Origin of the sequence: Pseudomonas sp. (assembly GCF_030698175.1) — a bacterium.
Lineage (GTDB): Bacteria > Pseudomonadota > Gammaproteobacteria > Pseudomonadales > Pseudomonadaceae > Aquipseudomonas.
This window is the reverse complement of record NZ_JAUYNT010000021.1, coordinates 1-55263: the sequence shown is the minus strand read 5'-3', so window position 1 is coordinate 55263 and position 55263 is coordinate 1. Positions and strand designations below refer to the sequence as shown.

The window sequence follows — 55263 nt, the reverse complement described above, 5'->3', positions numbered from 1 at the left end:
GCATGCGCTCCAGGCGCTCGGGCTTGACCGCGATTAGCTTGCGTCCGGTCAGTTCGGCCAGCCGGCTGAGGTCGAGCAGTTGGCTCTGCGGGTAGAGCACCAGCAGCGCGCCCAGCTCATCTTCCAGCAGCACCGCTTGCACCCGTTGCGCTGGTGCCAAGCCCGGTTGTTCGAGGCAAACTTGGTAAGGCAGCGCGAGTTTTTCCAGCAGCTGCACGATGATGGTGGGTGGCTGCAGGTTGTCGGTTGCAACGATGGCGGCGACTTGAGTCATATTTTGGTCCTGCTAAGGGGCTGCTCAGGCGCGCTGAAAACGACGGCGCACAGGTTATACGGCCTGTTCTACTTGCAGTATAACCAGCACTGGCGAGGTTGGCGGATTGATCGTCAGACCTGACCGTATTGCTGGCCGTGGCGCAACCAGCGCTCCAGCAATGGGCTGACATGTTGCGGCCAGTCGGCCAGCAAGTGTTGCGCGGCGTCGCGCACCGCCGGCAACAGGTCGGCGTCGCGCAGCAGGTCGGCCACTTTAAATTGCAGCAAGCCGGTCTGGCGGGTGCCGAGCATCTCGCCGGGGCCGCGCAGCTCCAGGTCTTTCTCGGCGATGATAAAACCGTCGTTGGTCTCGCGCATGATGCCCAAGCGTTGCCGACCGAGTTGCGACAGCGGTGGGTGATAGAGCAGCAGGCAGTGACTGGCGGCGCTGCCCCGACCCACCCGGCCGCGCAATTGGTGCAGTTGCGAGAGGCCGAGGCGCTCGGGATTTTCGATAATCATCAGGCTGGCATTCGGCACGTCGACGCCCACTTCGATCACGGTGGTAGCCACCAGCAATTGCAGCTGACCCTGTTTGAACTGCGCCATCACCGCGGCTTTTTCCGCCGCCTTCATGCGCCCGTGAATCAGCCCCACATGCAGGCCGCCGAGGGCCGCCGATAGGTCCTCATAGGCGGATTCCGCCGCCTGGCAGGTCAGCTCTTCCGACTCCTCAATCAGGGTGCAGACCCAGTAGGCCTGGCGCCCTTCGTGACAGGCCGAGCGCACCCGCTCGATGACCTCGATGCGCCGGCTATCGGCAATCAGCAGGGTATTCACCGGCGTGCGCCCCGGCGGCAGTTCGTCGAGGATCGAGGTGTCGAGGTCGGCGTAAGCGCTCATCGCCAGGGTCCGTGGAATAGGCGTGGCGGTCATGATCAGCTGATGCGGACACAAGCGGCCCTCGACGCCCTTCTTGCGCAGGGCCAGCCGCTGTTGCACGCCGAAACGATGCTGCTCGTCGATGATCACCAGCGCTAACTTGGCAAACTGCACTTCCTCCTGAAACAGCGCATGGGTGCCCACCACCATGGGCGTGCCGCCGGCAATTTGTGCCAGGGCGCTGGTGCGGGCCTTGCCCTTGAGCTTGCCGGCCAGCCACGCCACCTCGATGCCCAGTGGCGCAAGCCAGCGCTGGAAGCTGATGAAATGCTGCTCGGCGAGAATCTCAGTCGGCGCCATCAGCGCCACCTGATAACCACTCTCCAGCGCCTGCAAGGCGGCCAGGGCGGCGACCACGGTTTTACCGGCGCCGACATCACCCTGCAGCAAACGCAGCATCGGCTCGGACTGGCTCAGGTCGTAGGCGATTTCCGCGCCGACCCGCTGCTGTGCGCCGGTCGGCGGGAAGCCCAAATTGGCCAAAAACTGCCTGGTCAATTGCTGGCTCTTGGGCAGCGGCGGCGCGTGTTGCGCCCGCAGGCTTTCGCGCAGGCGCTGCATCGACAATTGATGGGTCAGTAACTCCTCGAACGCCAGCCGATGCTGGGCCCAATGGCGGCCCTCGGCCAGTTCCTCTTGGTCTGCATCCGGTGGTGGCCGGTGCAGGTAACGCAAGGCCTGGTCGAGGGGACTTAGTTGATATTCGCGGGCGATTGCCGCCGGCAACCAGTCGGGCAAGCTGTGCGGGCCCAGACGCGCCAGTGCCTGTTCGCTGAGCTGGCGCAGGCGTTGCTGGGTCAGGCCTTCGGTGCTCGGGTAAATCGGCGTGAGGGTCTGTTCCAGCGCCGCCGGCTCGTTGTCGGTCAGGGCGCGGTATTCCGGGTGATAGATTTCCAGCCCCGAGGCACCGGGTCGCGCCTCGCCGTAGCAGCGCAGATGGGTGCCACGCTTGAGGGCGTCTTTTTGCGCCGTACTAAAATGATAGAAACGCAGGCTCAGGGTGCCCGTGCCATCGCTCAGGCGCACCAGCAAACTGCGCCGCCGACCCATCAGCACATCGGCGCCGGCCACCACGCCTTCGACCACCGCATCTTGCCCCGGCCGCAGCGCGCCAATCGGCACGCAGCGGGTGCGATCCTGATAGCGCAGCGGCAGGTGAAAGAGAATGTCCTGCAGGGTTTCCAGCCCGACCCGCGCCAGCTTCTCGGCCAGCGCCGCGCCGACGCCTTTCAGCTCGGTGACCGGGATGTGCGACAGTGTCGTCATGCCGGGGCGCCGCTGCCTTGCGGGCGCGCCACCGAACACAGGCGGATCGAGTCGGCCAGCACATCAATCGCCTGCGGGCGCGGGAAGCTGGCACGCCAGGCAATCGCGATGCTGCGATACGGCACCGGCGGACTTAGCGGCCGCACCGCGATGATGCCCGGCGCGTAGTGATGGCTGTCCACCGCCGAGAATGGCAGCACCGAGATGCCCAGACCCGAGGCGACCATATGGCGGATGGTTTCCAGCGAGCTGGATTCCACCGTAGTGTGCAGCTCGTCGCCCTTGCGCACCGTCGGGCAGGCCTCCAGCACCTGATCGCGAAAGCAATGGCCCTCGCCCAGCAGCAGCAGGCTCTTGTCGTTGAGCAGGGCGCTGTCGATGCTGGTCTTCGCCGTCCAGGGGTGATCGGCCGGCATCAACACATAGAAAGGCTCGTCATACAGGGTCTTGGTCAGCACATCGGCTTCGAGAAACGGCAGCGCGATGATGATCGCATCCAGCTCGCCATTGCGCAGCTTGTCGCGCAGCACATGGGTGAAGTTCTCTTCGATATACAACGGCATCTGCGGCGCGACCTGGTGCAACTGCGGGATCAAATGCGGGAACAGATAAGGCCCCACGGTATAGATGGCGCCCACCCGTAGCGGCGCCACCAGCTGGTTCTTGCCCACCTGTGCCAACTCGCGAATACCCTGGGCCTGCTCCAGCACCTTCTGCGCCTGCACCACTATGCCTTCACCCACCGGCGTCAGGCGCACCGCGCTCTTGCTGCGCTCAAAAATCATCACCCCAAGCTCATCTTCGAGCTTCTTCACCCCCACCGACAGGGTCGGCTGGCTGACATGGCAACGCTCAGCCGCCCGGCCAAAGTGCCGCTCTTGGGCAAGGGTAACGATGTAACGCAGCTCGGTGAGGGTCATAGTCATATTCCATTAAGATGCGAGCTAGCATAGCTTCTGCAATCTAATGAGCCAACTAGAGAGGTGGGGGATGGCGTGGGTGAGGCCTGAGCAGAAACGTCAGAGCGAACAGCGGTGTGGTTTTTTTACCCGTCCTATATGACTGATTGCCGACCGCGCAGCGCAGGGTGCGGCATAAGCAACAGATAAAGAAAACCCGCGCTTTTGGCACGGGTCTCTTTTCTTGCAGTCCGGTCGCTTAGTTAATGCGAACCAACTGGTTACGAATAGATTCTGGAACTTGGTCGAATGCCACGATTTGCAGACCGGATGCTGTACCTGCAGCGGCAGCGGCAGCAACCGGAGGTAGAGTGGCTTGTGCAGTTTCAGGCAGTCGGTACATAGCGCCCGTGGCAGGGTCGACTGCCAGCATGCCGATCAGGCCACCAAAGACGATGTTGCCCCAATACCATCCGTTCACGCTGGTATTGAGCTCCACTTTTTGATCGTCGAATCCATCTTTGTGAAAAGCGATGGAGTAAGTTTCCCCTTTGAAATAGCCGGCGCCCGATTTCAGCGTCACGGTAGCGGGGGTGGTGCCAGTGTGGATGGTCTGGCCTGCACGGTTTTGTACCGTGAAGCTGGCACCTTCCGGGGCGCTGCTAAAATTGACTGGGTATTCAGAGTCGCTAACGATGGAAGCACAACCACTCAGAGTGAAGGCCGCGATGCTGGCCAAGAGGGTTTTGCCGAGTTTTAGAGTACGCATGGATAACGCTTCCTTGATTTAATTCTGTGTTTTCCCAGCTCCGCTTCATGCGGAGCGCGGCGATCATATGACGCTCGTCGCAAATTGCAACATCAAAACGACATCACGGCTCGTAGTCTGGGTTGAGCGCAGTCCGATAGGGCAGGTGAAACCCGGGTAATTCACCGCACCGTACATTAGCTATTAGGATGGGCTGTTGGCCTGCGGAGCTGAGTTTCCCCGCCGCACTTTCATCGACTTTATTTACTGGCTTCGCCCCTCGGCGAGTTACTTTCTCTTGATTCGCTTCGCTCACCCTTCGGGCCAGCCTGCGGCTGTTACTTCGCTGCGCTACGTTGGCTCGCGCAAAAGAGAAAGTAACCAAAGAGAAAGTGCGTCCGACATCCGGGTTTCGCTGCGCTCAACTCCCCTCGCTCCGGCGCCGCTCCGAGGGTCGGCAAGACGGGCCATCCTTGGCCCAACATGCCTCGTTTGGCATCCTGCCAAACGCCCCTCTACGCAACACCTGCACTCGGCCTCCTGACGGGGGTATTTGGACCGAGTTATTGCACTGATTTTTGATTGCTTTTGATTTTTAAAATCAACAGCCAGTCAGTTGTTATGTCGAGTAAAACCATTCGCGCCCGGACAGTCGCCCCTTTTCAGAAGGCCGAACGTAATTGTTGCGTAGTGGGTTGAGCGGCAGGATGCCGCGAGAGCTGTGTTGGGCCATGGATGGCCCGTCGCAGCGGGCCCATGGAGCAATGATTACGTGAGGAAACGGAGCGCAGCGGAGTAACAGCCGCAGGCTGGCCCGAAGGGTGAGCGAAGCGAATCTAGTCGAGCGCAGCGAGACCCGGATGGCAGGGGCAAGCCCTCTTGGTTACTTCTGGGGCGACTGCCAGAAGTGACTCGCCGTAAGGGCGCAACGCAGCGAAGCGGAGTAACAGCCGTAGGCTGGCCCGAAGGGCGAGCGTAGCGAGTCAACCGATTAAACAGGCAATACACCTGCGGCGTTCGGTTGCGAAACCCAAGGGCAACGCCTTGCTTTACCTGCGCTCCAACGCATAAATAAACGGCGCGACTATTTCCAACTGACCGTTATTCAGCAGTTCCGCTGGTGGCGCCGGAACCGGGCTGGCGCGGCGGATCATGGCGAGGGTGGCGCGATCCAGCGCGGCGTTGCCGGAGCTTTTTGCCAGTTCGACGCTGAGCACGCCGCCAGCGCGGTCGAGGTTGAAGCGCACTTGGCTGGTGCCTTCGATGCCGCGGCGGCGGGCTTCGTCGGGGTAGCGTTTGTGGCGGGCCAGGTGGCTGAGTAGCTGGCTTTGCCAGGTGGCTTTGGCCGCTAGCGTGGCGCTGCTGGTGCTCGGTTGCTGGGCTACCGGCGCGGCAGCCGGGGCCGTGGTGGCAGTTGGCGTGGCCTGTTCGACCGGCTTGGCCGCAGGTGTTGGCGGGGTTGGCGCGGGTTTAACCTGTTTCACCACAGGTTTTGGCTTGGGCTTGGGTTTAGGTTTTTCCAGTACCAGCTTGGGTTTTGGGGCTACCACTACCTCGGGTTCTGGCGTTGGTTGCTGAATAACGGCAGGCGCCGGCGGCGGTGCGACGGCGGGCTGCGGCGGTAGCTCGATTAAAATAGCCGCCGGCGGCAATTCGACCGCCACGGCTTTAACTTGCCAGTTCAGCGCCAAAATCCCGAGACCAATATGCACACCCAGTACCAGCAGCAGGCTGATGGTTAGGCGCGGCAGGTGAGTGGCGCTGCGACTCATGGTTGGCCGACCGCCTCAAGGCCGACCAGGCCGATTTTCAAATAACCGGCGCCGCGCAAGGCATTCATCACCTCCATCAGTTCTTCGTAGGCGACGTTTTTGTCGGCGCGAAAGAAGATGGTGGTGTCTTTATTGGCCTGGGTTTGTTGGTCCAGGGCCTGACCGAGTTGTTCGCGGGCGGTTAGTTGCTCGCCGATAAACAGGCTGTGGTCGTCTTTGACCGTCAGGTACAGCGGCTTGTCCGGGCGCGGCTGCGGGGTGGCGCTGGCGGCGGGCAAATCGACTTTGATGTCGACGGTGGCCAGGGGCGCGGCCACCATAAAGATGATTAATAGCACCAACATCACGTCGATAAAGGGCGTGACGTTGATCTCGTGGTTTTCTTGAAGGTCGTCGCCGCCTTCGCTTAGGTGCAGGGCCATGGATGCGTCTTAACCTGCCTTGACCATATGCGGTTGGATTTTGGCTGGCAGCGGCGTCATTTGCCGCTCGGGGCTCGGCAGGTCGAGGTCGCGGCTGACCAGCAGCAGCACCTGGGCCGAGGCATCCGCCACTTGGGCCTTATAGCCGGCAATCGAGCGGGCGAAGACGTTGTAGATCACCACTGCCGGGATCGCCGCCACCAGCCCCAACGCGGTGGCCAGCAAGGCTTCGGCGATGCCGGGCGCGACCACGGCAATGTTGGTGGTCTGCGATTTGGCGATGCCGATAAAGCTGTTCATGATGCCCCACACGGTGCCGAACAGGCCGACGAAGGGGGCGGTGGAGCCGATGGTGGCCAGCATGCCGGTGCCTTTGCTCATTTGCCGACCGCTGGCGGCCACCAGGCGTTCGAGGCGAAAACTCACCCGTTCCTTGATGCCGTCATTGCCGCGGGCGTTGGCCGACAGTTGCAGCTCGTCCTGAGCATCTTCGATCAGGTGCCGGCTCAGGCCGGTGGCGTTGCGCTGCGCTTCGGGCAGTGAGCGGGCCTGTTTGAGGTGGCTCAATTCGTGCCGCAGGCGGCGTTTGGCGCCGAGCAACTCCAGGCCTTTGCTCAGCCAGATGGTCCAGGTCAGCACCGAGGCCAGCGCCAGGCCGATCATCACGCCACGGACGATCACGTCGGCATTCTGAAACATGCCCCAGGGCGACATATCGGCCGTCAGTAAGCTTTCAGCGGCGGACGCCTCGGCCGTTGGCGCAGTGGTGCCGGCAGTCGTTGTGGCCTCTGTTGGCGCGCTTGTGGCGGTGCTGTGGGCGGCGTTGAGCGGTTGAGCGCCGGGCTCTTGCGCCTGGGCAAAATCCGGCAGGCTCAGGGCGATGGCGCCCAGCAGGGCGACGGCGGTCAATAGGTTGCGCAGCAGGGCTTGCAACGACGAAGGTTGGCTGCGGGTGGACAGCATATTCATGGGTGTCTGACCTCGATAGGTAGGACTGAGCGGGTCTATGGCTGACGGCGGCCGGCGGTAATCCTTAATATTATTGCAAATCGTTATCATTAACGAAACCCCGGTAAGGCTTTTATTCCGTCCGGCGCGGTTGCGGGCCGGCGGTAATAGCAACTCGGCATCAGGCTCCACGGCGCTGGCGCCATAGATACAGGCCGCCAAATACCAGCAGCAGATGGGCCAGGGCGATCAGGCTGAGGGCAACATCCTTGACGGTTTTGCTCAGGCCACCGAGCAATTCCCATTTGTGCAGGTAGGCAAAGCTTGCGCCCTCGGTGCGGTCGCCGTCGTTCACCCGGCCGGCCAAGGCACCGTCCAGCGGGTCGATAAACAGCGCGCTGTGTTGAGCGTCTGCGTAACTGGCCTTGAGCACCGGCAGGCGTTTAAACACGAAGCCGTAGTCGTGATCAAAACTGCGCTGCACGCTGATGCTGCTCGGCGCGCCAAGGCCCAATGGCGCGGCGTACTGGGCGAAACGCTGTTCGGCGTAGCGTTGCGGCGCCAGATCGTCCAGCTCGCGGCCATCCACGGCCAGATAACGCAGGCTCGGCTGGGTGCCTGCGCGCAGGCCTTGCAGACGCCACACCGGTTGATCGTCGAGTTGTAGCAAGCTGATTTTGACCAGCTGTTCGCCGTCTTGCCGCCAGCTCAGTTGCGGTGCTTGGGTTAAAGCACTGCTGTTAAACGCGGCGGTGAAGGGCGCGGGTGGCGCCTCGGCAGTCAGTTTGTGCAGCAAATGCCAGGCGCCGCTGCCGACAAAGGCCAGAGTCGCCAACGCCATGCCGATGCCGGCGCGCCCGTGCCAGCGGCGCAGGTGCGTGCGCCCATGGCGGCGGGCGACGAAGCTGGCTACGCCGAGGCTGACTGCCGCGAGGCTGGCCGCCAATAGCAGCAGCATCAAGGCCGGCCGCAGCGGCCCGCCCAGGTCCAGCCAGTGAAAGCTGTGCAGCCACAAAAATAGTGAGCTGAACACCGCCTTGCGGTCATCCACCAGGCTGCCGAGGCGGTCTTGATAGAGGTCCAGGTACAGGCGCAGGCCATCGGTGCGGGCGGTGTCGACCCGCACCGCCGGCAGCAAGCGGTTGATAAAGGCGTATTCATTGCTGAACGCCGTGAGGGTGTCGGCGACATGCAGTGGCTCGTTTGTGCCCAGGTAATGGCGTGCCAGCACTTCGGCATGCCGACCGCTAAGTGCTGCCTCAAGGCCGCTTTGCGCCTGCCAATAACGCGGCGTACTTTGCCCCGCCAGCCGCACTTGGTAGTACGGCTGGCCATCCAGCATCAGCAGGCGCAGCGCTTGAACCTGCTGGATGCCGGCTTGTTGCAGGATGACGCTCGGGGCTTGCAACTGACCCAGCAGCAAGGCCGTTTGCGGCGGCACAAAGGCTGCCGGTTGTGGCTGCAGGACGCTCATCAGCGGATGCAACATGCCGCTCAGCGCCCAGCTGAACACGCCGGCGCAGGCCAGCAGCGCCAGGCGCCGGTGCCACGGTAACAGCCGCAGCAGGCGCTGCCGCGAAGTTAACCGTGGCGCAATGCGCAGTGCGGCGGTCATAGCCGCCACTCGATGCCGGTAAACACCGCGCGGCCGTCGCCGGGCATAAACAGCGCGCTGTCCTGGCCCTTGGCGTTGGCGACTACGCCGGTGGTGGCGGCATAGGTTTTGTCCGCGAGGTTGCGGCCTTCGATAAATACATCGATCCCGGTTGGCATCCGGTAGCCGGCTTTCAGGCCCCAGATGGCGTAGCTGTCGGCGTTCAGGCTGTCGGCCATGTCGACGTTGTAATCGGTCGGCACCCATTCGGCGGTGGGGCCGGCGTAAAAGCCATCGCGCTGCCAGAGTAACTCGGCTTTAACGAACTGGCTGGGCATGCCCGGCAGTTGGTTGTCGCCGTAGAGATCGTCGTTGTCGAAACGGAAATCGTTCAGCAGGTATTGGCCGCGCAGGGTGAATTGGTCGAGGGTCAAGGTGCTGCCCAGTTCGATGCCTTGGTGGATGGTTTCATCCGCATTGACGGTGCCCAGCGGATTGCCCTTGGCATCATTCAGACTGAGCAGCTCGTCATGCACGCGGCTGTGATAGATGGCCAGATCGACGTCGAGGTGGTCCTGCTGCCAGCGCAGGCCGGCTTCCAAGGTGTCGGCGGTTTGCGCCTGATTCGGCGCCTTGATGATGCCGCCGGTCATTTCACCGAAAGTTGGTGGCTCAAAGCTTTGGCTTGCGTTGGCGAACAGTTGCAGCGCGTCGCTGGCGTTGTTCAATACGCCGAGCCGGCCGATGTGGCCGCTGTAGGTTTCATTGAACGAGTCGTTCTGCGGCTTGCAGAAGGCGCTGATAAAGGCATTGCAGCGCAGCTGGTCGTCGACCTCGCGGGTCTGCTTGAGCCAGGTCAGGCCACCGATCAGCGACCAGTCCTCGGCCAGTGGCGCGGTCAGTTCGGTGAAGACATTGAGGTTGTTGGCGGTCTGGTGCAGATCATCCACTTGCCGGCCTTTTTCGCCGCCGGCGTTGAGGTAGTTGTTCTGGAAATTACGGCCCTTGCTGGCATCCACGCCTGCTTGCCAGGCCCAGCCGTCGGTGTTGTCCCAGCGTTGGGTAAGGCGCATGCCAAAGTCCGTGCTGTCGATGTCGAGCACCTGAAAAATCGGGTGGAACAAAGATTTCTCCGTGTAGTAAGTCGCCAGCTCCAGGCGATGACCGTTGCCCAGCTCGAGACCGGTGAGATTGCCGATGCGGTTGATGCTGAGGTCGCGTTTTTGATCGCCTTTTATCGCGCTGGTGGAGGCTTGCTGGGCGTTTTGGCGCATTTGCGCCTTGGTCAGACTGCCGGGCAGCTCGGAGTTGGACTCGACGTGGGTCAGGTACAGGCGCGTATACAGCTGGTCGTTGATGCGTCCGCCGATATTGCTGAAGTAGCGCTGGCTGTCTTGTTTGGCGTGGTCGCGAAAACCGTCCTGGCCAAACTCCGAGACGCTCAGGTAGCCGTCGGCGTTGCCGAAATCCTCGGCCACGGCGGCGGCGATGCGTTGATAACCAAAGCTGCCGGCCTCGGCGCGCAGGTCCAACGGTGGTGCGCTGCGGCCCGTTGGGGTGACGAAATTGATCGCCCCACCGAGGCTGGCGTTGCCGTAGCGCCAGGCGTTGGCGCCGCGCAGCACCTCGATATGGTCGGTAGCCAAGGGTTCGAGGGTCTGGAAGTCGAAGCTGCCGTCGGCCAGGTTGATCGGCGCGCCGTCTTGCATCAGCAACAAACCGCGACCGTGGTAGGTGCGATTGAGGCCCGAGCCACGAATCGACAAACGCGACTCTTCGGCGCCAAAGCGCGGTTGCACAAACACCCCGGTGGCCAGCCCAAGCGTGTCTTGCGGAGTGCTGCTGCGCCCGGTTTTATAGCTTTCACTGTCGACCACGCTGGCGCCGCCGGGGATCTTGGCAAAATCGGCGCGCACCTCGGCCTGAGTCGGTGCGGTCGGATCGCTGGCTTGCTCGGCTTGCACCGTGGTCGGGCTGAGCTGCACAGGCTCGGCAAAAACGCTGGGCGCCAGGCTGGCACCTATGACCAGCAACGCTCGAGATTTAAACTTGCGCATAACAAACCCCATAAAAGGTAACCGGCAGCTCAGGGCGCAAAATGCGCAGCAGGTGATTTGCGCGCATTTAGGCAGGCGCAAACAGTGGCTAACCGGTAAAGAAAATGTCTTGGTTAAACGCAGGCCGACCGCACGCAGACGCGCTACCGGCTGGCCATGGCAAGACAGTTACGGGGAGGCGCGGGGGTTGGCGCTGGGCCAGGTGAAGCGAGGTGGTGGTTGGCGTTCGGCAGGGCGCGGCAAAAACCGCTGGCGACTTGGCCGCAGCAGCCAGCTCAGGCAAAACAGCAGGGCCAAGCTCAGGGTTACGCTGGCGCACAGCGGACAGCTAAAGGTGCTGCTCAGGCTGCTTTGCCCGGCGCCGTCGCTGCTGTCGATGGCGCCGCTATCACCCACCGCGCAGCTCATGCCGCTGATACCGCTGAGTTGCAGGCCGACCATTTGCGCATGACCAATGCTGCAGGCGAGCGCGTTGAACAGCACGCAGGCATAGAGCGTCCAGGCAAGTAGCGCGCGGTGATGGCGAGTCAGCTTCATGATCGCGACTCTAGCATGGAGAAAAAATTTCGGGCACCGACGATTTGTCGCAGTTATGCCGCCAAGGCTGCGCGGTCAAAGCGGATTGGCGGGTGCGTCGAGGCAAGTGTGTGCGCACAATGCTTGGCGCTGTCGGTAGGGCGCGCTAGCAGCCTGTCGGGCTTGACCGTTCGTAGCGAGGGAAAGACCGGTTTGCGGCAGTTTTTGCGCTCTTTTGCGGCGAATAGTCATTCTATTCAACGCCTCTCTATTTACAGAGAAAGCGCAAGAAATGACCAAATTCGGTTTTCCCGCAGTAGGGCAGACCTAAGTCCGACAGGCTGCTAGGCTGCGCGCTTTAGTTGTGGAGCCGCGCCATGAGCCTTTCGCCCTCGTTGTTGCTTGCCGGCTGTGGCGATATTGGTGGTCGCTTGGCCAACCAGATGTTGGCGGCCGGTTGGTGCGTGTACGGCCTGCGTCGCGAGATCAGGCGGCTGCCGGTTGGCGTACTGCCGGTGGCCGGCGATCTGCACAGCGCTGCTTGCCCGCCTGCTTGGCCCAGCGCCGAGTTGGATTATCTGGTCTATTGCGTGGCCGCCAGCGAGGGTGGCGAGGGCGGCTATCGCGCCGCCTATGTCGATGGCCTGCGGCATGTGCTGGGCTGGTTGGCGCAGGCCGGGCAGCGGCCCAAGCGCGTGCTGTTTGTCTCCAGCACCAGCGTCTATGGCCAGCACGACGGCGAATGGATTGACGAAACTTCGGCCACCGAGCCTGAAGGCTTCTCCGGACGGATCATGCTCGAAGCCGAGCAACTGCTGCGCAGCTGCGGCTTGCCGGCCAGCGTGCTGCGCCTGAGCGGCATCTACGGACCGGGTCGCGAGTTTCTGCTCAATCAGGTGCGCCAAGGTTACCGGGTGATTAACTCGCCGCCGCTGTACGGCAATCGCATCCATGCCGACGACGCCGCTGGGCTGCTGGCCTTTCTGCTGCAGGCCGACGCCCGCGGGGTGGCGCTGGAGGATTGCTACATCGGCGTCGATGATGCACCGGCGCCGCTGCACGAAGTAGTGGCCTGGTTGCGCGACTATTTGGCGGTTACCACCTGGGCCGAGGAGTCTGCCGTACGCCGCTCCGGCAGCAAACGCTGCCGCAACGCCCGCGCCCGCGCCTTGGGCTGGGCGCCGCAGTACCCGAGCTATCGCGAGGGCTATGCGGCGCTGTTGGCAGGGGCTTAGGTGTCGCTCACTAGATTTTTCAACGGCTTGCGAGCGCGCAATTGTGCGGTTTCCGCTGACTGGTGTGTGCCGGCTGCGGGGTTTCCCCGTCATACTGTCGTTTTGATTTGGCTGAACACAGCAGCTTGGAGCAGGGCATGAAATACATTCACCAGCGCGAACATCTAAATGAAGACGACATTGTCATCATCGAGTCTTCGCAAACCTGCAACATCCGCCTGATGAGCGATGCGAACTTTCGCAGCTTCAAAAACGGTGGCCGGCACACCTACCACGGCGGCGCCTTCGATACCTTCCCCGCCAAACTGACAGTGCCGAGCACCGGCTTCTGGAACATCACCCTCGACACAGTCACGCGCAAAGCCATCAGCGTCACGCGCAAACCGTCGTTCACCTATTCGATCAAGATCCTGCGCCGGTCGTCTTCGCGGCTTAGTTAAAGGCGCTGCTCTGGCATTCAACCGGGCAGATGCAGCTGCAGTTGCTGCAACATAAACTTGGCGGCGATCAGGCTGGTTAGCACTTGCAGCAGCCACAGGCCGCTGCCGCCGAGGATGATGCCCAGGGCTATTTCGTAGGCCAGGCGGCGCTGCGGTTTGGCCCGCGGGGCGCGGATCTCGTCTTCGTCGCGTTCTGCGCGCATGTTGGTTCCTTGAATGTTGGGCGTAAGAGCTAAGTCAGCCGGTGTTTGTCGCGCTTAGTCGCGCTCGAGTAACCAGCGCAGCTCACCTGGGTGCAGGTCAGGCATTTCATCGGGCTGGGCGCGGTTGAGGGCTGCGAAGATTTGCAGTTGGTCGCCATCGCGGACGAACACCCATTCGTTGCCTTCCTTACCCAGTTGCAGCCAGAGGCTGTCGTAGTCGCCGCTCATGGCCGCGCAGTCACCGGCCAGGCACAGGGCGTAACGTTCGGCGCCCGGCAGGCCTTCCAGCTTGCCGTCGGCGTGGAACAGCACCAGGCCGCCCTCGCCTGGGCCGCTGCGAATCTTCCAGGTACCGCCTAAATAGGCTTCGTAGAGGCTGTATTCGAAGTTGCTGCCGGTCGGTGCGCCGCTGGCGAGCGGAGTTTTCGGCCGCATAAAGCGCTGTTCGGGCCAGGTCGGGCTGGCCAGTTGCAGCAGCTGATCACCCTCGGGTTTGAGGGTTTCGTGGTTTTCGCCGTAAAAGCTGACTTGCCATTCGCCATTTGCTTGCGCGCTGAGGGCGCCGTCGGCGAGTTCGAAACCGTTGCTGAAGACGGCTTGCTGGCGTGCGCTGTTGAGGCTCCACTCCAGATTCGGACCGTAGGCCAGCAAGGCTTCGCGCAAATGGCCACCTTTCACCGCGGCGTCGATGGCCGCCTGGTTGATCCAGATGCCGCTGGGGTCTTTAGGCTTGCTGGCGCAGCCGCTGAGCAGGGCCGCGCAAACCAGCAGGCAGAGTAGGTGGCGCATGGTGAATACCTGGATAAATGAGTGCGGGGCTATCCCCGTCTTGAGCGCGAAACCTGTTCAAGGTCGTAGCGAGCGCAGGTCAGACAAGGCGCAACGCAGTAACAGCCAAAGGCTGACCCGCAGGGTGAGCGCAGCGAATCAAACAGGCGAGGAAGCGGAGTTTACAGGTTGTAAATGAGCATTCCGAGCCTGTTTTCAACGTAGTCTCACCAAGCGCAGTAGACCTTGGGCAGGTTTTATTCGATGACCAGAATCGCGTCCATTTCTACTGCGGCACCACGGGGCAGTGCGGCAACGCCGATGGCGGCGCGAGCGGGGTAAGGCTGTTCAAAGTAACGGCCCATGACTTCGTTGACCTTGGCGAAGTGGCTGAGGTCGGTCAGGAAGATGTTCAGTTTGACGATGTCTTTGAAGCTGCCACCGGCCGCTTCGGCCACCGCTTTGAGGTTCTCGAACACCTGCACGGTCTGGGCTTCAAAGCCTTCCACCAGCTCCATGGTGGCGGGGTCGAGTGGAATTTGCCCGGACATATAGACGGTGTTGCCGGCCTTGATCGCTTGGGAATAAGTGCCGATGGCGGCCGGGGCTTTGTCGCTGCTGATAACGGTCTTGCTCATGGGATGCTCCTGAATGATTGGGTTATTGCGGATGGGCGTAGGGTGGATAACGCTCTTTTCATCCACCAGCGGTTTTCGATTAGATGGTGGATGGGTGAAGCGTCATCCACCCTACCCGCGCACCCGTGTGATGCGGCTGACGCCTTTGAGGGCACGCAGTTTTTTGATCACGCGAGCCAAATGCACGCGGTCATGCACGTTGACCACCAACTGGACCACGCTGATGCGGCCATCGCGCTCGTCCATGCTGATTTTTTCGATGTTGCCGTCGGCGGCGTTGACGCTGCTGGCCAGCAGGGCGATTAGGCCGCGCTGGTGCTCAAGCTCGACGCGCAACTCGACGTTGAATTCGCCGCTAACGTCTTTGGCCCAGGACAGTTGGATGCATTTTTCCGGGTTATGGCGCACGTCACTGATGTTCTTGCAGGTATCCAGGTGCACCACCATGCCTTTGCCAGCCGACAGGTGGCCGACAATCGGGTCGCCGGGAATCGGTGTGCAGCACTTGGCGTAGCTGAGCACCAGGCCTTCGGTGCCGCGAATCGCCAGCGGGCCCTCGTTGCTCGGCAGTTGTTCGGCGCTGTCGGCCAGCAGCCGGCGGGCCACCACGAAGGCCATGCGGTTGCCCAGGCCGATGTCTTCCAGCAGGTCTTCGATGACTTCCAGCTGGTACTCGTTGAGCACGCCTTGCAGGCGCTCGACCGAGAGTTTGTCGAGGTGACTACCGAAGCTGGACAGCACCTTGTTCAGCAGCCGTTCACCGAGGCTGATGGATTCCGAGCGGCGTTGTAGTTTCAGCGCGTGACGGATATGGGTGCGGGCTTTACCAGTGACCACAAAGCTCAGCCAAGCCGGGTTTGGTCGGGCGCCGGGGGCGGAGACGATTTCCACCGTCGAGCCACTTTGCAGCGGCTCCGACAGTGGCGCCAAGCGGCGGTTAATGCGGCAAGCGATGCAGCTGTTGCCGACATCGGTATGCACCGCGTAGGCAAAGTCCACCGCGGTGGAGCCTTTGGGCAGCTCCATGATCCGGCCCTTGGGGGTGAAGACGTAGACCTCGTCGGGGAACAGGTCGATCTTCACGCTCTCGATAAACTCCAGGGAGTTACCGGCGCGCTGCTGCATTTCCAGCACGCCCTTGATCCACTGGCGGGCGCGGGCGTGGGTGCCGCGCGGTTGTTCTTGCTCATCGGCTTTGTACAACCAGTGAGCGGCGATGCCGTTGTTGGCCATTTCTTCCATTTCGCGGGTGCGAATCTGGATCTCGATGGGCACCCCGTGCATACCGAACAGGGTGGTGTGCAGCGACTGGTAACCGTTGGCCTTGGGAATCGCGATGTAATCTTTGAAACGTCCCGGCAGCGGCTTGTACAGATTGTGCACGGCGCCGAGCACGCGGTAGCAGGTGTCGACCTTGTCGACCACGATGCGAAACGCGTAAACGTCCATGATCTCGTTGAAGGCCCGGCGTTTGCCGCGCATCTTCTGGTAGATGCTGTACAGGTGTTTTTCGCGGCCATGCACTTCGCCCTGCATGTCTTCGCGGGCCAAGCAGTGGCTGATCGACTCTTCGATCTTGTTGACGATCTCTTTGCGGTTGCCGCGGGCCTTGCGCACGGCGTTGCGGATGCGTTCGGAGCGCATCGGGTACATCGCCTTGAAGCCGAGGTCTTCGAACTCGATGCGGATGTTGTGCATGCCCAGCCGATTGGCGATAGGCGCGTAGATTTCCAGGGTTTCTTTGGCAATCCGTCGGCTTTTTTCATGGGGCATGCAGTCGAGGGTGCGCATGTTGTGCAGACGGTCGGCCAGCTTGACCAGGATCACCCGGGTGTCGCGGGCCATGGCCATGGCCATCTTCTGGAAGTTCTCGGCTTGCGCCTCGGCTTTGGTTTCGAAGTTCATCTGGGTCAGTTTGCTGACCCCATCGACCAGTTCGGCGACGGTTTCGCCAAATTGCGCGCTGAGTGCCTCTTTGGCGATGCCGGTGTCTTCGATCACGTCATGCAGCATCGCGGCCATCAGGCTGTGATGGTCCATGTGCATTTCGGCGAGGATCCGGGCAACGGCGAGCGGGTGGGTGACGTAGGCTTCGCCGCTGCGACGCAATTGGCCGTCGTGGGCTTGTTCGGCGTAGAAATACGCGCGGCGGACCAGATTGACCTGGTCGGCGCCGAGGTAGGTCGAAAGTCGTTCGGCGAGGTTGTCTATGTTCGGCAAGAGAGGACCTCCTGCTGAACTGACGGCACCTGAGGCTTAGGACTTCGACCCGACATAGATGTATTAGCCCTCGTTGGCCTCGTCTTCGAAGGTGGCGAACAGTGGTTCGTCTTCGATCAGATCGTCTTGGGCAATTACATCGTAATCCACCAGACCAGCGGCGATTTCACGCAGGGCCACTACTGTGGGTTTGTCGTTTTCCCAAGCTACCTTCGGCTCTTTGCCGCCGGTAGCCAGTTGGCGGGAACGCTTGGTGGCGAGCATGACCAGCTCAAAGCGGTTCTCGACGTTGTCTAGGCAGTCTTCAACGGTAACGCGGGCCATGGTCATCCTCGTAGCAAAAGCAAGATAGAGCTGTGCCCAAATGGGCGAGCGGACTGGGTAGTCTAAAAAATCACCAGCCTTAAGGGAAGTGTTGATTTCCCCAGTGGTGATTGTTGTGGCGATTTAACCCGCATTCAAGCTGCGGATTAATCCGTCGAGCGGACCGGATTCAGGCCAGCAATTGGCAGAGCAAGTCGCTGAAACGCTGCTGTTGCACGCCTTGTTGCAGTTGGTTGGCGCGAAACACCGCTTTAAGGTCGTCGAGGGCGCTGGTGAAGTCGTCGTTGATTACCAGATAGTCGTATTCGACGTAGTGGCTCATCTCGCTGACGGCTTCGCGCATGCGGCCATCGATAATCTCGTCGCTGTCCTGGCCGCGATTGGTCAGGCGCTGGCGCAGTGCTTCTTGGCTCGGCGGCAAAATAAAGATCGATTTGGCCTGGGGCATTAGCCGGCGCACCTGTTGCGCGCCCTGCCAGTCGATTTCCAGAATCAGATCGAAGCCTTCCTTAAGGGTTTTTTCCAGCCAGCGCTGGGAGGTGCCATAAAGATTGCCGAAGACTTCGGCATGCTCGAGAAACTCGTCGCGCTCGAGCATTTCGATAAAGGCTTGGCGTTCGGTGAAGTGGTAGTTCACTCCCTCGACTTCACCCGGGCGCATGGCGCGGGTGGTGTGCGAAACCGACACGCGGATCTGTGCTTGCGCATCGACCAGCGCCTTGATCAGGCTGGTTTTGCCCGCGCCAGACGGCGCCGAAACTATATAGAGGGTGCCGCTGGTGGTGTTGATAGTCATCGCTGGCTCGTTTATTCGATGTTCTGGACTTGTTCACGCATCTGCTCGATCAGCACTTTAAGGCTGACGGCGGCTTGGGTGCTGCGGGTGTCGAAGGCTTTGGAACCGAGGGTGTTGGCCTCGCGATTGAGCTCTTGCATCAAAAAATCCAGGCGCCGGCCCGCCGCGCCGCCGGCTTTCAGTACCCGCCGTACTTCGCCGACGTGGGTGCTGAGGCGGTCGAGCTCTTCGGCCACATCGCTCTTTTGCGCCAGCAGCACCATCTCTTGCTCCAGGCGTTGCGGGTCGAGCTCGGCTTGCATTTCGCGGCAGCGCTCGAGGATTTTTTGCCGTTGGCTGGCGAGCATCTGCGGCACCTGCTCGCGCAGGTAGGCGACTTCGCCTTCAATCGCATCCAGGCGCTCGTTAAGCAACTTGGCCAGCTCGGCGCCTTCCCGGCCGCGGCCGTTTTTCAGCTCGTTGAGGGCCTGCTTGAACAGAGTCAAGGCTTCGCTGTTGAGGGCTTGCGGATCGGCGGCAGTGGCCACCAACACGCCCGGCCAGGCGAGTATTTCCAGTGGATTAAGGGCGGCTGGCTGTTTAATCAGGCTGGCGACGGTTTCGGCGGCGGCGATGAGTTGTGCGGCGCGCTCAGGGTCAACATTCAGCGCTTGCCCTGCGCTGTCATCGTTAAAACGCAGGGTGCATTCGACTTTGCCGCGCGACAGACCCTGGCGCAGGGCATCGCGCACGGCGCTCTCCAGATCACGGAAGGCTTCGGGCAGGCGCAGTTGTGGCTCGAGGTAGCGATGGTTCACCGAGCGCAGCTCCCAGCTCAGGGTGCCGTGGCTGCCTGCCAGTTCAGTGCGGGCAAAGGCGGTCATGCTGTGCACCATGGGAGTACCTCTTGGCTGAATAGATGAAGCTGAGGAGATAAAAACGGCTATCGAGGCGGTCAATTGTAGCGCAGTCGTCGGGGTCACCCAATCGGCGATGTTCTGGCCGGCGCCTGAGCCTTATAATGAGCGACAGATTTCCGTCCCAAGCAGGTATTCCTTGATGAAACGTCCAAGTGGCCGTGCCGCAGATCAACTGCGCCCGATCCGTATCACCCGTAACTACACCAAACATGCCGAAGGTTCGGTGTTGGTGGAGTTTGGCGACACCAAAGTGATCTGTACGGTCAGTGTGGAATCCGGCGTACCACGTTTCCTCAAAGGCCAGGGCCAGGGCTGGTTGACCGCCGAGTACGGCATGTTGCCGCGCGCCACCGGTGACCGTAACCAGCGTGAAGCCAGCCGTGGCAAGCAAGGCGGCCGCACCCTGGAGATTCAACGGCTGATCGGTCGTTCGCTGCGCGCCGCGCTGGACATGTCCAAGCTCGGTGAAAACACCCTGTACGTTGACTGCGACGTGATCCAGGCCGACGGTGGCACCCGTACCGCGTCCATCACCGGCGCCATGGTGGCCCTGGTCGATGCCCTGAAGTTGATGAAAAAACGTGGTGGCCTGAAAGGTGGTGACCCGCTCAAGCAGATGGTCGCTGCGGTGTCTGTCGGTATGTATCAGGGTGAACCGGTGCTGGATCTGGACTACCCTGAAGACTCGGCCGCCGAGACCGACCTGAACGTGGTGATGACCGCTGCCGGCGGCTTTATCGAAGTGCAGGGCACCGCCGAAGGCGCGCCATTCCAGCCTGAAGAGTTGACGGCGATGCTGGCGTTGGCGCAAAAAGGCATGAATGAGCTGTTTGAACTGCAACAAGCGGCGCTGGCCGACTAATCAATCGAGGAGAAGCCGTATGAACGACATTCAAGGCTCAACACCTAGCAAGGAAGCCCGGCAATGGGCGATGTTCTGTCATTTTTCGGCTTTTTTTGGCTTGGCAATTCCGTTCGGTAACTTGCTCGGCCCCTTGATTGTTTGGCAGCTGAAGAAAGACTTTGACCCCTTTGTGGATGCACAGGGCAAAGAAGCCCTGAACTTTCAGATCAGCGTGTCGCTGGCGGCGTTGTTGTGCTTTCTGCTGATGCTGGTGATGATCGGCTTCCCGTTGCTGGCACTGGTCGGCATCACGGCGCTGGTGCTGACCATCATCGCCGGGATCAAGGCGAACGAAGGGCAGGCGTATCGCTATCCCTTCAGCTGGCGCTTGATTAAGTAAGGCGGTTCTTCGCACAACAAAAAGCCGGCAAAATTCAGGCTTTTTGTTGTCTGGCAGAATTTAGCTGAGCGCCGTGAGCAATTCATGGCGACCTTGCGGTGGGACCATGGCGATCAAGGTCTGGCCGGGTTGCAGGGTCAGGTTATCGGCTGGGTTGAAGATAAAGTCGTGCTGATTGCGAATCGATAAAATCACGCAATTGGGGCAGCGTTGCTTGAGTTCACCAATGCTGAGCAGGCGATGCTCTGGGCTGATCGGCACTTCTTCCAGGCGTACGTTGTGATCGGAGCGGAGCATTTCGTCGAGGAAGGTCACCACATGGGGACGGATCATCGACGAGGCGATGCGCATGCCGCCGGTAAAGTCCGGTGAAATCACCGTATCGGCGCCGGCCTTTTTCATCTTCGCCATATTGCGTATTTCATGGCAGCGGGCGACCACCCGAATATTCGGATTGAGTTGGCGGGCGGTGAGAATAATCATCAGATTGCGACTGTCGTCACCGGTTACCGCGAACACGCCGGCGGCGTCGGCAATGTCGGCGGCCAGCAGCAGGTCGTCGTCGGTGGCATCGCCATACAGATGCAATAGATGGGGGAAGTGTTCGTGCTGCTCTTCGAGCAATTTCTCATCGCTGTCGATGGCCACGAAGGCGCGACTGGTGGTCTGTAGTTCGTGGGCTACGTTACGACCGACTCGGCCGAAGCCGCAGATAATGTAATGCCCGGAGAGTTTTTTGATGGCTTTTTCCATGCGTCGTCTCCGCAAGCTGTAGTCGAAATCGCTTTCTAGAAAAAAGGTCGCGAGGCTGGTGAATAGGAAGGTCACGGTGCCAAAGCCGGTGAGGGCGATGAAGGCGGCGAAAATGCGCTCGCCGAGGCTGGTCAATGGAATGATTTCACCATAACCCACGGTGGTAATGGTAATTAGGGTCATGTGCAGGGCGTCGGAGAAGTTGGCCTGCTCGTCCGCCGCGGTAATGTAGAAACCCAGACTGCCTATGACTGTCATGCACAGCAGCAGCAGCGCCGCAGCATAGATGCGCTGCAAAATCCGCGGTAATTGTGTTCGGCGTGTAGGCAAGCGAGGTGTAACGCGGTGTGATTTTGGCAAGCGGATCATGCTGGCCGACCCTTTAAACGCTGAGGGTCCAGTCGTAATCGACTACCAGTGGCGCGTGCTCGGAGAACCGCGGTTGGCGTGGCAGGCGCGCGCTGCGCACGCTACGGCGCAGGCCCGGGGTGAGCAATTGATAATCGTAGCGATAGCCGAGGTTGAGCAGTTGGGCCTGCTCGGTATCCGGCCACCAGCTAAATTGATCGCCCTCACGGCTGACTTCTCGCAATGCATCGACGTAGCCCATGCTGCCGACAATCTGATCCATCCAGACCCGTTCGGTGGCGAGAAATCCCGGCGTTTGCTGGCAGTCGCGCCAGTTTTTCACGTCGATTTTTTGGTGCGCCACGTACAGTGAGCCGCAATAAATATATTCACGGCGCTTGCGCCGCTGCTTGTCGAGGTAATGGGCGAAATCGTCCATAAACTTGAATTTTTGATTCAGGTTCTCGTCACCGCTTTGCCCGGAGGGCAACAGTACGCAGGCGATACTGACCTTATCGAAGTCGGCTTGCAGGTAGCGGCCGTAACGGTCAGCGGTTTCAAAACCCAGGCCGCTGATAATTGCCTTAGGTTGCAAGCGCGAATACAGCGCCACACCACCTTGGTTGGGCACCTCGGCATCGCAGGCGTAGAGAAAATAGCCATCCAGTTGGAAGGCTGGGTCATCTAACTCAAAGGCCGAGGCGCGGGTGTCCTGCAGGCAGATAACGTCGGCATTTTGCGCGTGTAACCACGTCAGCAGACCGCGCTCGATAGCCGCCTGCATACCATTGACGTTGACACTGATGATCCGCATAAATGGCCCCAAAAAACACGTGCGTGTATGATACCCGAGCTCCTCTGTATTAGCTAAATTAGCTAAAAACCTGCTCGATAGTTGCTGCGCCGCCTGGCTGTTGGGGTAACCCTGGGGCTGTTTGCCGGCAAGCTGCTTGAGCGGGCTCTAACCTTGTCGATAATTTCGTGCCGTTCGGGGCTTTTTCATGCAGGCGTATCAACGCGATTTCATCCGTTTTGCCATTGAGCGTGGGGTTTTGCGTTTCGGTGAGTTCACCCTCAAGTCGGGGCGCGTTAGCCCGTACTTTTTTAATGCCGGACTGTTCAATAGCGGCTTGGCCTTGGCCCAGCTCGGGCGTTTTTATGCCGCTGCCGTGGTTGAGAGCGGCATTGCGTTCGACGTGCTGTTTGGCCCGGCTTATAAAGGCATTCCCTTGGCGGCTGCGACTGCCGTGGCGCTGGCCGAGCAGCATCAGCTGGACGTGCCTTGGTGCTTTAATCGCAAAGAGGCTAAGGCCCATGGCGAAGGTGGCAGCCTGGTTGGCGCACCGCTGCAAGGACGGGTGCTGATTGTCGATGATGTGATTACTGCCGGCACGGCGATTCGTGAAGTGATGCAGATTATTCAAAGCCAGGGCGCGCAAGCGGCTGGGGTGTTGATTGCGCTGAACCGTGAAGAGCGCGGCCAAGGCGCGTTGTCGGCGATCCAGGAAGTTGAGCGCGATTTCGCCATGCCAGTGGTAAGTATTGTGTCGTTGGCGCAAGTACTGGAATATCTCGCCGATGATGCTGAACTTAAGCAACATCTGCCGGCGGTCCAAGCGTATCGCGCGCAGTACGGAATCTAGCTAACACCACCACAGGGTTGCTTTTATGGGTAAATCGGGCGCGCTGCGCTGTTCACTGCTGCTGATTATGTTGCTGCCGGCCTGGGCTGGCGCTAGCGAGTTGTATCGCTATCTGAGCGACAAGGGCGTGGTGGTGCTCGATCGTCAGGGCGTACCGCCGCAATACATCGGCAAGGGCTATGACGTACTGGATGAGCAAGGCCGGCTGTTGCGCACGGTTCCGCCGGCACCAACCGCCGAAGAGCGCGCACGCCTCAATCAAGCCAAGGCCCAGGCCGGTTCGGATGCGCAATTGCTGCGGCTGTATTCCAGCCTGGAAGATGTGGACCGTGCCCGTGAGCGCAAATTGACCGAGTTGGATGGCGTCATTGCGGCGGCGCGCGGCAATTTGCAGTCGCTGCGTACCCAGCAGGCCAATTTGCAGAGCCAGGCGGCCGAGCTGGAGCGTGCCGGTCGGACGGTGCCAGAAAGCCTGTTGGTGCAGATCAGTAATCTTAAAGCCGAGCAAGCGGCCCTGCTAAAGGACATTGTTCGTTTTGAGGCGGTGCGCAAGCAGGCCGATGATAGTTTTAGCGCGGATCGGGCGCGCTTGGCGCAATTGCTCGGCGGACAGAGGTAGGGCGGGCGTAGGGCGGACTCAGGAGCGCAGCGAACAGTCCGCCGGCGGGATTAAATTTCGATGGTGGGTTACGCCACTACGCGGCTAACCCACCCTACCAACCATCGCCACACACAAAAAGACCAGCAGCTGCTGGTCTTTTGCGTTGCGCCTCGAGTAATTACCGAGGTTGTTGGCGATTGGTGATCTTGGTGCCGACGCCGGTGTCGGTAAAGATCTCCAGCAATACCGCATTGGGTACCCGGCCATCGATGATGTGCGCGCTGTTGACTCCGCCTTGCACCGCTTCCAGTGCGCAGCGGATCTTTGGCAGCATGCCGCCGTAGATGGTGCCGTCGGCGATCAGTTCGTTGACTTGCTCAGTGCTCAGGCCGGTCAAGACTTCGCCTTGTTTGTTCATCAAGCCGGCGATATTGGTCAGCAGCATCAACTTCTCGGCTTTGAGGGCTTCGGCCACTTTACCGGCCACCAGGTCGGCGTTGATGTTGTACGACTCGCCGTTTTCACCCACGCCGATTGGCGCTATCACCGGAATGAAGTTGCCGGACACCAGCATATTGATCAGCTCGACATTGACTCCGACGACTTCGCCGACGTGGCCGATGTCGATGATTTCCGGCTGAGTCATCTCCGGGGTCTGGCGGGTCACGGTGAGCTTTTTCGCCCGGATCAGCCGTGCATCCTTGCCGGTCAGGCCGATGGCGCTGCCGCCGTGATGGTTGATCAGGTTGACGATGTCCTTGTTGACCTGGCCGCCCAGCACCATTTCCACCACATCCATGGTCTGCGCATCGGTGACGCGCATGCCGTCGATAAAGTGGCTCTCGATGCTCAGGCGTTTGAGCAGGTCGCCAATTTGCGGGCCGCCGCCATGCACCACCACCGGGTTAATACCGACCGCTTTCATCAGCACTATGTCGCGGGCGAAGCCGGTTTTCAGCTCGTCGCTCTCCATGGCGTTGCCGCCGTATTTGATCACCAGCGTCTTGCCGACGAAACGGCGAATGTAGGGCAGCGCCTCGGACAGAACCTGGGCAACTTGGGTGGCAGCGTCACGGCTGAGGGTCATGCAGGGTTCCTATGGTGAACATTCAAAAGGTAAAAGTTAAACGTGTGCGCTTGATCAAAAGGGTAATTTGACCTGTGGCGCAACGCTGTTGAGCTGGCCGCGGAACACCTCCTGGATGCGCTTAAGCTCTTCTTCAGTTTCGGCCTCGAAGCGCAGCACCAGTACCGGCGTGGTGTTGGAGGCGCGCACCAGGCCCCAGCCCTTGGGGTAGTCGACGCGTACGCCGTCCAGGGTGGTCAGGTTGGCGTCGCCCCATTGGCCATCCCGCTGCAGCGCGGCGACGATGCTGAACTTGCTTTCGTCGGTGACGGTGATGTTGATTTCCGGGGTGCAGATGTCATTCGGGAAGGCCGAGAACACGTGTTCGGCATCGCGCTTGTCCTGACTGAGGATTTCCAGTAGGCGGGCGGCGCTGTAGATGCCGTCATCGAAACCGAACCAGCGCTCCTTGAAGAAGATATGCCCGCTCATTTCGCCGGCCAGCAAGGCGCCGGTTTCCTTCATCTTCTTCTTGATCAGCGAGTGGCCGGTTTTCCACATCACCGGGCGACCGCCATAGCCGCTGATCAGCGGGGTCAGGCGACGGGTGCATTTGACGTCGAAGATGATGTCGGCGCCGGGGTTGCGCGACACCACGTCCTTGGCGAACAGCATCAGCAGGCGATCCGGGTAGACGATGGTGCCAGTGTTGGTGACCACGCCAACGCGGTCGCCATCGCCGTCGAAGGCCAGGCCCAGGTCGGCTTTCTCGGATTTAACCTTGGCGATCAAGTCGACCAGGTTTTCCGGCTTGCCGGGATCCGGGTGGTGATTGGGGAAGTTGCCATCCACCTCGCAGAACAAGGGAATCACTGTGCAGCCGAGGGCTTCGAGCAGTTGCGGGGCAATCACGCCGGCGACGCCGTTGCCACAGTCGACCACCACGCGCATCGGCTTGGCCATGGCGATGTCATCGCGGATTTGCTTGAAGTAGCGCTCGAGCACGTCGATCTGTTCGCAGTTGCCGACGCCGCTGGCCAGATCGTTGTTTTCGATGCGCAAGCGCAGCGCCTGGATCTGCTCGTTGGCCAGGGTGTCGCCGGCGATGACGATTTTGAAACCGTTGTAATCCGGTGGGTTATGGCTGCCGGTGAGCATCACCCCGGACTTGCCGGCGAGAATATTGGCGGCGTAATAGAGCACGGGGGTCGGCACCATGCCGACGTCGCTGACTTGGCAGCCGCAATCGAGCAGGCCTTGAATCAGTTGCTCGACCAGCAGCGGGCCGGACAAGCGGCCATCGCGGCCCACCGACACATTGGGTTCGCCTTGGGCCAGGCTTTCGGAGCCAATCGCGCGGCCAATCCAATAGGCCGCCTCGGGGGTCAGGCTGTCGCCCACCACGCCGCGAATGTCATAGGCGCGAAAGATGTTGGCATCCAGTTTGGGTGCTGCTTTTAGGTTGAAGTTCATGCTGGGAATTTGCTCCAGACCAAGCAGATCTTGGTCTTCATCAAGAATGTCGATATCGAGAATGTCAGTGTCTTGAAACAGCGGATCAGTCAGCTCATCGGCAGCATTGCTAAGCGGTTCGCTGCGCGCGTCGGGGCGGGGCAAAGAAATTGCCGGCTCAGGGCCGGCGGGAGCCTCGCGTTTGCGTTGGGACATGCGCGCCAGTAGCTTGGCGAGTGCGTCGAGTAACGGCAGACTGAGGCTGAAGGCTTTGACGGCTTTACCGGCAGCGAGTTCATTGATCAGTTGGGTTAACTGCGCCACGTCAGCGCGCAAGCGGTGTTGCAGCTCGGTCTGCGTCAGGTACAGGCCCAGTAATGCGCCCACCAGCGCCAGCAGGCCGGCCAGCAGCAGTAGTTGCGGTGGGAAGATCAGTTGGGTCAGGGCGCTGCCGGGGGTGAAGCTGAGTTTCCAGTTTGGATTGCCGCTGCTCAGGCTCTGTGGGCTGACGTCGGCCGCTTGACCGCGTTGTTCGAGCAGCTGCGCCGGGGCGTTGCCAAATTGTTGGGCTAACTGCAGTTGACCAATGTCGGCGGCCAGCACGGGCAGGGTGCCGAGCAGGCTCTGCAGGTCGACCACCAGCAGCAGAGTGCCTTCCGGTGGCGTCTCAGCGCTCAGGCGCAGTGGCGCGGCGCTATAGACCAGCCAGCGCTGCCCGACTTTGTATGCTTCCGGTGCCGGTATTTGCCCGGCTTCGGCGCGGCGCAGCATGTCCAGTGCGGCAAAGTTCATCGGTGCGGCGCGATTGCTGTCTTGCACGGCTTGGCCGCGGGCATTCAATTGCGCGTCAACCACGCCGTGCCAATAGCCGAGGTTGCGCTCGGCCGCGCTGATCTCATCTTTATTCAGGCTTTGCAGGGCGAAAATCAGTTGTGGATTGCGCGCGGCCGCCAGGGTTTGGGCACTCAGTTGTTTCACCGCTTGCTGCAAGGCGGCCGACTGGCTGTCGCCCCACGCGCGGCTGAGTTCGCTTTGTTGTTGGGTTTGCGCGGTGTAGAACAGCGCATACCAGAGCATCACGGCGGCGGCCAATAAGCCCAATGCAGCGGCAATGGTGCCGGGCAGCAAGGCTTTAAGGTCGGCGCCGCTACGCGGTTTAGCGGCGGGCGGCAGTTGCGCCGGGCTGCTAGGGTCGAGCGTATCCTTGGCGCTGCGCTTGAACAATTTCACAGAGCGTCTCCCTGGGGCTTCATCCTGGCAATTTTTTATTGAAAGCAATAGCTGTTAGTTGCTGCCCGAATGGCCAAAGCCACCGGCGCCACGCTGGCTTTGGTCGAACTCGCTGACCAGTTCAAAGTGCGCTTGCACCACCGGTACCAGAATCAACTGGGCGATGCGTTCACCCACGCTGATGTTGAAGGCGCTGCTGCCGCGATTCCAGCACGACACCAGCAGCTCGCCTTGGTAGTCCGAGTCGATCAGGCCGACCAAGTTGCCCAGCACTATGCCGTGTTTATGACCGAGCCCGGAGCGCGGCAGAATCAGCGCCGCCAGGCCTGGGTCGGCGATATAAATCGACAGGCCGGTGGGGATCAATACCGTTTGGCCCGGTTCCAGCAGCAGATCTTGGGCCAACATGGCGCGCAGGTCTAAGCCGGCGGAGCCTGGGGTGGCGTATTGCGGCAGCGGAAATTCGCTACCGATGCGGGGGTCAAGAATTTTGGCTTGTAGTGAGTGCATGCTGGCTCAGTTCGGGTCGGTGAGTTCGGGCGGGCGGACAGCCAGGCGGTCGGCGATAAAGGCCACCAACTGGCGGGCAATTTTGCCTTTGCTAGTTTGCGCGAAGCGCGTTTCCAGTAATTCGCGGTCAATCACGCTGCAGGCGTTTTCTTCGCTATTAAAACCAATGTTGGGGTTGGCGACATCGTTGGCGACGATCAAGTCCAGATTCTTGTCTTTCAGCTTGCGCGCCGCGTAGTCCAGTAGGTGCTCGGTCTCGGCGGCAAAGCCGACACTGAAGGGCCGGTCGCTGCGCCCGGCCAGGCTGGCGAGAATGTCCGGGTTACGCACCAGGCGCAGCAGCAGGCCGTCATCGCTGTTGGGGTCTTTTTTCATTTTCTGGTTGGCGATTACTTCTGGACGGTAGTCGGCCACGGCGGCGGCGGCGATCAGCAGATCGCAAGGCATTGCTGCTTCGCAGGCGGCAAGCATGTCGCGGGCGCTGGTGACGTTGACCCGCTTGACCCGGTCGGGAGTCGGCAGGTGCACCGGGCCGCTGATCAAAATCACCTCGGCACCGGCTTCGGCGGCGGCTTCGGCTAGGGCAAAACCCATTTTGCCGGAGCTGTGGTTGGTGATATAGCGCACCGGGTCGATATTTTCCTGGGTCGGCCCGGCGGTGATCAGCACGCGCCGGCCGGTCAGGCTGCGGCGCTGAAAGCAATCAGCGGCGGCTTGGGTGAGTTCATTGGCCTCGAGCATGCGGCCCAGGCCCACATCGCCACAGGCTTGGCTGCCGGCGGCCGGGCCGAACAGTTGAAAGCCACGACTGCTCAAGGTCTGCGCATTGGCTTGGGTGGCCGGGTCGCGCCACATGGCTTGATTCATCGCCGGGGCCAGGGCGACCGGGGCGTCGGTGGCCAGCACCAGGGTGGTTAACAGGTCATTCGCCAGCCCTTGGGCCAGGCGCGCCATCAGGTCGGCGGTGGCGGGGGCGATCAGCACCAGGTCAGCCCATTTAGCCAGTTCGATATGGCCCATGGCGGCTTCGGCGGCGGGGTCGAGTAGCTCCAGATGCACGGGGTTGCCCGACAGCGCTTGCAGGGTCAGCGGGGTAATAAACTCCTGGCCGCCCTGAGTCATGACCACCTGCACTTCGGCACCTTGCTCGCGCAGGCGCCGAATCAGTTCGGCGCTCTTGTAGGCGGCAATGCCGCCGCCCACGCCGAGGACGATGCGTTTCCGATACAACCGCTGCATAGCACTGCCTTGTAAACGATGGGATGTCGTGCGGACTTAATGCCTGTCGGGCTGGGCGGCCCGGCGTGTCAATCGCCGCGCAAAAGTTCGGCTACGATATCACAGCGACCGCGCGGGAACAGCGGCGCCGGCTCCTGTGGGGCTGTGGCTCAAGGAGGGCGTATGGGTATTTGGGCATGCCAGCCCGGCGCACCCCGCAGCCGTGCTTCAAGGAAGCTGTATTGGCTCAAGGAGGATGTATGAGTATTCGAGATTGGCCAGCGGCGGAGCGGCCGCGGGAGAAATTGCTGGAGCGTGGCGCCAGTGCCTTGAGTGATGCCGAATTATTGGCGATTTTCTTGCGCACCGGCGTCGCCGGGCAAAGCGCAGTCGACCTGGCCCGGCATCTATTGGGCGATTTTGGCAGTTTGCGTGCGTTGCTGGAGGCCGACCTTGGCTCATTTAGCCGGCGCTTGGGCTTGGGCCCGGCAAAGTTTGCCCAACTGCAGGCGGTGCTGGAGATGGCGCGTCGACACTTGGCCGAGCGCCTGCAGCGCGATGGCACCCTGGAGAGCCCGCAAGCGGTGCGTGATTACTTGAAAGCACGGCTACGGCATGAGCCCCATGAAGTCTTCGCCTGTCTGTTTCTGGATGCCAAGCACCGGGTGCTGGCTTTTGAGGTGCTGTTTCAGGGCAGTATCGACGGTGCCAGCGTTTATCCACGGCAAGTGGTCAAGCGCGCCTTGGCGCATAACGCCGCTGCGGCGATCCTCACCCACAATCATCCCTCAGGGGTGGCTGAGCCCAGCCAGGCGGACCGTTTACTCACCCAGCGGCTTAAAGAGGCTCTGGCGCTGGTGGACGTGCGGGTGCTCGACCATTTTATCGTCGGCGACGGCGAACCCTTGTCGTTGGCGGAATACGGCTGGCTGTGAGGCTTGCTGGTTTGCGGGTTTGCGCGACGAATGGTCGTGAGCGTCAATGCTCAGCAAATCCGCGGCCTGTGCGCTGTTGATGGGGGCCGCGCCGGATGTTTTGCAGAGCATTTCTTGCTGTATAGGGCTCCTTCTGATATAAAGGCGCGCTCTTTTATAGGGTCCCGGTTTCCTTCTTTTGTAGGTGTGGCCGGTAAGACCCTGAAGAAACGTGGCGCCGAGCGCCAAATGACTTTGAGTTTAAGCGGCCAACCCATGCCGGGTTGGGCATGTGGTTTTAGAGGGCTGATGTATGTCAAGAGTCTGTCAAGTTACCGGCAAGGGTCCGGTAAGCGGGAACAACATTTCCCACGCAAACAACAAAACCCGTCGTCGTTTTCTGCCGAACCTGCACCATCACCGTTTTTGGGTTGAGTCGGAAAATCGCTTCATTCGTTTGCGCGTATCTGCCAAAGGCATGCGTGTAATCGATAAGCGTGGTATTGACGTAGTGTTGTCCGAGCTGCGTGCTCGCGGCGAAAAGGTTTAAGGAGCTAGTTATGCGCGAATTGATCCGTTTGATCTCAAGTGCCGGTACCGGCCACTTCTACACCACCGACAAGAACAAGCGCACCACCCCGGATAAAATCGAAATCAAAAAATTCGATCCAACTATCCGTAAGCACGTGATCTACAAGGAAGGCAAGATCAAGTAATTGATCAGCCTTGCTGAAAAATCCCGCCTTTGCCGGCGGGTTTTTTTTTGCCCAAAATTTGGTTTTTTGCAATCATGCACTGCGCCGAGTTGGCCTTTACTGCAGGCCAAAAAAAGCCCGCAGTGTTAGCGGGCTAAAGATCACGCATGGAGATTCGTTGCTGATTAGGCCTTGGCTTGCTCGAAGATCACATAGACCTTGCGGCAGTCTTCCAGCACTTCCCAGGTACCGCTGAAGCCAGCTGGGATGACGAAGCGGTCGCCGGCGCGGACGGTCTTGCCGTTGCCCTCGGCGTCACGGATGACCGACACGCCCTGTAAAATTTCGCAGTATTCGTGCTCGGTGTAGCTGATGGTCCATTGGCCGGCGGCGCCTTCCCAGATGCCGACGTTGAACTGCCCGCAGGGGCTGCCGTAGTGGTTGGTGACGCTCTGCGCCGGGTCGCCCTTGAGGACTTTCTCCGGCGCGGGGCGGTAGTGCTCAGGCGCGGCGCTGGACTGGGCGAAGTCGATGATGGTTGCGATGTTCATGGGGATCTCCAGTGGTTTAAACCGCTAAGCGGATGGCGTTGGCGAGTTTGTCGACGAGAGTGTCGATTTGCGCCTTCTCAATAATCAGGGGTGGCGACATGGCGATGGTGTCGCCGGTGCAGCGCACCATCAAGTCGTCGGCGAAGCACTGCTCGAACACCTTGAAGCCGCGCTTGCCTGGGCCGTCGTGGTTGGCGGTGAGTTGCACGGCAGCGACCAGGCCGATGCTGCGGATATCTTGCACGTTCGGCAGGCCTTGCAGGCTGTGCAAGGCATCGGCCCAGTAACTTTCCAGATTGATCGCGCGCTGGAACAGCTCCTCGCGCTGGTAGATCTCCAGCGTAGCCAAGGCGGCGGCGCAGGCCACCGGATGGCCGGAATAGGTGTAGCCGTGGAAGAACTCGATGGCGCCGTCCGGGCCGCTCATAAAGGCCTGATAGAGGTCTTCATGAACGAACACCGCGCCCATCGGAATGGCGCCGTTAGTCAGGCCCTTGGCGGTGGTCATGATGTCCGGCGTGACGCCCCAGCGTTGCGCGGCAAAGGCCTCGCCAACGCGGCCGAAGCCGGTGATCACCTCATCAAAAATCAACAGAATGCCGTGCTTTTGCGTGATCTCGCGCAGGCGCTGCAGATAGCCAACGGGTGGCAAGATCACACCGGCCGAGCCGGACATCGGTTCGACGATGACGGCGGCGATGTTCTCGGCGCCATGCAGGGTCACCAAGCGTTCCAGTTCCTCGGCTTTTTCGGCGCCGAATGCGGGCAGGCCTTTGCTGAAGGCGTTGCGTTGTACGTCGAGTGTGTGGCCCAGATGGTCGACGCCCGGTAATTGCAGCGGGAAGGCGCGGCGGTTGTTGACCATGCCGCCGACCGAGATACCGCCAAAACCGACTCCGTGATAACCCAGCTCGCGACCAATCAGCCGGGTGCGGGTGCCTTGACCGATGGCGCGTTGGTAGGCCAGGGCGATTTTCAGCGCGGTGTCGACCGACTCCGAGCCGGAGTTGGTGAAGAAGACTTTATTCAGGCCCTTGGGGGCGATCTCGGCCAGGCGCTCGGCCAGTTCAAACGGTAACGGGTGGCCCATTTGAAAGGTCGGGGCGAAGTCCAGCTTGGCGATTTGCTTGCTCACCGCCTCGGTGATTTCCCGGCGGCCGTGGCCGGCGTTGCAGCACCAGAGGCCGGCGGTGCCGTCCAGTACCTGGCGACCATCGCTGCTGGTGTAATACATGCCTTGAGCGCTTTCCAGCAGTCGCGGTTTGGCCTTGAACTGGCGATTGGCGGTGAAGGGCATCCAGAATTGATCGAGACTGTTGTTTTTATTGAGCGTTTTAGGCGTATTGCTACTGGTCATTTTACCCACCAAGGCAAGCGAAATAGGCTGCTGTGAGCCGGTTGCTGCGCAGTCTATGTTTAATAAAACGAACATGACAAGGCTTTTTCTGGGCTTTATGTAAAAAATAATGGAATATCGCCGTGCTCTGGTTTAGGGTTGCGAGTATGTCCGCCCGTTGGCTGGCCTTGCAGAATTTTTGACAGTGCGCGTGTCGAGCACGACGCACTCTTCTACTAATAAGAGCACCGATTAAGAGGACGTTCGCATGACCACTTTGACCCGCGCCGACTGGGAGCAACGCGCTCAAGCCTTGGTAATTGAAGGCCGCGCTTTTATCCACGGCGAATACACCGACGCCGCCTCCAAGGCGACTTTTGACTGCATCAGTCCGGTCGACGGCCGTTCCTTGGGTCCGGTCGCCAGCTGCGATCTGGCCGATGCCAATCTGGCCGTCGCCGATGCTCGCGCGACTTTTGAATCCGGCGTCTGGTCACGGCTGTCGCCGGTCAAACGCAAGCAGGCGATGATTCGCTTTGCTAATTTGATGGACGCCAACGCCGAAGAGTTGGCGTTGCTGGAAACCCTCGACATGGGCAAGCCGATTGGCGACGCCCTGAGTGTCGATGTGCCGGGCGCCTCGCGGGCGATCCGCTGGAGCGGCGAGGCGGTCGACAAGATTTACGACGAAGTGGCCGCCACTCCGCACGACGAACTGGGCCTGATCACCCGTGAGCCGATTGGTGTGGTGGCGGCCATTGTGCCGTGGAACTTCCCGCTGATCATGACCTGCTGGAAGCTCGGCCCAGCCCTGGCTACCGGCAATTCGGTAATCGTTAAACCCTCGGAAAAATCGCCGCTGACCGCCATTCGCCTGGCTCAGCTGGCATTGGAAGCCGGTATTCCGGCCGGTGTGTTGAACATCCTACCGGGCTACGGTCACACCGTCGGCAAGGCGCTGGCCTTGCATATGGATGTCGACACCCTGGTGTTCACCGGTTCGACCAAAATCGCCAAGCAGCTGATGATTTACGCCGGCGAGTCGAACATGAAGCGCGTCTGGCTGGAAGCTGGCGGCAAGAGCGCCAATATCGTGTTCGCCGACGCACCCTGCCTGAAGGCGGCTGCCGAGGCTGCCGCTGCGGCCATCTGCTTTAACCAGGGCGAGATGTGCACTGCTGGTTCGCGCCTGTTGATCGAGCGTTCGGTGAAAGATCAATTTATGCCGCTGCTGCTGGAAGCCATGCAAGGCTGGAAGGCTGGTCACGCTCTGGACCCGGCGACTTCGGTCGGCGCCCTGGTGGATAACCAGCACCTCAACAACGTGCTGGCCTATATCGAAGCCGGGCATGCCGAGAAAGCCACGCTGCTCTGTGGTGGTAAGCGCACCCTGGCAGAAACCGGTGGCCAGTATGTTGAACCCACCATCTTCGATGACGTGCACAACAGCATGCGCATCGCCGCCGAAGAGATCTTTGGCCCGGTGTTGTCGGTGATTACTTTCGACACGACCGAGGAAGCCATTCAGATCGCCAACGACAGCATCTATGGTCTGGCGGCGGCGATCTGGACCAGCAACCTGTCCAAGGCGCACCTGGCGGCCAAGGCGTTGCGTGTCGGCAGCATGTGGGTCAACCAGTACGACGGTGGCGACATGACCGCACCTTTCGGTGGCTTCAAGCAGTCGGGTAACGGCCGGGATAAATCGCTGCACGCCTTCGACAAGTACACCGAACTGAAAGCCACTTGGATCAAGCTGTAAGACGTTTTGCGTAACAGCAATGGTGGAGGTAAATCGTAGGGTGGGTTAGCGCAGCGTAACCCGCCGCCCGACCGCAAGGTCGGCCATTGTCGGCACCATTGGTGGGTTACGCCGCTACGCGGCTAACCCACCCTACGATTAAACATACGCGGCTGGATTCCTCTGGGAGTCCGGCCGTTGTGCATTCTAGGCAGGGAGCGGGTAATGCGTTGGGGCACTTATTTTGCCGTCTGTGCGGCGGTTATCAGCATCGGGCTGGCGCTGGGGGTGACCCTGCCGCTGGTGTCGTTGCGGCTGGCGAGTTGGGGTTATGACAGCTTCGCCATCGGTGTGATGGCCGGCACTCCGGCGGTCGGCGTGTTGCTGGGCGCCGCCATGACCGGGCGCCTAGCGGCCAAATTCGGCACGACGGGCTTGATGCAGTGCTGTTTGCTCAGCGCCGCCGTGTCGGTAGCGTTGTTGGCGTTGGTACAGAGCTATCCGGTGTGGCTGGGCTTGCGCTTGCTGATCGGCATGGCGCTGACCGTGGTGTTTATCCTCGGCGAGAGCTGGATCAATCAACTGGTGGTGGATGCCTGGCGCGGTCGTTTGGTGGCCCTGTATGGCACCGGTTATGCGCTCAGTCAGCTGTCCGGGCCGTTATTGTTGAGCCTGTTGGGCGCCGATGGCGATCAGGGTTTTTGGCTCGGCACGGGGTTGTTGATCGGCGGCTCCTTGCTGTTGCTCGGCCGCACTGGGGCGCCGCAGGTTAACGCGGGCAGCGCCTCGGGCCGCGGCTTGTTGGACTTTTGCCAGCGCTTGCCGGCGATTGCCTGGGCAGTGGCGCTGTTCGCCGCCTTCGAGGGCATGGTGCTGACGCTGTTGCCGATCTATGCCCTGCAGCAGGGCTTTACCCAGAAGGATGCCTTGCTGATGGCCAGCGTGGTGGTGATCGGCGATGCGGCGTTGCAACTGCCGATTGGTTGGTTGGCCGACCGGGTGTCGCGCGCCTGGTTGTTTGCCGGCTGTGGCGCGGTGCTGGCGCTGTCCAGCCTGGCCATTCCAGCGTTGTTGCAGGGGCAAGCGCTGTGGCCGTTGTTGGTGGTGTTTGGCGCCAGTGCTGGCGGGCTGTTTACCCTGGCGCTGATCATGATCGGCGAGAACTTTCGCGACGATGCGCTGGTGCGCGCCAACGCCCATGTCGCGCAGCTGTGGGGTTTGGGTTGTTTGTTCGGGCCGCTGCTGACCGGCGCTGCCAGTCAGTGGCTAACCGGCCACGCCTTGCCACTGCTGATGGCGCTGGGGGCGGCGCTGTTTGTTGTGCTGGTCTGGCAGCGGCCGCCGTTCGCGGCGGTGTTAAACATGGAGCAAGGCTGACTTTGCAGGAGGGGCTTTAGCGACCCATAAGGAGGTGGGAAATGCAGTAAGCCGCAGGGAGCGGCTGCTGCCCGCGATAAGCTTAAAAGCATCGCGGCTAAAGCCCCTCCCACTATTGTCAATGCAGACCAATTGCATCCTTGGCCCGATACCACAACATGCCCAGTGCCAGCAGCGGCGAACGCAGGTGTTTGCCGCCGGGGAAGGTCATGTGCGGTACTTGCGCAAACAGCTCAAAGCCCCGGCTGTGTTGTTGGCAGATGGCCTCGCCGAGCAGCTTGCCGGCCAGGTGGGTGGCGTTCAGGCCGTGGCCGGCATAGGCCTGGGCGTAGAACACGTTGGGCTGGTCTTGCAGGCGGCCGATTTGTGGCAGGCGATTGGCGCCGATGCCGATCATGCCGCCCCATTGGTAGTCGATCTTGACGCTGGCCAGTTGCGGGAACACCTGCAGCATCTTCGGCCGCATATAGGCGGCGATGTCCGCCGGATCGCGGCCCGAGTAATGGCAGGCGCCACCGAACAGCAAGCGGCGGTCGGCCGACAAGCGATAGTAATCCACGGTCACCCGCTGGTCGCAGAGCGCCATGTTTTGCGGGATCAGGCTGGCGGCCAGCTCCGGCGTCAAGGGTTCGGTGGCGATCACATAGCTACCGGCCGCCAGCACCTTGCCGCCGATGCTCGGGTTCAAGTCATTCAGATAGGCGTTGCAGGCCAACACCAAGGTCTTGGCCCGCACCCGACCCTGGGCCGTGTGCACACAAACCTCGGGGCCGTAGTCGATGTGCGTCACTGCCGAGTCTTCAAACAGGCGCACGCCCAAACTGGCGGCGGCGGCCGCTTCGCCGAGGGCCAGGTTGAGCGGGTGCAAGTGGCCCGAGCCCATGTCGATCATGCCGCCGACATAGCGGTCGGAGCCGACCACGCTGTGCATCTGATCGGGGGCGACCATGCGCAGTTCGTGCTGGTAACCGAGGCTGCGCAGTTCCTCGGCGTCTTCGGCAAAGCCGGTGTAGTCGCTGGGTTTGTTTGCCAGGTCGCAGTAGCCCCAGGTCAGGTCGCAGTCGATGGCGTACTTGGCCACCCGGCGGCGGACTATCTCGACGGCCTCCAGGCCCATCAACTTAAATTCGCGCACGCCATCGCGGCCGACCAGATTTTCAAACTGCTCCAGCCCATGGCCGACGCCGCGAATCAGCTGGCCGCCGTTGCGCCCGCTGGCGCCCCAGCCGATCTTGTGGGCTTCCAGCAGCACCACCGAGAGGCCGCGTTCGGCCAGCTCAATGGCGGTGTTTAAGCCAGAAAAGCCACCGCCAACAATGCACACATCGGCCTGCACCTCTCCCTGCAGCAGCGGGTAGCTGTGTGGCTGCTTGACGCTGGCGGCGTAGTAAGAGGCCGCGTGCTGCGGGCTGTGCACAGGCTGGCGAAGGGAGGCGGGCATGGCGGTGATCCTGCTTTTATTAGAAGAGTATTGGGAGTCTGTCGGACCTGGCGCAGCCCTACGGCGAAAGGCTGGGTGCTGGGGCGTTAGCTCGCGCAATCTGCTGAAAGCCAATGACTGTTTGCCGCTAGTAAACGAGGCAACGCGCTCAGTCCCAAGCTTTCCCGCTAGGGGGCGTCCAGGCCGGACAGACTCTTAGCGCAGCATAGGCGGCCATCGGCCGGCGACCAAGACTGCTTGAGGCAAAAGCTTTTTGCCTGTCAGGCAAAACTGCTTGGTCGGGACTCGTCCGCTGCGTACGTCGACTGGGTTAAACTGCGTGTTTATTACGCCGCCCTTGATGTCGGCGCACCGCACAGGAGCTGGGCCTTAGTGAGCTGCAACCGAGAAATTATCGCGCGCCTGCGTGAGCGCATTCCATCGTTTGAATGTGTGCCTGGTTGTCACGATTGCTGCGGGCCGGTCACCACCTCCTCGGAAGAAATGTCGCGGCTGCCGGTGAAAACCGACGCCGAGCATGAAGCCGCATTAAATGAACTCAACTGCGTGCACCTGGGCCCCAACGGCTGCGAAGTCTACGGCGAGCGCCCGCTGATCTGCCGCCTGTTCGGCACCACGCCGCGCATGCCCTGCCCGAACGGTCGCCGCCCGGAAGACATGATCGAGCCGCAGATCGAGCGGCAGATCCATCACTACATCGCCACCACCCGGCAGGTGTTGGTGTAGGGCTACTACGGGGTCATCTGCGCCGCTCCTTTAGTCTGAGAGACTGGATTCTGGCGCTGAGAATTATAATTGCGGACTAAACTGAACATGGGCTGTTTATCTGCCGAGGATAGATGATGAAAATGTGCCGCTGGCTATATACATGCCTTGTGTGTTTTTCATCCTGGGTTAGTGCTGAAGAAGTTGTTTGGGTGGGCGCAGACTTCCCACCAATGTCGATGAGTCAGGGTGAGTATGCGCATCAGGGTTATATTGATGCCATATATAAATTTCTCAAGAGCTCTTTGCCGCAACACGAATTTAGCGAGAAAACTGTACCTTGGGCGCGCGCCATGTATATGGCGCAGATGGGTGGTCCCTACTGTCTAATCAGTGCTTTTTATACGCCGGAAAGAGCTAAATTCCTGCGCTTCACTGAGCCCTATGGTTACTTGTTGCCGCTCGGGCTGGTGGTTCGTGCGGACGATAAAGCCAGATTCGCTGAGTTTATTACTGCGAGTGGCCGGATAAGGTTAGATAAATTGTTGGCGGATGAAAAATTTATTATTGGCCTCGCCGGTGGTCGGAGTTACGGACCTTTAATCGATGCAATGCTTGCTCCGGCGTTGGCCGATGATGCAAAGAATGTTCATAAGGCCTATCAGGATGAATCCACCAAAATATTAATCAATATGCTTGGCCATAAGCGTTTTGACTATATGTTTGGTTATCCAAGTGAGGCGGTTTTTTATGAGGCGCCGAATATTAAGCTGTTGTTTTATCAAATTGACGGTAGCGATAAATTGCTAGAGGGGCGTTTGAGTTGTACCAAGGGCCCAGTGACTGACGCCGTGTTTGCCGATGTGTCCAAGTTAGTCACCAGCCGAGAGTCATTCGCGGTATTCCAGAGCGCTTATGAGCGCTGGTTACCTGAATACTTGCTCGGCCCGTATCGGCAGCAGTTGGCGCAACTGCGCAAGGCTAAGCTTTAATCGCTCAGCAATAATTTCAGCGCAGTATGCGTGGCGCTAGTCGCGCAGCTTTCCCGCCTTACTTAATTCCCATCAATCATCCCGCGTCAGCACTTCCAGCAGTTCGATCTCGAAAATCAGATTTGCATGAGGCTTGATGTACTCGCCCATTTGCCGTTCGCCATAGGCCAGGTGCGCCGGGACCAGCAGTTTGCGTTTGCCGCCGACGCGCATGCCCAGCAGGCCTTGATCCCAGCCCTTGATTACCCGGCCAGTGCCGATCACGCACTGGAATGGCTTGCCGCGCGTGTAGGAGGAGTCGAAAACCGTGCCGTCCTCCAAGGTGCCGCAGTACTGGGTGGTGATCAGGGCGCCTTTGACCGCTGCTTTGCCATCGCCCAGTTGCAGTTCTATGACCTGTAATTCGTCGTGCATTGATCGCTCTCGCTTAGCTGTGGGCGGTTTTGGCCCGGCCTATTCCGCGATCGGCAGGGTCAGGCTTTCCTTCACCTCTTCCATGACGATATAGCTCTTCGACTCGCGCACATGGGGCAACTTCAAGAGGATGTCGCCGAGCAGTTTGCGGTAGGAGGCCATTTCGTTGATGCGCGCTTTGACCAAATAGTCGAAGTCGCCGCTGACCAGGTGGCATTCCAGCACGTGGGGCAATTTCAGCACCGCGCGGCGGAATTCTTCGAAAGTGTCGCCGGATTTGTAATCCAGGCTGATCTCGACAAACACCAGCAAATTGGCCTTCAGTTGCTGCGGATTGAGGCGGGCGTAGTAGCCCAGGATAAAGCCGTCGCGCTCCAGCCGCCGGACCCGTTCGGTGCAAGGGGTGGTCGACAGGCCGACCCGCTCGCCGAGGTCGGTAAAGCTGATGCGGCCGTCGGCTTGCAGCTCTCGTAAAATATTCCGGTCGATTTTATCCAGCTCGCGACGGCTCTGGTGTTGGGTGCGCATGGGGAATCTGCCTCCGTAAACCCGGTTATTGTCGAGATTTCTCCTCGAATATAGCTGTTTAAACAGTGAGTTTCACTGCTTGAGGCTTTTTATACTGAACAACATCTACGCTCAGAATAACAAACGCCTGCGGCCGCGCCGCAGCAATGGAGACGAACATGCGTGTCATGGTGCTTGGTAGCGGTGTGATTGGTACCGCCAGTGCTTATTATCTGGCGCGGGCCGGTTTTGAAGTGGTGGTGGTCGATCGCCAGGACGGCCCGGCGCTGGAGACCAGCTTTGCCAACGCCGGGCAAGTCTCGCCTGGTTACGCCTCGCCCTGGGCCGCGCCCGGCGTGCCGCTGAAAGCCATCAAATGGTTGCTGCAAAAGCACGCGCCGTTGGCGATCAAGGCCACCGGCGACATCGACCAGTACCTGTGGATGGCGCAAATGCTGCGCAACTGCACCGCCAGCCGTTATGCGGTGAACAAGGAGCGCATGTTGCGCCTGTCCGAGTACAGCCGCGATTGCCTGGATGAGCTGCGCGCAGAAACCGGCATCAGCTATGAAGGCCGTACTCTGGGCACCACCCAGCTGTTCCGCACCCAGGCACAGCTGGATGGCGCGGCCAAAGACATCGCAGTATTGCAGCAGTCCGGCGTGCCCTATGAATTGCTCGACCGTGCCGGCATCGCCCGCGTCGAACCGGCGTTGGCGGCGGTGACCCATAAGCTGGCGGGTGCTCTGCGCTTGCCCAATGACCAAACCGGCGACTGCCAGCTGTTCACCACCAAGTTAGCGCAAATGGCCGCTGATTTAGGCGTGGAGTTCCGCTTCGGGCAGAACATCGAGCGGCTGGATTTCGCCGGCGACCGCATCAACGGCGTGTATATCGATGGCAAGCTGGAAGTGGCCGATCAATATGTGTTGGCGCTGGGCAGCTACAGCCCGCAACTGCTCAAGCCACTGGGCATCAAGGCACCGGTTTATCCGCTGAAGGGTTACTCGCTGACGGTGCCGATCACCAATCCGGCTATGGCGCCGATGTCGACCATTCTCGATGAGACCTACAAGGTCGCTATCACCCGTTTCGATAACCGCATCCGCGTTGGCGGCATGGCGGAAATCGCCGGTTTCGACCTGTCGCTAAATCCGCGTCGGCGGGAAACCTTGGAGATGATCGTTGGCGATCTCTACCCGCAAGGCGGCGACCTGCAGCATGCGGAGTTCTGGACCGGCCTGCGTCCGGCCACCCCGGATGGCACGCCGATTGTGGGTGCCACCAAGCTGCGCAACTTGTTCTTGAACACCGGTCACGGCACGCTTGGCTGGACCATGGCCTGCGGTTCGGGACGCTTGCTGGCAGACTTGATCGCCAATAAACGCCCGCAAATCAGCGCCAGTGGTTTGGATATTTCCCGTTACAGCACCCCAGTCGAGAGCTCAAAACATGCCCATCCAGCGCCTGCACACTAATCAACGCATGAGCCAGGTGGTGGTGCATAACGGCACCGTCTATCTGGCCGGCCAGGTTGGCGAGGACATGACCGCCGGGATTGCCCAGCAGACCCGCGAAACCCTGGCCAGCATCGAGCACCTACTGCGTGAAGCCGGCAGCGACAAGACCCAGATTCTCTCGGTGACCATCTACTTGAAGGACATCGAAGCGGACTTTGCCGGCATGAATGAGGTCTGGGATCAGTGGTTGCCCCAAGGCACCGCCCCAGCCCGCGCTACCGTTCAGGCACCGCTGTGCGAGCCAGAGATTCTGGTCGAGCTGTCGGTGATTGCGGCGTTGAAATAAGCCTGCAGCATCATTAATTAATCCGATAGAAGCCCATTCCCATGCGTCCCGCCCGCGCGTTAATTGATCTGCAAGCCCTGCGTCACAACTATCAACTCGCCCGCAGCGCCAGTGGCAGCAAGGCCTTGGCGGTGGTTAAGGCCGATGCCTATGGGCATGGCGCCTTGCCTTGTGCGCTGGCGTTGGCGGCTGAGGCCGATGGCTTTGCCGTGGCCTGCATCGAGGAGGCGCTGGAGTTGCGTTACGGCGCCATCGCCAAGCCTATTCTGTTGCTGGAAGGCTTTTTTGAAGCGGCAGAACTTGATCTGATCGACCAGCACGGCCTCTGGTGTGTGGTGCATTCGCTGTGGCAGGTCGAGGCGATTGAACGCGCGCAGTTGCGCCGGCCATTAACGGTGTGGCTGAAACTCGACTCCGGCATGCACCGGGTCGGCCTTTCGCCTGCCGAATATCAGGCGGCCTATCGGCGCCTGCAGGCCTGTGGCCAGGTCGGGAAAATTGTCTTGATGAGCCATTTTGCCCGCGCCGATGAGCTCGATTGCCCACGCACCACCGAGCAGTTAGCGCTGTTTAATGCCGCCCGGCAAGGCCTGGCTGGCGAGATCAGCCTGCGCAACTCGCCGGCCATTCTCGGTTGGCCCCAGGTGGTATCGGCTGAGCCTGCCAGCGATTGGGTGCGCCCCGGCATCATGCTCTACGGCGCCACGCCGTTCGGCGAGCCGCAAGCCTTGGCCGCGCAACTGCAGCCGGTAATGACCCTGGAATCGAAAATCATCAGCGTGCGTGAACTGGCCGCTGGCGAGCCGGTCGGTTATGCCGCCAGCTTCGTCACCGAGCGGCCGAGCCGGGTCGGGGTGGTGGCCATGGGGTATGCCGACGGTTATCCACGGCATGCGCCCACCGGCACGCCGGTCAGTATTGATGGCGTGGTTGGGCGCTTGATCGGCCGGGTGTCGATGGACATGCTCTGCGTCGATTTGACCGATTTACCCGCCGCCGGGCTCGGCAGCCGGGTCGAGTTGTGGGGCAAGCAAGTGCTCGCCAGCGAAGTGGCGGCGCGGGCACAGACCATTCCCTATCAGCTTTTTTGCAATTTACGTCGGGTGCCACGCGTCTATTGCGGGCGTTAATCGGCAGCTGGGTGGAATCCTCATCTGATGTGTTGTAAATACTGAACACTGTTGCCATGATAGCGGCACTTTTCGCTCTCGCTATAGAGGTACTCCAACATTGGACGTCGGTGTTCGACTGCAGACCATTCGCAAGCTCAAGGGCCTTTCCCAGCGTGAACTCGCCAAACGGGCAGGGGTTACCAATAGCACTATCTCGATGATTGAGAAAAACAGCGTCAGCCCCTCGATCAGTTCGCTGAAGAAAGTACTCGGCGGCATTCCAATGTCGATGGTCGAGTTTTTTGCCAGCGAATCAGACGACGGTGATGCCGTGCAGATCGTCTACAAAGCCGATGAATTGCTGGAGCTGTCCAGCGGTGCGGTGAGCATGAAGCTGGTCGGCAAAGGGCATCAGGTGCGGGCCTTGTCGTTTCTCGATGAAACCTATCCGCCAGCCGCCGATACCGGTGCCGAGATGCTCAATCACATTGGCGAAGAAGCCGGTGTCTTGGTTGAGGGCCGGCTAGAGCTGACTGTGGGCAGCGAGGTGTTTATCCTCGAGCCGGGCGACAGCTACTACTTCGAAAGCAGCAAGCCCCATCGCTTTCGCAATCCGTTCGACCAGCCCGCGCGGCTGATCAGCGCCACTACCCCAGCAAACTTCTAAGACAGGACACCTGCCCCCGAAATAACCCTGCGACACTTTGGGTTGTTTCGGCGCGCAGGGCTTATCGCTATACTGCTCAAGCTCGCGCATACCGTGGTCGCGGGCCTGACTAGCCACGACGAGGGTGTACGCGTGAACCTGATCAAAAAAATTCTGACTGCACAAGTTGCTGTTTTGGCCCTGTGGGCAGTGAGCGCGCAGACCGTTACCGCTGCAACTGTGTCGCCGCAAGAAGCGGCCATTGCCGAGCGGATCAAGCCGGTTGGCCAAGTCTGCATCACCGGTGAAGAGTGCAAAGGCGTAGGCGCTGTTGCCGTTGCTGCTGCAGGCCCGGCGCTGACGGGTGCCGAAGTCGTGACCAAATACTGTGGCGCTTGCCACACCTCCGGCGTTTTGGGTGCTCCGAAAGTGGGTGACGGCGCGGCCTGGAAGACCCGTGCCGGGGCTAAGGGTGGCGTTGATGGCTTGCTCAAATCCGCCATTGCCGGCATCAATGCTATGCCGCCCAAAGGCTCCTGCGCTACTTGCTCGGATGACGAGTTGAAAGGTGCCATCGTGCAAATGTCTGGCCTGTAAGTTAAGCCGGAATGAAAAAACCGCCCTCGGGCGGTTTTTTTTGGCTGCCAACTTTTGCCGCTAGTCGATAAAGCTCACCTGCCCATTGGCCAGCGAGCTGATGCGCGCCAGTGATTCGACGCGAAAGCCCAGGGCATCCAGTTCGGCGCGGCCGCGCTGGAAGGACTTTTCAATCACTACGCCGATCCCGGCAATGCTGGCGCCGGATTGTTCAATCAGGTCGATCAAGGCCTTGGCGGCGTGACCGTTGGCGAGAAAATCATCGATGACCAGCACGTGATCGGCCGCCGTCAGGTGCTTGGCGGAGATGGCGATGGTGCTCTCGGTTTGCTTGGTGAAGGAGAACACCGTGGAGGTCAGCAGGTTTTCACTCATGGTGATGGACTGGTACTTGCGCGCAAAAATCACCGGCACGCCCAGCTCCAAACCGGCCATCACCGCCGGGGCAATGCCCGAGGCTTCGATGGTGACAATCTTGGTGATGCCTTGGTCGCGAAAACGCAGGGCAAATTCATGACCGATTTGCTGCATCAGGCGCGGGTCGATCTGGTGATTGAGGAAGGCGTCGACCTTGAGTACTTGCTCAGAGAGCACGCTGCCTTCGTCGCGAATCTTTTGTTGCAGTGCTTGCATGGGCTTGCCCTCTGTTTGGCAGTGGTTCATTGCAGATGATGGATCAATTCTGTGTTTTGTCGTTTTTGCCGGTTCGGTAATGCAGCCATTACCTGTTCAGTAGCGCGCGAATATCTGCCAGGGCGTTATTGCCGCGGGCGGCTTTGACCTCGACCGGTGCGTCTTCATGGCCTTCCCATTCCAGCTCATCCTGCGGTAGTTCGTCGAGAAAGCGGCTGTGGGTGCACTCGATGATTTCGCCGTATTGCTTGCGCTTGGCGGCGAAGGTCATGGCCAGGTTCTGCCGCGCGCGGGTGATGCCGACATAGGCCAGGCGGCGTTCTTCCTCAACCGTATCGGCCTCGATGCTGGAGCGGTGCGGGAGAATTTCCTCCTCCATGCCGAGGATAAACACGTAGGGGAATTCCAGACCCTTGGAGGCATGCAGGGTCATCATCTGCACGCCGTCGGCGCCGTCTTCTTCTTCCTGCTGGCGTTCAAGCATGTCGCGCAGCACCAGTTTGCCGATGGCGTCCTCGATGGTCATGCCACCGTCTTCGTCTTTATCCAGGGTGTTTTTCAGCGCCTCGATCAGGAACCAGACGTTGCCCATCCGGGCATCGGCGACCTTGTCGTTGGAGGCGTTCTGCCGTAGCCAATTTTCGTAGTCGATGTCCATCACCATGCTGCGCAGCACGGCAATCGGTTCGCTCTGGGCGCACTGCTGACGGATGCCGTCCATCCAGCGCTTGAAGCGTTGCAGGCGTTCGCCGTAGCGGCTGTCGAGGTGCTCGCCGAGGCCGACTTCGTCGCTGGCGTTGTACATTGAGGTCTTGCGCTCGGTGGCATAGTTGCCGAGTTTTTCCAGGGTGGTGGAGCCGATTTCGCGGCGCGGCACGTTGATCACCCGCAAGAAGGCGTTGTCGTCATCGGGGTTAACCAGCAGGCGAAAGTAGCCCATCAGGTCTTTGACTTCTTGGCGGGCGAAGAAGCTGGTGCCGCCTGACAGCCGATAGGGAATCTGGTGGTGCTGCAGCTTCATCTCCATCAGTTTGGCTTGGTAGTTGCCGCGATAGAGGATGGCGAAATCGCTGTAGGGCCGGTCGGTTTTCAAATGCAGGGTGAGGATTTCCATCGCCACCCGCTCGCACTCGGCGTCCTCGTTGCGGCAACGAATCACCCGGATCGCATCGCCGTGGCCCATCTCGCTCCAGAGTTTTTTCTCGAAGGCGTGGGGGTTGTTGGCGATCAGGGTGTTGGCGCATTTGAGGATGCGGCTGGTGGAGCGGTAGTTCTGCTCGAGCATCACCACTTTCAACGACGGGTAGTCGTCTTTTAGCAGCATCAGGTTTTCCGGCCGCGCGCCGCGCCAGGCGTAGATCGATTGGTCATCATCGCCGACCACGGTGAGCTGATTGCGCGAACCGACCAGCAGCTTGACCAGCAGATACTGGCTGGCGTTGGTGTCCTGGTATTCGTCCACCAGCAGGTAGCGCACCTTGTTCTGCCATTTCTCCAGAATGTCGGTGTGCTCCTGGAACAGCTTCACCGGCAGCAGAATCAGGTCGTCGAAATCCACCGCGTTGTAAGCCTTGAGCGTGCGCTGGTAGTGCAGGTAAACGATGGCGGCGGTTTGCTCTTTGGGGTTGCGCGCCTGCTCCAGGGCCTCAGTGGGCATGATCAAGTCGTTCTTCCAGGAGCCGATGATGTTCTTGATCTCATCGACGCCGTCGTCACCGGCGTACTCTTTTTGCATCAGGTCGCTGAGCAGGGCCTTGACGTCGGTCTCATCGAAAATCGAGAAACCCGGCTTGTAACCCAGCCGCGCGTATTCCTTGCGGATGATGTTCATCCCCAGATTGTGAAAGGTCGACACCGTCAGACCGCGCGCTTCCGGGCCTTTGAGCAGGCTGCCGACCCGCTCTTTCATCTCGCGCGCCGCCTTGTTGGTAAAGGTCATGGCCAGAATGTGCTGGGCGCGCATGCCACAGTGCTGCACCAGGTAGGCGATTTTGCGGGTGATCACGCTGGTCTTGCCGGAGCCGGCACCGGCGAGCACCAACAGTGGGCCATTGATGTAGTGGACGGCTTCTTGCTGCCTGGGATTGAGGCGCGACATCGACGAAAGGCCCAGCGGAGGAGGGCGGGCATTTTAGCAGGGTCGAGGCGCTAGCAGTGACCGCTGGGAAGCTCGGCTGGCTTGCGCAGAATGTGTGGTGTTCGGCGCTTGCGGCGATTAAGTACGCATGTGCCGGGTCTCGGCGGTTGCCGAGGCCCACGCTTTCGCGCAAGCTAATCGGCGCAGCACAGGGACGCGCGCACAAAATGACGCCGATAACGGCGCAGGTGGCAGCCAATACCACCACTATTTTTTGACCCTCGGGGGGTTGTTTGTCCGCGCATGTCGATCTGCAATTAGTCCTGCTGACTGAGTCCGCCGAGTGGGCGCAACCTTTGCGCGATGCTTTGGCGCAACTCGCTAGCCCGTCGCGACTGATTACTGCCCCCTCGTGGGAGGCCGCCTGCAGCCTGTTTGATCAGCCCCATCAGGGCCTGTTGCTTTGTACTCCTGAGTGTTTGCCGGCGCTGGGGCATTGCCCGCTACCGACCGTATTGCTGCTGGAGGCCGAGCCCGAGCTGGCCCCGGCCGGGGTCTGTGACTGGCTGGTGCGCAGCACCTTAACGGCGGCGGTATTGCGCCGCTGCATGCGCTACGCCGGGGAAAACGCCAAATTAAAAAGCACCCTGCAGCGCCTGGCGGAGCACGACCCACTGACCGGCATCGCCAATCGCCAGGGTTTTCAGACCTTGCTCAGCGTGCAGCTCAGCGAGTTCTGCGGCAGCGGGCTGGCGCTGGCGCATCTGGATTTAGATAACTTTCGTCACGCCAACGACGCCCTTGGTTATCAGGCCGGTGATCGCCTGCTGCTGCAAGTAGTGGCGCGTTTGCGCGAGCAACTGGAAGCTTGCGATCATCTGGCCCGCTTGGGTGGCGACGAATTTGCTCTGCTGCTGGACGTACGCCTGGATCCGCAGCGGGCTGAGCGGCTGCTTGAGCGCGTGACCCAAGCCCTGGCCGAGCCTTATTGGGTGGATGGCGAGAGCTTGCTGATTGGCGCCAGCATCGGCTTGGCCTTTGCCAGTGCCGAGGTCGGTGCCGACGCCTTGATGTGGCATGCGCATATCGCCATGCAACAAGCCAAACTCAGCGTGGGCTGCAGTTTTAGCCTATTTGATCCGCGCAATAGTCGCAGCGAGCAGAGTCGCGCCGAGCTGGAAAGCCAATTGCGCCGGGCCTTGCGCCGCGATGAGCTGGAGCTGCATTACCAGCCGCGGTTGTGCCTGCACACGGGAGAGGTGCTCGGGCTGGAAGCCTTGGTGCGTTGGCAGCACAGCCAGCATGGCTTGCTCGGCCCGGATGAATTTATCCCGCTGGCGGAAGAAACCGGGCTGATAGTGCCGCTCGGTTACTGGGTGATTTCCCGTGCGCTGCGTGACATGCAGTGGCTGCGTGGTCGTGGCCTGCCGCCGCTGCATATGGCGATCAATCTGTCGTTTCGCCAGTTCCAGGACAGCCTGCTGCTGCCGACCCTCAGCCGACTGATTGCCGAGCGCGGCGTCGAGGCGCAGTGGCTGGAGTTTGAACTGACCGAAACCGCGGTGATGCGCCGCATCGATCAGGTGCAACAAACCATGCAGGCGCTGGGCGAGCTGGGCGTGCGCTTCTCGTTGGATGACTTTGGCACCGGCTTCTCGTCTTTTGTGCACCTGCACAGCCTGCCGATCACCCTGCTGAAAATCGACAAGAGCTTCGTCGCCGGCATGGGTGCGCAACCGCAGAGTTATCAGCTGGTGCAGGCGATGATCAACCTTGCCCATAACCTGCATCTGCAAGTGGTTGCCGAGGGTGTCGAAAGCCCCGAGCAGCTGGCCCTGCTGCGCCAATTTGGCTGCGACCAGGTGCAGGGTTACCTAATCAGCAAGGCGCTGCCGCTCAACGAGCTGGCGCGCTTTCTGGTGTTCGGCCAGCGCCAGCCTTTGCTGACCAAGTTGTCGCTGTAATCGCCCCGAGTTGATTGTCGAGTCGTAGGATGGGTTGAGCGCAGCGATACCCATGCTGTGCGCAAGACCTTCAAGATCCAATCGATGGGTTACGCCGCTGCGCGGCTAACCCATCCTACGAACTCGCCGCGCAGTCAGTGCGCCGCGTAACCACCGAGCGGTTTCAGTCTTTATAGCTGCAGTGCTGGGCTACGAGCTACAGGCTCAGGCCGCAACAGCCGCGCGGTCTTCCATTCGAAACTCAAGGTCAGGCCGAATGCGGCGGTGGCCAGGCCAATCGCCAAGCCCCACCACACCCCCTGAGCGCCCCAGCCGAAGGTAAAGGCCAACAGCCACGCCGCCGGCGCGCCAATCCCCCAGTAGCAAATCAGGCCCACTAGCAAGGTGGTCTTGGCGTCTTTCAGGCCGCGAATGGCGCCCATGGCGATGGTTTGCAGACCGTCGAACAGCTCAAACCAGGCGGCGATGGCCAGCAGGCTGACGGCCAGCTCAATCACCGGGCGATTGGCGCTGTCGGCAGCATCGAGAAACAGGCCAATCACCCAATGCGGCGCCAGCCAGAACAGCAGCGCAAAGCCGAGCATACAGGCGGCGCCCAGGCCGATGGCCAAGCGCCCGGTCTGCCGGGCGGCCTGCCAACGTTGCGCGCCAAAGTGCTGGCCGATGCGCAAACTGGCGGCATAGGACAGCCCCACCGGGATCATAAACACCACATACACCGCCTGCAGGGCGATCTGGTGGGCGGCCAGCTCGGTGCTGCCGAGCGCGCCCATGCACAGCGCGGCGATAAAAAACAGGCTCGACTCGACCACATAGGTGCCGCCAATCGGCAGGCCCAAACGCAGGTTTTCCCGCAGGGCCGAAAGCGGCGTGCCGAGCAAGCCGCGCAGCAGTGGCCAGGGCTGGTAGAAGCTGTGCCAGCGGATATACAGCGCCAGCAGCACGGCCATGGCATTCATCACCACGGCAGTGACCAGACCAATGCCGGCCAGGCCGATTTGCGGCAGGCCAAACAGGCCTTTGATCAGCCCGTAGTTGAGGACGAAGTTAGCCAACGCCCCGCCAACGCTGATTGCCAGTACCGGGCCGGGCCGGCCCAGGGCGCAGGTAAAACCGCGCAAGGCCATAAATAACAGATAGCCGGGCAAGGCAAAAATCAGCGTCTGCAAAAAACTCATGGCGCCAACAATGTTGACCTCTTGCTGGCCGGCTAGGCGCAGCCAAGGTGTGGCTTGCCACAGCAGCAGGCCGGCGATCAGGGCCAGAATCACCGCAATCCAGATCCCTGCCTGGGTCATGCTGCGCACCCCTTGCGCGTCGCCGGCGCCATGCCGGATCGCCACCAAGTTGCCGACCGCCGCCATCACCCCGACGCAAAAAATCGACACCAGGTTGTAACTGGCCGCGCCCAAGGCGCCGGCAGCCAGCTGGGCCGGTCCGAGCAGGCCCATCATCACCGTGTCGGTAAACACCATCAACACATGGGCCAGTTGCGCCGCGATCAGTGGGCCGGCCAGCCGCAGGAGCGCGGAAAGTTCGTGACGCAGGTTGCTAGACATAATTACAAGTCATCAGTTGTGCGCGCCTGGGGCTGTCCTGGCGCTGGCAATAGTGGCTATTCTGGGCGCGGTAAAGGTCACGCCACAAAAGGATAAAAGCCATGCCAGTAATGAGTTTTACTCATCTATGAGCCGTCTCGCACCGCTCTATGCGCTGCGCGCTTTCGAGGCCGCTGCCCGTCATCTGTCCTATACCCGCGCTGCCCATGAGCTGGCGATCACCCAAAGTGCGGTCAGCCGGCATGTGCGTACCCTGGAGACCGATTTTGGCTGTCGGTTGTTCGAGCGTGCCGGGCGTGGCTTGCGCCTGACTGAGTCCGGCCGGTTGCTGCTACCCGGTTTGCAGCAAGGCTTCAGCGCCCTGCAAGCGGCCTGTGCCAGCCTGCGCAGTGATGAAGGCGCGCTGCGCTTGAAGGCGCCCTCGACCCTGACCATGCGCTGGTTATTGGCGCGGCTGTCGCGGTTTCGTCTGCAGCACCCGGACATCGAGGTGCAGCTGACGGCTGCTTGGATGGATGTCGATAGAGTCGACTTTGAGCGCGAACCCTTCGACTGCGCGGTGCTGCTCAATGACGGTACTTTCCCGGCGGAGTGGGAGCACGTCACCTTGTTCGAGGAATGGCTGATTCCGGTTTGCGCACCTGAGGCCGTGACCGACGGCGCTTGGGATGTGGCGCGCCTGCAGGCCTCCGAGCAGCTGCACCCGACCCCGGATCGTCGCGACTGGCGCCAGTGGTTGCAGGCCATGGGCCTGAGCGAGCAGGTGCCGCTGAAAAGCGGCCAGGTGTTCGACATGCTGGAGCTGGGCATAGTCGCCGCCGCCCGTGGTTACGGGGTATCGATTGGCGATTTACTGCTGGTCGCCGAGGACGTCGAGCAAGGCCGGCTGGCCCTGCCCTGGCCGACGGCAGTGTACAGCGGTTGCAACTACTCGCTGGTGTGGCCCAAAGCGCGCCGTGGCCAGCAGCGCTTCGAGCGGCTGCGCGACTACCTGCTGGCCGATATTGCCGGGCTGCGCTTGCCGGCGGTGCAGCGGCTCGGGCCTAGTTAAGCTCAAGCCTGGGTGCTGGGGCGATACTGCAGGGCCTCGGCCAGCTGCGCACGGCCGATCTGTTCCAGGGCTTCCAGATCGGCCAGGGTACGCGCCACTTTCAGCACCCGATGGGCGGCGCGCAGCGACAGACCGAGGCGTTCGCAGGCGGTTTCCAGCCAGTCTTGATCATGGCGCTCAAGGACGCAGTGCTGGCGCAATTGCTTGAGGTCGAGAAAGGCATTGGCGCAGCCTTGCCGATCGTTTTGCAGTTGCCGGGCGGCGGCCACCTGACTGGCGGCTGCCGCGCTGCTATCACTGCTGGGCGGCGCATTGAGGGCCGTAGCCTCGCGGGCGACGTGCAGGTGCAGGTCGATGCGATCCAGCAGCGGCCCAGAGAGCTTGCCGCGATAACGCTGCACCTGCTCGCTGCTGCAGCGACAACGGCCACTGGGGTCGCCGAGGTAGCCGCAGGGGCAGGGATTCATCGCCGCCACCAGTTGGAAGCGCGCGGGGAAACGCACCTTGTCGCGGGCGCGGGCAATCACTATCTCGCCGCTTTCCAGGGGTTCACGCAGCACCTCCAGTACCTTGCGATCAAACTCGGGCAATTCATCCAAAAATAAAATGCCGTGGTGAGCCAGGGTGATCTCGCCCGGCTGTGGCCGGCTGCCGCCACCGACCAGTGCCGGACCCGAGGCCGAGTGATGGGGGTGTCTGAATGGTCGCTGCGGCCAGGCATCCAGCGGCGCGTAACTGGCCACCGAATGAATCGCCGCGACTTCCAGGGCTTCCTGTTCATTCAGTGGCGGCAATAAGCCTGGCAGACGGCTGGCCAGTAGGGTTTTGCCGGTGCCGGGCGGGCCGGAGAAAAGTAAATTGTGGGCGCCGGCCGCGGCAATAATTAAGGCCCGTTTGGCCGCGCTCTGGCCCTGCACTTCGGCCAGGTCCGGGTAGGGCCGCACGATGCGCAGCAGGCCGACGGGCTGATAGGGCTGCAGCGGTGTCCGGCCATTCAGGTGCGCCGCCAGCTCCAGCAGGTGTTCGACGGCCAGCACTTGCAGGCCCGAGGCCAGGCAGGCTTCTTCGGCGTTGGCGCGCGGCACCACTAAGGTGCGCCCGGCTGCGCGGGCGGCCAAGGCGGCGGGCAACACGCCTTGAATCGGTCGCAGGGCGCCGGACAGCGCCAACTCGCCAAGGCATTCGAGGTTGGCCAAGGCCGCGGCCGGTACCTGCTCGCTGGCGGCCAGAATGCCCAAAGCAATTGCCAGGTCGAAGCGGCCGCCATCTTTGGGCAAGTCGGCCGGGGCCAGATTGAGGGTGATGCGCCGCGCGGGGAAGTCGAAGCCGCAATTGAGGATGGCACTGCGCACCCGATCCTTGCTCTCTTTCACCGCCGCTTCCGGCAGCCCCACCAAGGCCAGGGAGGGCAGGCCGTTGGCCAGATGGGCTTCGACGGTAACCGCCGGAGCCTCGATGCCGACTTGAGCGCGGCTGTGGACGATAGCTAGAGACATGATCGCTCCTTGATCAGGTCGTCCGCGTCGATCAGTTGATCAGTCGGCGGGCGAGCTTTGCGCTGAGTCTAGCTGGGCTTGCAGTTCGGCCACTTTAGTTTCCAGGGCTTCCAGGCGCGAGCGGGTACGGGCTAAGACCACCATCTGGCTGTCGAACTCATCGCGGCTGACCAGGTCGAGTTTGCTGAAAGCGCTTTGCAGCAGCACTTTAAATTGCGCTTCGAATTCGCTGCGCGGCAGTGGGCCATCGCTGCTGAACAGGCGCGCCGCTTGTGCGCCAATAACGTCGAGCAGGGCTTTGGGTGGCAGCATATTGTGGCTCCATAACAGTCGTGCGCCAGTGTAACACGCAGCCTTTAGGCTGATCCCAAGGGTCTTTTGCCGTTTCATTCGCGGCAACGCGGCTCGCGATGAAACGGCAACGGCTGCACGCTTTTCGCGCAGGCACCGAGGCGGCTGTGCACTATTGTTGTGCGTAGGCTTTCCTTGTGGGGCCAGAGCAACCCCCGGTTTAGCCGCTCACTGGCTCAAAAAAGCCGCTTTAGCGAAATTGGCAAGCTTTCTGCTTAGTCCCTTTCGAGGCCTGCACCGATGCCGTTGGTGTGTGCCGGGCAAGGCTCATTAAGGTTTTTGCCGGCTGCGCCAACCAGGTGCACAACAACGCACGCACAAGCGGGCTTTGGCGTTACAAAGCCAGAGACTGCGCTTAGACTTGTGACGGGTTCGAACCTGGGGCAAGTCCATCAATATCAGGAGAAAGTCAGATGAAATTAGTTACCGCCATCATCAAGCCATTCAAATTGGACGACGTCCGCGAATCGCTGTCGGAAATCGGCGTGCAGGGCATCACCGTCACTGAAGTTAAAGGCTTCGGTCGCCAGAAGGGTCACACCGAGCTGTACCGTGGCGCTGAATACGTGGTCGACTTTCTGCCTAAGGTGAAAATCGACGTGGCGATTGCTGATGACCAGCTCGACCGCGTGATTGAAGCCATCACCAAGGCGGCCAACACCGGCAAGATCGGCGACGGCAAGATCTTCGTGGTTAACCTGGAACAAGCCATTCGCATCCGTACCGGCGAAACCGGCACCGACGCCGTTTAAAACCGTAGCCCCGAACCCTACGCCCCAGGAGATACACTTATGACGCTACGTAAGGTTGCAGGGCTTGGCGCCCTGTTGTCCCTCGTCACCCCAGGCTTGGCCATGGCGGATGAGGTTGTACTGAACTCCGGTGACACCTCGTGGATGCTGATCTCCAGCATTCTAGTGTTGTTGATGACCATTCCTGGCCTGGCGCTGTTTTACGGCGGCATGGTGCGCTCGAAAAACGTGCTGTCGGTGATGATGCAATGCTTTGCCATCACCGGCCTGATCAGCATTCTGTGGGTCGTTTACGGCTACAGCATCGCGTTCGACACCATTGGTATGGAAGCACAGGTGACTAACCTGAATTCCTTCGTCGGCGGTTTGTCCAAGGCCTTCTTGAGCGGCATCACCCCAGCTAGCCTGACGATGACCGTACCGGAAAGCGTGTTTGTGATGTTCCAGATGACCTTCGCCATCATCACTCCGGCGCTGATCGTCGGTGCCTTCGCCGAGCGCATGAAGTTCTCCGCCATGCTGATCTTCATGGGCGTGTGGTTCACCCTGGTCTACGCGCCAATAGCGCACATGGTCTGGTCCGGTGCTGGTGGTTTTCTGTGGGACATGGGCGTAATCGACTTCGCCGGCGGCACTGTAGTGCACATCAATGCCGGTGTGGCTGGCCTGGTGGCGTGCTTGGTCCTGGGCAAGCGTAAAGGCTTTCCAACCACCTCGATGGCACCCCACAACCTGGGTTACACCCTGGTTGGCGCGGCCATGTTGTGGGTCGGCTGGTTCGGCTTCAACGCCGGTTCCGCAGTGGCCGCCAACGGCACTGCCGGTATGGCCATGCTGGTTACTCAAATCGCTACCGCTGCCGCAGCCCTGGGCTGGATGTTCGCCGAGTGGCTGACCCACGGTAAGCCAAGCGCCCTGGGCATCGCCTCCGGTGTAGTGGCGGGCCTGGTGGCCATCACTCCGGCTGCCGGTACCTGTGGCCCGATGGGCGCCATCGTGATCGGCCTGTCGTCTGGGGTGATCTGCTTCTTCTGCGCCACTAGCCTCAAGCGCAAGCTGGGCTACGACGATTCGCTGGACGCATTCGGCGTACACGGTATCGGCGGTATCGTCGGTGCTTTGCTGACCGGCGTGTTCGCGGCGCCGGCTTTGGGTGGCTTTGGCGCAATGTTCTCGGAGGAAAACACTATCCTCGATCAGTTCATTACCCAGGCTAAGGGCGTTGGCTTCACCGTGCTCTACACCGCTATCGTGACCTACGTAATCCTCAAGCTGATTGACTTGGTCATGGGCCTGCGGGTTACTGAAGAAGAAGAAACCGTTGGTCTCGACCTGGCTCTGCACAACGAGCGCGGCTACAACCTGTAAGCTTTTACGCAACAAAAAAACGCCCGGATTTCAGACTGTGTGAAAACCTGGCGGTCTGAGCTGGAGATGTAGAAAATGCCCATATCGTGAGATATGGGCATTTTTGGTTATGCATTACATCCAAGGCGAGGCGCGCAATCAGGACAGTTTGTTTCCGGTATCACTGGACGA

The 55263-nt window shown here is 60.7% G+C and carries 55 protein-coding genes (1 of these 55 only partly in view); 22 read left to right on the top strand and 33 right to left on the bottom strand.

All coding sequences use genetic code 11. The features are described 5' to 3' along the window. From Q8R10_RS11090 to Q8R10_RS11045, 10 genes are all read right to left on the bottom strand, one after another. Window positions 1–274 carry the 5' portion of an aminoacyl-tRNA deacylase and HDOD domain-containing protein gene (locus Q8R10_RS11090; protein WP_305653745.1) on the bottom strand. It extends 1136 nt beyond the left edge of the window, so only the first 274 of its 1410 coding nucleotides appear in the window; it begins with the start codon at window positions 272–274; the stop codon falls past the left edge of the window. 113 nt (window positions 275–387) lie between these two features. Continuing rightward, on the bottom strand, window positions 388–2463 hold the full coding sequence (gene recG, locus Q8R10_RS11085) for an ATP-dependent DNA helicase RecG (RefSeq protein ID WP_305653744.1): 2076 nt from the start codon (window positions 2461–2463) through the stop codon (window positions 388–390). After that, complete coding sequence (locus Q8R10_RS11080) at window positions 2460–3383, bottom strand: hydrogen peroxide-inducible genes activator (RefSeq protein ID WP_305653742.1); 924 nt, start codon at window positions 3381–3383, stop codon at window positions 2460–2462. Before Q8R10_RS11080 ends, recG begins: the two co-directional genes overlap by 4 nt. A 238-nt stretch (window positions 3384–3621) precedes the next feature. After that, on the bottom strand, window positions 3622–4131 hold the full coding sequence (locus Q8R10_RS11075; RefSeq protein WP_305653740.1) for a hypothetical protein: 510 nt from the start codon (window positions 4129–4131) through the stop codon (window positions 3622–3624). A gap of 1028 nt (window positions 4132–5159) precedes the next feature. Next, window positions 5160–5882, bottom strand: coding sequence for an energy transducer TonB (locus Q8R10_RS11070; protein ID WP_305653738.1), 723 nt, complete (start codon window positions 5880–5882; stop codon window positions 5160–5162). Further along, window positions 5879–6304, bottom strand: coding sequence for a TonB system transport protein ExbD (gene exbD / locus Q8R10_RS11065; protein WP_305653736.1), 426 nt, complete (start codon window positions 6302–6304; stop codon window positions 5879–5881). Before exbD ends, Q8R10_RS11070 begins: the two co-directional genes overlap by 4 nt. 9 nt (window positions 6305–6313) lie before the next feature. Further along, a complete protein-coding gene (gene exbB / locus Q8R10_RS11060; RefSeq protein ID WP_305653734.1) occupies window positions 6314–7273 on the bottom strand; it encodes a tonB-system energizer ExbB in 960 nt (319 codons plus the stop codon). A gap of 160 nt (window positions 7274–7433) precedes the next feature. Beyond that, the gene (locus Q8R10_RS11055; protein WP_305653732.1) at window positions 7434–8867 is read right to left on the bottom strand and encodes a hypothetical protein; all 1434 of its coding nucleotides are present in this window, start codon (window positions 8865–8867) and stop codon (window positions 7434–7436) included. Continuing rightward, window positions 8864–10903 (bottom strand): TonB-dependent receptor, encoded by a 2040-nt coding sequence (locus Q8R10_RS11050; RefSeq protein ID WP_305653730.1) that lies wholly within the window; start codon window positions 10901–10903, stop codon window positions 8864–8866. Before Q8R10_RS11050 ends, Q8R10_RS11055 begins: the two co-directional genes overlap by 4 nt. Before the next feature lie 168 nt (window positions 10904–11071). Further along, window positions 11072–11440 (bottom strand): DUF2946 domain-containing protein, encoded by a 369-nt coding sequence (locus Q8R10_RS11045; protein WP_305653729.1) that lies wholly within the window; start codon window positions 11438–11440, stop codon window positions 11072–11074. Window positions 11441–11796: 356 nt separating this feature from the next. On the opposite strand from Q8R10_RS11045, the gene Q8R10_RS11040 reads away from it, so the two are divergent. Together Q8R10_RS11040 and Q8R10_RS11035 are read left to right on the top strand one after the other, a co-directional pair. Continuing rightward, window positions 11797–12654 (top strand): SDR family oxidoreductase, encoded by an 858-nt coding sequence (locus Q8R10_RS11040; protein ID WP_305653728.1) that lies wholly within the window; start codon window positions 11797–11799, stop codon window positions 12652–12654. A 137-nt stretch (window positions 12655–12791) separates the two neighbouring features. After that, window positions 12792–13094: a DUF1883 domain-containing protein gene (locus Q8R10_RS11035; protein WP_305653726.1), complete on the top strand. Its 303-nt coding sequence runs from the start codon at window positions 12792–12794 to the stop codon at window positions 13092–13094. Window positions 13095–13111: 17 nt separating this feature from the next. On the opposite strand, the gene Q8R10_RS11030 is transcribed toward Q8R10_RS11035, so the two are convergent. From Q8R10_RS11030 to Q8R10_RS11000, 7 genes are all read right to left on the bottom strand, one after another. Then, window positions 13112–13297 (bottom strand): hypothetical protein, encoded by a 186-nt coding sequence (locus Q8R10_RS11030; RefSeq protein ID WP_305653724.1) that lies wholly within the window; start codon window positions 13295–13297, stop codon window positions 13112–13114. Between the two features lie 54 nt (window positions 13298–13351). Further along, window positions 13352–14086, bottom strand: coding sequence for a hypothetical protein (locus tag Q8R10_RS11025; protein ID WP_305653723.1), 735 nt, complete (start codon window positions 14084–14086; stop codon window positions 13352–13354). Between the two features lie 236 nt (window positions 14087–14322). Next, entirely contained in the window at window positions 14323–14703 is a 381-nt protein-coding gene (locus Q8R10_RS11020) for a RidA family protein (RefSeq protein ID WP_305653721.1), read from the bottom strand. A 111-nt stretch (window positions 14704–14814) separates the two neighbouring features. Next, window positions 14815–16923 (bottom strand): bifunctional GTP diphosphokinase/guanosine-3',5'-bis pyrophosphate 3'-pyrophosphohydrolase, encoded by a 2109-nt coding sequence (gene spoT, locus Q8R10_RS11015; protein WP_305653719.1) that lies wholly within the window; start codon window positions 16921–16923, stop codon window positions 14815–14817. A gap of 63 nt (window positions 16924–16986) precedes the next feature. Then, complete coding sequence (gene rpoZ, locus Q8R10_RS11010; RefSeq protein WP_305653717.1) at window positions 16987–17247, bottom strand: DNA-directed RNA polymerase subunit omega; 261 nt, start codon at window positions 17245–17247, stop codon at window positions 16987–16989. Window positions 17248–17416: 169 nt separating this feature from the next. Then, a complete protein-coding gene (gene gmk, locus Q8R10_RS11005; RefSeq protein WP_305653715.1) occupies window positions 17417–18043 on the bottom strand; it encodes a guanylate kinase in 627 nt (208 codons plus the stop codon). Window positions 18044–18054: 11 nt separating this feature from the next. Then, the gene (locus tag Q8R10_RS11000) at window positions 18055–18918 is read right to left on the bottom strand and encodes a YicC/YloC family endoribonuclease (protein ID WP_305653713.1); all 864 of its coding nucleotides are present in this window, start codon (window positions 18916–18918) and stop codon (window positions 18055–18057) included. A 163-nt stretch (window positions 18919–19081) separates the two neighbouring features. Here Q8R10_RS11000 and rph point away from each other — a divergent pair, with 163 nt between their 5' ends. Continuing rightward, complete coding sequence (rph, locus tag Q8R10_RS10995; protein WP_305653711.1) at window positions 19082–19804, top strand: ribonuclease PH; 723 nt, start codon at window positions 19082–19084, stop codon at window positions 19802–19804. Between the two features lie 19 nt (window positions 19805–19823). Beyond that, the gene (locus Q8R10_RS10990; protein WP_305653709.1) at window positions 19824–20186 is read left to right on the top strand and encodes a DUF4870 domain-containing protein; all 363 of its coding nucleotides are present in this window, start codon (window positions 19824–19826) and stop codon (window positions 20184–20186) included. A 60-nt stretch (window positions 20187–20246) separates the two neighbouring features. On the opposite strand, the gene Q8R10_RS10985 is transcribed toward Q8R10_RS10990, so the two are convergent. Both Q8R10_RS10985 and Q8R10_RS10980 read right to left on the bottom strand, forming a co-directional pair. Continuing rightward, window positions 20247–21236 (bottom strand): TrkA family potassium uptake protein, encoded by a 990-nt coding sequence (locus Q8R10_RS10985; protein WP_305653707.1) that lies wholly within the window; start codon window positions 21234–21236, stop codon window positions 20247–20249. 85 nt (window positions 21237–21321) lie between these two features. Further along, complete coding sequence (locus Q8R10_RS10980; protein WP_305653705.1) at window positions 21322–22101, bottom strand: exodeoxyribonuclease III; 780 nt, start codon at window positions 22099–22101, stop codon at window positions 21322–21324. A gap of 187 nt (window positions 22102–22288) precedes the next feature. Between Q8R10_RS10980 and pyrE the strand changes: the two genes are divergently transcribed. After that, window positions 22289–22930 (top strand): orotate phosphoribosyltransferase, encoded by a 642-nt coding sequence (gene pyrE / locus Q8R10_RS10975; RefSeq protein WP_305653703.1) that lies wholly within the window; start codon window positions 22289–22291, stop codon window positions 22928–22930. A gap of 25 nt (window positions 22931–22955) precedes the next feature. Beyond that, window positions 22956–23549, top strand: coding sequence for a DUF4124 domain-containing protein (locus tag Q8R10_RS10970; protein WP_371133324.1), 594 nt, complete (start codon window positions 22956–22958; stop codon window positions 23547–23549). A gap of 160 nt (window positions 23550–23709) precedes the next feature. Here Q8R10_RS10970 and argB read toward each other — a convergent pair whose 3' ends face one another. The 4 genes from argB to coaBC form a co-directional block, all read right to left on the bottom strand. Then, entirely contained in the window at window positions 23710–24618 is a 909-nt protein-coding gene (gene argB, locus Q8R10_RS10965) for an acetylglutamate kinase (protein WP_305653702.1), read from the bottom strand. A gap of 54 nt (window positions 24619–24672) precedes the next feature. Next, window positions 24673–26070 carry a phosphomannomutase/phosphoglucomutase gene (gene algC, locus Q8R10_RS10960; RefSeq protein ID WP_305653887.1) on the bottom strand — a complete coding sequence of 466 codons (1398 nt, stop codon included), beginning with the start codon at window positions 26068–26070 and terminating at the stop codon, window positions 24673–24675. A gap of 1263 nt (window positions 26071–27333) precedes the next feature. After that, window positions 27334–27789 carry a dUTP diphosphatase gene (gene dut / locus Q8R10_RS10955; protein WP_305653700.1) on the bottom strand — a complete coding sequence of 152 codons (456 nt, stop codon included), beginning with the start codon at window positions 27787–27789 and terminating at the stop codon, window positions 27334–27336. 6 nt (window positions 27790–27795) lie between these two features. Beyond that, a complete protein-coding gene (gene coaBC, locus Q8R10_RS10950; RefSeq protein ID WP_305653698.1) occupies window positions 27796–29028 on the bottom strand; it encodes a bifunctional phosphopantothenoylcysteine decarboxylase/phosphopantothenate--cysteine ligase CoaBC in 1233 nt (410 codons plus the stop codon). A 239-nt stretch (window positions 29029–29267) separates the two neighbouring features. Between coaBC and radC the strand changes: the two genes are divergently transcribed. The 3 genes from radC (at window position 29268) to rpmG (ending at window position 30637) form a co-directional block, all read left to right on the top strand. Further along, entirely contained in the window at window positions 29268–29942 is a 675-nt protein-coding gene (gene radC / locus Q8R10_RS10945) for a DNA repair protein RadC (RefSeq protein WP_305653696.1), read from the top strand. Window positions 29943–30234: 292 nt separating this feature from the next. Next, complete coding sequence (gene rpmB, locus Q8R10_RS10940; protein ID WP_305653694.1) at window positions 30235–30471, top strand: 50S ribosomal protein L28; 237 nt, start codon at window positions 30235–30237, stop codon at window positions 30469–30471. 10 nt (window positions 30472–30481) lie between these two features. Beyond that, the gene (rpmG, locus tag Q8R10_RS10935; protein ID WP_305653692.1) at window positions 30482–30637 is read left to right on the top strand and encodes a 50S ribosomal protein L33; all 156 of its coding nucleotides are present in this window, start codon (window positions 30482–30484) and stop codon (window positions 30635–30637) included. Between the two features lie 164 nt (window positions 30638–30801). Here the strand turns inward: rpmG and Q8R10_RS10930 are convergent, their stop codons facing one another. Both Q8R10_RS10930 and Q8R10_RS10925 read right to left on the bottom strand, forming a co-directional pair. Further along, window positions 30802–31167, bottom strand: coding sequence for a cupin domain-containing protein (locus tag Q8R10_RS10930; RefSeq protein WP_305653690.1), 366 nt, complete (start codon window positions 31165–31167; stop codon window positions 30802–30804). 16 nt (window positions 31168–31183) lie between these two features. Further along, entirely contained in the window at window positions 31184–32524 is a 1341-nt protein-coding gene (locus tag Q8R10_RS10925; protein WP_305653688.1) for an aspartate aminotransferase family protein, read from the bottom strand. A 247-nt stretch (window positions 32525–32771) separates the two neighbouring features. On the opposite strand from Q8R10_RS10925, the gene Q8R10_RS10920 reads away from it, so the two are divergent. Both Q8R10_RS10920 and Q8R10_RS10915 read left to right on the top strand, forming a co-directional pair. Beyond that, window positions 32772–34265, top strand: a complete 1494-nt coding sequence (locus Q8R10_RS10920; RefSeq protein WP_305653686.1) for an aldehyde dehydrogenase — start codon at window positions 32772–32774, stop codon at window positions 34263–34265. 204 nt (window positions 34266–34469) lie between these two features. Beyond that, window positions 34470–35621 carry an MFS transporter gene (locus Q8R10_RS10915; RefSeq protein ID WP_305653684.1) on the top strand — a complete coding sequence of 384 codons (1152 nt, stop codon included), beginning with the start codon at window positions 34470–34472 and terminating at the stop codon, window positions 35619–35621. Window positions 35622–35739: 118 nt separating this feature from the next. On the opposite strand, the gene Q8R10_RS10910 is transcribed toward Q8R10_RS10915, so the two are convergent. Then, window positions 35740–37062 (bottom strand): FAD-binding oxidoreductase, encoded by a 1323-nt coding sequence (locus tag Q8R10_RS10910; protein WP_305653682.1) that lies wholly within the window; start codon window positions 37060–37062, stop codon window positions 35740–35742. Between the two features lie 372 nt (window positions 37063–37434). Here Q8R10_RS10910 and Q8R10_RS10905 point away from each other — a divergent pair, with 372 nt between their 5' ends. Next, the gene (locus Q8R10_RS10905; RefSeq protein WP_305653680.1) at window positions 37435–37788 is read left to right on the top strand and encodes a YkgJ family cysteine cluster protein; all 354 of its coding nucleotides are present in this window, start codon (window positions 37435–37437) and stop codon (window positions 37786–37788) included. Window positions 37789–37904: 116 nt separating this feature from the next. Continuing rightward, on the top strand, window positions 37905–38759 hold the full coding sequence (locus Q8R10_RS10900) for a TIGR02285 family protein (RefSeq protein ID WP_305653678.1): 855 nt from the start codon (window positions 37905–37907) through the stop codon (window positions 38757–38759). Between the two features lie 72 nt (window positions 38760–38831). Here Q8R10_RS10900 and Q8R10_RS10895 read toward each other — a convergent pair whose 3' ends face one another. Further along, a complete protein-coding gene (locus tag Q8R10_RS10895) occupies window positions 38832–39173 on the bottom strand; it encodes an FKBP-type peptidyl-prolyl cis-trans isomerase (protein ID WP_305653677.1) in 342 nt (113 codons plus the stop codon). 39 nt (window positions 39174–39212) lie between these two features. Then, a complete protein-coding gene (locus Q8R10_RS10890; RefSeq protein WP_305653675.1) occupies window positions 39213–39701 on the bottom strand; it encodes an Lrp/AsnC ligand binding domain-containing protein in 489 nt (162 codons plus the stop codon). A 158-nt stretch (window positions 39702–39859) separates the two neighbouring features. Between Q8R10_RS10890 and dadA the strand changes: the two genes are divergently transcribed. The 5 genes from dadA to Q8R10_RS10865 all read left to right on the top strand — a co-directional run bounded on the left by dadA (window position 39860) and on the right by Q8R10_RS10865 (window position 43841). Further along, on the top strand, window positions 39860–41158 hold the full coding sequence (dadA, locus tag Q8R10_RS10885) for a D-amino acid dehydrogenase (RefSeq protein ID WP_305653673.1): 1299 nt from the start codon (window positions 39860–39862) through the stop codon (window positions 41156–41158). Beyond that, window positions 41133–41486: a RidA family protein gene (locus Q8R10_RS10880; RefSeq protein WP_305653671.1), complete on the top strand. Its 354-nt coding sequence runs from the start codon at window positions 41133–41135 to the stop codon at window positions 41484–41486. Before dadA ends, Q8R10_RS10880 begins: the two co-directional genes overlap by 26 nt. 41 nt (window positions 41487–41527) lie before the next feature. Next, window positions 41528–42616 (top strand): alanine racemase, encoded by a 1089-nt coding sequence (alr, locus tag Q8R10_RS10875; RefSeq protein ID WP_305653669.1) that lies wholly within the window; start codon window positions 41528–41530, stop codon window positions 42614–42616. Window positions 42617–42716: 100 nt separating this feature from the next. Next, window positions 42717–43265 (top strand): cupin domain-containing protein, encoded by a 549-nt coding sequence (locus tag Q8R10_RS10870; RefSeq protein WP_305653668.1) that lies wholly within the window; start codon window positions 42717–42719, stop codon window positions 43263–43265. Between the two features lie 132 nt (window positions 43266–43397). Next, entirely contained in the window at window positions 43398–43841 is a 444-nt protein-coding gene (locus tag Q8R10_RS10865) for a cytochrome c5 family protein (RefSeq protein WP_305653666.1), read from the top strand. A 60-nt stretch (window positions 43842–43901) separates the two neighbouring features. On the opposite strand, the gene Q8R10_RS10860 is transcribed toward Q8R10_RS10865, so the two are convergent. Beyond that, window positions 43902–44474 carry a xanthine phosphoribosyltransferase gene (locus Q8R10_RS10860; protein WP_305653664.1) on the bottom strand — a complete coding sequence of 191 codons (573 nt, stop codon included), beginning with the start codon at window positions 44472–44474 and terminating at the stop codon, window positions 43902–43904. Between the two features lie 88 nt (window positions 44475–44562). Then, a complete protein-coding gene (rep, locus tag Q8R10_RS10855; RefSeq protein ID WP_305653662.1) occupies window positions 44563–46572 on the bottom strand; it encodes a DNA helicase Rep in 2010 nt (669 codons plus the stop codon). A 272-nt stretch (window positions 46573–46844) separates the two neighbouring features. Here rep and Q8R10_RS10850 point away from each other — a divergent pair, with 272 nt between their 5' ends. After that, complete coding sequence (locus tag Q8R10_RS10850; protein ID WP_305653660.1) at window positions 46845–48515, top strand: bifunctional diguanylate cyclase/phosphodiesterase; 1671 nt, start codon at window positions 46845–46847, stop codon at window positions 48513–48515. Window positions 48516–48685: 170 nt separating this feature from the next. Here Q8R10_RS10850 and Q8R10_RS10845 read toward each other — a convergent pair whose 3' ends face one another. Further along, window positions 48686–50074, bottom strand: a complete 1389-nt coding sequence (locus tag Q8R10_RS10845; RefSeq protein ID WP_305653658.1) for a NorM family multidrug efflux MATE transporter — start codon at window positions 50072–50074, stop codon at window positions 48686–48688. 127 nt (window positions 50075–50201) lie between these two features. On the opposite strand from Q8R10_RS10845, the gene Q8R10_RS10840 reads away from it, so the two are divergent. Next, a complete protein-coding gene (locus Q8R10_RS10840; RefSeq protein ID WP_305653656.1) occupies window positions 50202–51125 on the top strand; it encodes a LysR substrate-binding domain-containing protein in 924 nt (307 codons plus the stop codon). Window positions 51126–51127: 2 nt separating this feature from the next. Here the strand turns inward: Q8R10_RS10840 and Q8R10_RS10835 are convergent, their stop codons facing one another. Further along, window positions 51128–52621, bottom strand: coding sequence for a YifB family Mg chelatase-like AAA ATPase (locus tag Q8R10_RS10835; RefSeq protein WP_305653654.1), 1494 nt, complete (start codon window positions 52619–52621; stop codon window positions 51128–51130). Window positions 52622–52660: 39 nt separating this feature from the next. Beyond that, window positions 52661–52933 carry an accessory factor UbiK family protein gene (locus Q8R10_RS10830; RefSeq protein ID WP_305653652.1) on the bottom strand — a complete coding sequence of 91 codons (273 nt, stop codon included), beginning with the start codon at window positions 52931–52933 and terminating at the stop codon, window positions 52661–52663. A gap of 452 nt (window positions 52934–53385) precedes the next feature. On the opposite strand from Q8R10_RS10830, the gene glnK reads away from it, so the two are divergent. Then, complete coding sequence (gene glnK, locus Q8R10_RS10825) at window positions 53386–53724, top strand: P-II family nitrogen regulator (RefSeq protein ID WP_021700071.1); 339 nt, start codon at window positions 53386–53388, stop codon at window positions 53722–53724. A gap of 39 nt (window positions 53725–53763) precedes the next feature. Continuing rightward, window positions 53764–55092, top strand: a complete 1329-nt coding sequence (locus Q8R10_RS10820) for an ammonium transporter (protein WP_305653650.1) — start codon at window positions 53764–53766, stop codon at window positions 55090–55092. Window positions 55093–55263: the final 171 nt, after the last annotated feature.

Excerpts from the sequence above, each read along its gene's own strand:
- recG (WP_305653744.1), bottom strand. The coding sequence starts at position 2,463 with ATGACGACACTGTCGCACATCCCGGTCACCGAGCTGAAAGGCGTCGGC.
- Q8R10_RS11080 (WP_305653742.1), bottom strand. The coding sequence starts at position 3,383 with ATGACCCTCACCGAGCTGCGTTACATCGTTACCCTTGCCCAAGAGCGG.
- Q8R10_RS11075 (WP_305653740.1), bottom strand. The coding sequence starts at position 4,131 with ATGCGTACTCTAAAACTCGGCAAAACCCTCTTGGCCAGCATCGCGGCC.
- Q8R10_RS11070 (WP_305653738.1), bottom strand. The coding sequence starts at position 5,882 with ATGAGTCGCAGCGCCACTCACCTGCCGCGCCTAACCATCAGCCTGCTG.
- exbD (WP_305653736.1), bottom strand. The coding sequence starts at position 6,304 with ATGGCCCTGCACCTAAGCGAAGGCGGCGACGACCTTCAAGAAAACCAC.
- exbB (WP_305653734.1), bottom strand. The coding sequence starts at position 7,273 with ATGAATATGCTGTCCACCCGCAGCCAACCTTCGTCGTTGCAAGCCCTG.
- Q8R10_RS11055 (WP_305653732.1), bottom strand. The coding sequence starts at position 8,867 with ATGACCGCCGCACTGCGCATTGCGCCACGGTTAACTTCGCGGCAGCGC.
- Q8R10_RS11050 (WP_305653730.1), bottom strand. The coding sequence starts at position 10,903 with ATGCGCAAGTTTAAATCTCGAGCGTTGCTGGTCATAGGTGCCAGCCTG.
- Q8R10_RS11045 (WP_305653729.1), bottom strand. The coding sequence starts at position 11,440 with ATGAAGCTGACTCGCCATCACCGCGCGCTACTTGCCTGGACGCTCTAT.
- Q8R10_RS11040 (WP_305653728.1), top strand. The coding sequence starts at position 11,797 with ATGAGCCTTTCGCCCTCGTTGTTGCTTGCCGGCTGTGGCGATATTGGT.
- Q8R10_RS11035 (WP_305653726.1), top strand. The coding sequence starts at position 12,792 with ATGAAATACATTCACCAGCGCGAACATCTAAATGAAGACGACATTGTC.
- Q8R10_RS11030 (WP_305653724.1), bottom strand. The coding sequence starts at position 13,297 with ATGCGCGCAGAACGCGACGAAGACGAGATCCGCGCCCCGCGGGCCAAA.
- Q8R10_RS11025 (WP_305653723.1), bottom strand. The coding sequence starts at position 14,086 with ATGCGCCACCTACTCTGCCTGCTGGTTTGCGCGGCCCTGCTCAGCGGC.
- Q8R10_RS11020 (WP_305653721.1), bottom strand. The coding sequence starts at position 14,703 with ATGAGCAAGACCGTTATCAGCAGCGACAAAGCCCCGGCCGCCATCGGC.
- rpoZ (WP_305653717.1), bottom strand. The coding sequence starts at position 17,247 with ATGGCCCGCGTTACCGTTGAAGACTGCCTAGACAACGTCGAGAACCGC.
- gmk (WP_305653715.1), bottom strand. The coding sequence starts at position 18,043 with ATGACTATCAACACCACCAGCGGCACCCTCTATATAGTTTCGGCGCCG.
- Q8R10_RS11000 (WP_305653713.1), bottom strand. The coding sequence starts at position 18,918 with ATGGTGCACAGCATGACCGCCTTTGCCCGCACTGAACTGGCAGGCAGC.
- rph (WP_305653711.1), top strand. The coding sequence starts at position 19,082 with ATGAAACGTCCAAGTGGCCGTGCCGCAGATCAACTGCGCCCGATCCGT.
- Q8R10_RS10990 (WP_305653709.1), top strand. The coding sequence starts at position 19,824 with ATGAACGACATTCAAGGCTCAACACCTAGCAAGGAAGCCCGGCAATGG.
- Q8R10_RS10980 (WP_305653705.1), bottom strand. The coding sequence starts at position 22,101 with ATGCGGATCATCAGTGTCAACGTCAATGGTATGCAGGCGGCTATCGAG.
- pyrE (WP_305653703.1), top strand. The coding sequence starts at position 22,289 with ATGCAGGCGTATCAACGCGATTTCATCCGTTTTGCCATTGAGCGTGGG.
- Q8R10_RS10970 (WP_371133324.1), top strand. The coding sequence starts at position 22,956 with ATGGGTAAATCGGGCGCGCTGCGCTGTTCACTGCTGCTGATTATGTTG.
- argB (WP_305653702.1), bottom strand. The coding sequence starts at position 24,618 with ATGACCCTCAGCCGTGACGCTGCCACCCAAGTTGCCCAGGTTCTGTCC.
- algC (WP_305653887.1), bottom strand. The coding sequence starts at position 26,070 with ATGAACTTCAACCTAAAAGCAGCACCCAAACTGGATGCCAACATCTTT.
- dut (WP_305653700.1), bottom strand. The coding sequence starts at position 27,789 with ATGCACTCACTACAAGCCAAAATTCTTGACCCCCGCATCGGTAGCGAA.
- coaBC (WP_305653698.1), bottom strand. The coding sequence starts at position 29,028 with ATGCAGCGGTTGTATCGGAAACGCATCGTCCTCGGCGTGGGCGGCGGC.
- radC (WP_305653696.1), top strand. The coding sequence starts at position 29,268 with ATGAGTATTCGAGATTGGCCAGCGGCGGAGCGGCCGCGGGAGAAATTG.
- rpmB (WP_305653694.1), top strand. The coding sequence starts at position 30,235 with ATGTCAAGAGTCTGTCAAGTTACCGGCAAGGGTCCGGTAAGCGGGAAC.
- rpmG (WP_305653692.1), top strand. The coding sequence starts at position 30,482 with ATGCGCGAATTGATCCGTTTGATCTCAAGTGCCGGTACCGGCCACTTC.
- Q8R10_RS10930 (WP_305653690.1), bottom strand. The coding sequence starts at position 31,167 with ATGAACATCGCAACCATCATCGACTTCGCCCAGTCCAGCGCCGCGCCT.
- Q8R10_RS10925 (WP_305653688.1), bottom strand. The coding sequence starts at position 32,524 with ATGACCAGTAGCAATACGCCTAAAACGCTCAATAAAAACAACAGTCTC.
- Q8R10_RS10920 (WP_305653686.1), top strand. The coding sequence starts at position 32,772 with ATGACCACTTTGACCCGCGCCGACTGGGAGCAACGCGCTCAAGCCTTG.
- Q8R10_RS10915 (WP_305653684.1), top strand. The coding sequence starts at position 34,470 with ATGCGTTGGGGCACTTATTTTGCCGTCTGTGCGGCGGTTATCAGCATC.
- Q8R10_RS10910 (WP_305653682.1), bottom strand. The coding sequence starts at position 37,062 with ATGCCCGCCTCCCTTCGCCAGCCTGTGCACAGCCCGCAGCACGCGGCC.
- Q8R10_RS10900 (WP_305653678.1), top strand. The coding sequence starts at position 37,905 with ATGAAAATGTGCCGCTGGCTATATACATGCCTTGTGTGTTTTTCATCC.
- Q8R10_RS10895 (WP_305653677.1), bottom strand. The coding sequence starts at position 39,173 with ATGCACGACGAATTACAGGTCATAGAACTGCAACTGGGCGATGGCAAA.
- Q8R10_RS10890 (WP_305653675.1), bottom strand. The coding sequence starts at position 39,701 with ATGCGCACCCAACACCAGAGCCGTCGCGAGCTGGATAAAATCGACCGG.
- dadA (WP_305653673.1), top strand. The coding sequence starts at position 39,860 with ATGCGTGTCATGGTGCTTGGTAGCGGTGTGATTGGTACCGCCAGTGCT.
- Q8R10_RS10880 (WP_305653671.1), top strand. The coding sequence starts at position 41,133 with ATGCCCATCCAGCGCCTGCACACTAATCAACGCATGAGCCAGGTGGTG.
- alr (WP_305653669.1), top strand. The coding sequence starts at position 41,528 with ATGCGTCCCGCCCGCGCGTTAATTGATCTGCAAGCCCTGCGTCACAAC.
- Q8R10_RS10860 (WP_305653664.1), bottom strand. The coding sequence starts at position 44,474 with ATGCAAGCACTGCAACAAAAGATTCGCGACGAAGGCAGCGTGCTCTCT.
- rep (WP_305653662.1), bottom strand. The coding sequence starts at position 46,572 with ATGTCGCGCCTCAATCCCAGGCAGCAAGAAGCCGTCCACTACATCAAT.
- Q8R10_RS10845 (WP_305653658.1), bottom strand. The coding sequence starts at position 50,074 with ATGTCTAGCAACCTGCGTCACGAACTTTCCGCGCTCCTGCGGCTGGCC.
- Q8R10_RS10840 (WP_305653656.1), top strand. The coding sequence starts at position 50,202 with ATGAGCCGTCTCGCACCGCTCTATGCGCTGCGCGCTTTCGAGGCCGCT.
- Q8R10_RS10835 (WP_305653654.1), bottom strand. The coding sequence starts at position 52,621 with ATGTCTCTAGCTATCGTCCACAGCCGCGCTCAAGTCGGCATCGAGGCT.
- Q8R10_RS10830 (WP_305653652.1), bottom strand. The coding sequence starts at position 52,933 with ATGCTGCCACCCAAAGCCCTGCTCGACGTTATTGGCGCACAAGCGGCG.
- glnK (WP_021700071.1), top strand. The coding sequence starts at position 53,386 with ATGAAATTAGTTACCGCCATCATCAAGCCATTCAAATTGGACGACGTC.
- Q8R10_RS10820 (WP_305653650.1), top strand. The coding sequence starts at position 53,764 with ATGACGCTACGTAAGGTTGCAGGGCTTGGCGCCCTGTTGTCCCTCGTC.